The following is a 55,759-nucleotide window of genomic DNA, read 5'->3' on the forward strand; positions in this document are numbered from 1 at the left end:
ACCGTACTCCACGCGCATTCCGGCCGTCATTCTGGCCGTCAACAATAACGCCATGACCTTCAGCGATCGCAGCGGGGGCATATCGCGGCGCCGGGTCATTTTTAACTTTTCACGGGTCATCCCGGAAGACGAACGCGATCCGCTGATGACGGCAAAGATAGAGGCTGAGCTGCCGGTCATCATCCGCCACCTTCTTACCCGCTTTACGGACCAGCAGGAGGCGCGTCAGCTGCTGTCTGAACAGCAGACGTCTGAGGAGGCCCTGGCCATCAAGCGCGAGTGCGATTCGCTGGTGGATTTCTGCGGTTACCTGACGGCTTCACCGCAGTGTGACGGCATGTTTATCGGTAATGCAGAAATTGTTCCGTTCAGCCCGCGCCGCTATCTCTATCATGCCTACATGGCTTACATGCGGGCGAACGGGCTGAGCAAGCCGGTATCGCTCATGCGGTTTGGCACAGACATGCCTGGCGCCCTTGCCGAACATGGAAAACTGTATGAGAAGAAAAGGACAAAGCAGGGCATGCGGTCAAACCTGCTGCTTACACCCGAGGCTGAAGAATGGTTGCCTTGTTGTATTGGTAAAACAGGAGAAAAATTAAGTTAATTAAAAAAGTGTTCACCAGTGTTCACCTTGCAAAAAAATGACTATTTATCATAAGTATAAGGGGTGAATACTTTTTCTTTAAGTATTCACCAGGTGTTCACCTGTTCACCTTTAAGCCTCCCAGGGTGACCACCAGGGTGAACACCTGGTGAATACTATTACTCAAAGATTCACCAGGTGTTCACCCTGGTGGTCACCCTGGGAGGCTTAAAGGTGAACAGGTGAACACTTAAACCACTATTCTTTTTTTTCGTGCGTTTGAAAAAACGTTGCTGCTCTGAATTTTACGAATATCAGAGGCCTTTGGTGTCAGCCCGCTCAGAGACCGATGTACACGGCACGTCCAAAGCTTCAGGCGCCGTTTCTCACGTTAAGCGTTTTAGTAAACTCAATCCTTATGACTGTCGCGTTAGAAGAGCTGCTGACCCACTGATGCCCCGCCATCAACATAGAGGGGCTGGCCGGTTATAAAGCCGGCATCCTGTGACATCAGAAAAGCAACAGTAGCCGCAATTTCGTCTGGCTTGCCAAATCGCCTCATTGGCACTCCCCTGAGATAACGCTCTTCACCTGCGCTGCCTGGCGGGTTATTCGCCCGAAAAAGCTCCGTTTCAGTCGGCCCCGGCGCCACCGTGTTCACCGTAATACCTGTCTGAGCGAGTTTCAGTGCCCAGTTACGGCTGAAGCTGATCAAAGACGCTTTTGCAGCGGCATAAGCTGTCCGTTTAACACTGCCAAGCTCCGTCAGGCTGGAAATATTAATGATTCGGCCCCATCCCCGGTCTTTCATGCCGGCGAGAGTGGCATGTGTCCCCTGTACAGCGGGATAGAGAATGACGCGTATAACATCTTCAAAAGTCGCTAAATATATATCGCCGAGTCGCTGAGGTTTAACCAGATCCACATTGTTAACGATCCTGTCAAATGCGAATCGCTGACTGAACTCTTCGAAAGTCTGTTGTGTCTGCCTGGCGTTGGAAAGATCTGCGCTGATTAAGCTTGCAAATGTAATGAACCGGCATTAGGCACCACAGGAAAGAGTTATGCGATGTTGACCTGGGCTGAACATAACTGACGGCGCTCATCATGACAAAGTGAACGTTGAATCGCATTTTTTTACCGCTTACGCTTGTCATAATAAATAACTCAGCAAGAATGAACGGTGAAGGCAAAAAAATATGTTTCACCCCACTTCGGCCCCTGGCGGGCCTTTTTTGCCTCTAGTACCCCTCACTGCTAGGCGTAATACACGTTGCCAGGTTCAGGAGCATACCGGCCATAAAGCCGTTGTCCCGGAAGGTCAGGGCTACTGCCCTGCCATCAGTTCATGAAAGTAAAAACTGAAAGCTAGAGAAAATTTGATTTCTGACCGTCATCCCACTTACCGCAATGCGCCCTGAATCTGCGTTTTCATCCTCCAGTGGCTGATGCGTCCGGAGAGCAGTGACCGGCGTGTACTACGGCAGGCGGCCAATTATTACTGGAAGAGGAATCACCAGAGCTGAGAGATATAAGCATAAATGATGTCGTCGGGATGGACAGATAACGGACAAACGACCGGTCCAGCATACAGCGAATGTCTAAACCTGAGTTACCGTTTAAAACGCAGCATTTATTGGAGTGTTTTGCCCCAGAGAGAAAAGCGGGACGTATGAAAAATCGTAAATAATGGAGAGTCCCTGGCAACCTCCGGCATGGCGGCATTCGGGGATAGAACTGGACAGTTTTCATGCATGGACTATTATTCAGATACCATGCCGCAGTGATAAGCATGATGGACCTTCAGTACTCTCTTTACAGCCCGCTCAGCGCGGGTTTTTTTTGCGCTGCCTGTTTTTACGCTGAAGATTTTCACTCCCACCTGTCACATAAAAAAACGCCTACTATCCGCCCAGCCCGGACAGGGGAGTCGGATGATTATGGAAACATTCACCTGTTAGGCAGTTCATCCAGTCAGACGTTTCCCCGTATCAACGTGATGCTGTGATAATTACGGGCCAGCCATGGCAGGTCCGGCTGGTGGGTTATCCTGGTTTTGCATGTGCATTTAAGCGTGTGTGTTAATCACCATTGTTAAGACAGGAGGCGGGAGGTCACCGTGACCCCCCGTAGTTAAATCAACGCGTTTTCTCGCCGTCTTGTTGCTTGTACGTTGCGAAAGGGCTCTTCTGCAGAGGAGCTGAGTGGCAGGTACGAATCAGGGATGTCAGTCTGACTTCTGCACATTCGTAATCTGTGGCGCAGCATCAAAAAACTGATAAGACCCATCACGACGTGCTTTCGCCTGGTACATCGCGACATCGGCGTTATCCAGTAACGTTTTTGCTGATGCCGTGCCGAATTGCGCAAGGCTGATGCCAATTGCGGCTCCCACGCGTACTTCCATTTTATTGATAGTGAAAGGTTCTGCCAGGCTCTCAATAATACGCTGGGCAATGGAGGATGCCGCCTTGCGGTTAGTGCACCTTGCGGCTATGACAAACTCATCGCCTCCCAGGCGCGCCACAGCGTCGCCCGGGCGCATGCATTGCTTGAGTCGCTTACTGACCTGTTGCAATAACGTATCGCCCGCGGCGTGCCCCATCGTGTCATTGACTGCCTTGAACCCATTGAGATCAAGAAAAAGGACGGTTGTGTAGTCTGCATCTTTCGGTTGTGCGAGCATCTGCTCAATTCGGGTATTGATCCACGCACGATTGGGTAACCCGGTCAGCATGTCGCGGGTTGCCATTTTCTCCAGCCTTTCCATCCGCTCTTTATCGCGAGTGATATCACGTGAAACCAGCACTGCGCCGATGTTCCTGCCCGTCGACGGGTTACTGACACCGCAGGCTTTGGTGCCAAGGGTAAGATAATAACCGTCCCGATGCCGTTTTCTGACCTCCACCACGTCTGGCAGGATACCTCCACTGAAGATGTGTTCCAGCGCTTCTGTAGCGGGGCCCCGATCGTCAGGATGCAGAAAATCAATTACCCTCTGCCCGTTCATTTCATCTGCTGACCAGCCCATCATTGCGCTGTATGACGGTGAGACAGATACGTACCTGCCGCTGGCATCACAATGGGCAATAAGGTCAGTGCTGTTTTCAATTAACAGGCGGTATTCTGCTGCCGTGCGCAGTGCGTCCTCAAGCGCTTTGCGCTGACCGGTTATATCCAGAATAAACCCCTGATAATGAGAGTAATCAGGCGAAGGCTGACAATGTGGCAGGCCAGAAAAAATCACCCGTCGCATTTTTCCGTCGAGACAACGGATCGGTACTTCAATATGAAACGGGGCAACGCCTTCAAGCGCAGCCGTTAATTGCTGCGCAATTTTTGCATCATCGTCTGCCTGCGCAAACTTCAGCCATGCGCTGAGCGTGACACCTTTCAATGCGGGTATCAGACCTTCAGGGTATTCCTGGCTGGTAATGCAAACGCCCTGGTCGTCCGTGGTCCAAACAGCGGAAAAAGTTGATGTGATAACAGTGTCCAGGATGATCGTCTCCGATGTTTGTTGACGAAACTAAACGCGCTCAATTTCCGTCAGTGCCGCCGTCGGTAACCCGCATTGCTGCCCCGAAAACCAGATGGGAAGAGCAGGAGGATTTTTCGTTATGTGACGCTCCGGCAGGAGCAATGACGTATTCTGCATTCTGTTTGCTCACTCTTGCAGCCGTAAATTCTACCCGCAGTGATGAGTGAGAGTGAGTTGTAGCGCGCTATACGTTCAGGTGATGTGACTTACATTATCGGCGCATGTGGAAACAACCTTTAACGGCACGACCGTAGACTATAACCGGACTCTCAGGAGATAGATATTCACCCCCATGGTTAATTATCATTAGGGTGATCGTCGTACAATATCTGGCAAATTCGTAAATGATTGGCCGGCTGTACCGTTAAGGCACTGCTCTTGAGCCCCATTAATAAGCGGGCGCGCATCAACGGGGTGCCCGCGGGCAGGGAAGGATCCCTGTGACACAATCGTTGGCGGAAATTGTTACTTTCAATAGGACCTGTGGGATACCGTCATCACTATTACCCCTGTGCTAGCGCCTGGTGTTAGCAATGCCTTGGAAACCCGCATCGATTTGCACCCGATGTCATCATCAGACTGCAGTGCTTCAGTCCTGTTCGAATCAGCAACGTCGTCTGATTTTTTGACTTTCGCGGGAGGGGGGCTGGGGTGATTTTATTCCAGGGAGTCGATACCATAAACCCAGTACACGTGATTCAAAACAGTGACGCTTGCAGGTATGGCCATCGCCATCAGGCCAATTGTCCGACCGTTAACCGGAGCAACCGTTGTGGTTATGAACAAACCTACCCAGACGCGCCCTAAGTACCAGTATCGCTTTCTGGCTGTCTCACGCGAGGACCGGTCCGCTCCCCCGTTCCGTCTTTGTATTGATGCGGATTCAGAACAGGAAGCCCGCCGCATTCTGGCCCCATACTTTATCCTTTCTTTGTTGGGGCAGCAGCCTGCAGATGAAGGGGAAATGTGTAAGTCCATGAATTCCTGATTTGTCATCCATTTCCTGCACGACCTTATGGTGGTGCGTCAGGTATACATAATGATTTCAGGAGCGACCGGATAAAGAAAAGGAAAAACTCAGCTGCTGCAAAACCGCGCCTGAAGGATCAGGTGGTGCAGCATAATGCATCAGTGAAACAGGCGTGGCGGTGCCACTTGTATCACCTGTAATAAGAAGGCTGACTCTGCTATTTTTTTTCGTGTCAACGTGTTTCTGGCGTACTGCGTTGCGTGCTGAGCAGTGCAATCCTACCGGCTTATGCATCTTCGATTCAGTGAACATTTCCTGATTCAGGGCATTTTTCTCTCTCCTCCATCTGCTGTTCAAATTCTGTAAGTCAATCATTATCATTTGTGGTGGCGACATCCCGAAACGATCGGTCTGTATCTTCCGTTCCGTTTAGGCATTGATGCCTGCTCAGAGCAGTAAAATCGCCGCCTGCCAGCCCTTTACTTCATCGTTAATGACGCCTGCCAATTCAATTTTTGGAAACTTTACTTCTCTGCGCATGGTATACAGCCTGACGTAATGGACATACGCATGATGAAGGGGGAGGGGCGACCTTAAAATTAATGATTGAACCACTATGTAGTGACGATATTACCTGTGTATTTAGGAAGAAAATCAAATTCGTTTCAGATGGTCAGCATAATTCTGACTTATTTAGACACTCCTTTATATTTTATGCGATGTTTTTCTATGACAAAATAATGACGTTATGACCACGTTGATATGCCTGCGGGAGACGTAAGAATGCGTCATCAGAAACTGGCGCAACCTGCAGCGTGTGAGTTAAAGCTTAGTGAGGTTTTTTTCCAGAGGAGGAGGGATGAGCAGGAAAATCATTATTAATAGTGTGGTGGATTTCGAGCCGGAGAAAAAAAGAATTTCGGGTAAAAAGGGAACGTCCAGTCTGAGCGCCTCGGCTGCACTATGTTTCGAACTTCTTATTGATAATGTCGGGGATCTGGTAACGCACGATCAGTTCTATGATTATGCCTGGCGACGATTTGGTATGGAACCAACCTCAACATCTCTTTATCAGAATATTTCAGCACTGCGTAAGTCGCTCATTAAGGCCGGTCTGCAACAGGATATAATCAGAACGATGCCGCGAAGAGGATTTCTTTTATCTCCCCTGACGCAAATTAACCGGACAGAACCAGAACGGATTGTGGTTGATGATGTTAATGCTAAAGAAATGACCATGGAAGATAAAAAAGAAAAGGATGATTTTATAAATTTTAATGTTGTCGCTGAAATGGAACCATCGAAAACTGTTCTGCCATTGAAGAGCGAAAGTCATGTTGTAATGTGCAGGAACAGTAAAGTGGGGTGGATGTTAGCGTGTCTGTCAGGGATGGTTATCGGGGGAATTACCTATTATATAGATTTAAACATGCATGTTCCCCCTGTATTTTCTGAAAAGCCGGTTTATTACAAAGGATGTGTCATTTACTCTAATAATAAAAATGATTTCGAAGGGGATGAAATGTTCAGGGTTGTTGATGACCTCAATCTCAAGTGTGAAAATAACCGTTATGCTTACCTCACCAGTTACAGGTTTTCCGATAGAGTTTCACTGGTTATCTGCCGAAATCCCTTAAATGATAAAATACCCTCAGAATGCTACTCCTTATACTACATTGAGGATATGCGGAAATGAAAAAGATGATTTTCTTCGTGGTTTCGGGAGTGGCGACCTTCTTTTGTATGTCGTATGGTGGAAGCTATTTTATACCGGAAAGATGTCATGCGGAATTTTCTTTCATAAGAGGTGACGACAAACTCAACCTGGTGACATTTCAGCGTCTCTTTTCCGGTGTTGGCACAGTATCTGTTTCGGGGGTTTTGTCTAAAAGGGGAAAAACGGTGGGCTACATCAGCAAGACAATCAGTTTTTCCTATGAAAAAAAAGATAATGTTTATCTTGCTACATCCAGGGTCATTTCCGTTTCACCTCAGATGTCGCTTAGCCGGAAAGTGGAAAAGGAATGGTTCCCCTCTTTCTTTTATGATGTGGGGCAAACGCTTGTCTGGACTTCTCGTCCTGTCACTCACCATAGCTCACTAATCTTTACCAGTACAACACCGCTTTTTGTTTGCGAAAAGATACATTGATTAACGAAGGGGCCCCTGACAGAAAAATTTTCTCGTACAGTCATCGGGGCGCCTCTTAAATAACTTCATCACGTTCTGAAAACTACATTTTTTAACAGAGAAATTAGTTGTAACCTATTGAATTTAATTGTTTTATTTTATTTAATTTTTATGAATATATTATAACTACCCTCAGTTCTCCCAGCTGGTTAAAGTCCTCCCTGAAATCAACTTGCAGGAATACACTTGCAGGAAAATACAGGGGGTCATTGTCATTATGTTTTTAAAACGGTTCGTTGCTTTTAGTATTACAGGTAGCTTCTTATTCGCTAATTCGTCTTTTGCCGCCATGGATATCAATGTTCATGGTGCTATTTCGCCAAATGCCTGTACAGCCAGTATCATTGGCGGTGATTCTCTGGACTGGGCAACGACTCAGCATGAGAATCTTAAACAGCATGACTTTAATACTTTGCCAAAAAAGCAGGTTACGTTGCAGGTAAGCTGTCCATCAGCGCAGAGTCTCGCTTTCTGGGCTACAGATCCTAACGAAAATAGCGCCTTGGAGGGAATGGATACTTCAGGAAAGGTAGGTCACATCGACAAATTGCGTGTTTTTGGGCTGGGCCTGGATCCTGTAACCCAAAATAAGATAGGAAACTTCACCCTTTCTCCGGTTTCTTCGACAGTCGACGGTGTGACTAACTCCACCTCAGCCGGATATCAGGTCAGCGGTTCACACAATAATTCTATTTTCTCAAGAATTCTGAGTTCACAGTGGAGTTACAGTAAAGCTGAGGACTGGACGCCATGGGATGAAGCGGCTAATAAGCCTGCGATGGGTAAGTCAATTTCGTGGTTGCTGGATATCGAGCCACAACTGAATAAAGGTGAGCTGATTAGCAATGCGCAGAAGATAGAGTGGCAGGGAACAGCGCAGGTTAACGTGCGTTACTTCTGACTGGTCGAATTAAAGAGCGCAGGCATCTCTTCAAGGGATGCCTTATATTAAAATGCCTAATAAATTTCTATCTATTTATATTTGTACCTGCTTTCTTTGGGATGCCAACGCCTGGGGTGACGTTTTACATTTTGACGAAAATCTTATTGCTGCAAACGGCATATCCTCTGAGCAACTAAATGACGCGTTAAATCGCTATGTTTTACCTGAAGGTTACAGGAAGGTTGATGTTTACATAAATGGATTTTACACCGCTTCAGGAGGAATTAATTCTATGAACGGATTGTTGATATTCACACGTGCAGTGAAATCAAAGCTGAAAATTAAAGGTAGTGCATGGAGGGAATACCACAGAGTAGGACGCTGTGCTGGTTTTATTCTGGATAAAAATATTAGTTATAAATTCGACCGCTCAGATAACGCTCTGCGCATCATTGTGCCGGCTGAATTACTTGAAGAGCCTGCAGGTAGAATGAGTTTTCGTGGAGGACGCGGCGCTTTCATCAATTACAATACATATGCCTATCGCTATTCCAGTGTTTCCGGAATGTTCAGCAGTCTTAACGCCGACTATGAGGCGGGAGGCAATGTGAATAATACGTTAATCCGGGTACATGGAAACTACAGTCAGTTTCGGAGTGAAAATGGATCGTCTGCAGTCAACCAGGTGCGTGATGGCTATATTGAACGGGATTTTAATCGGGTGAGAATTCGTGCTGGCCGTACAATAGTCAATGACGGTGGTTTCGGAACAGGATACGTTGATGGTGCAATCGTTTCATCTGCCGAGGGAAATGCGTCTGCATATATTAATTTTTCCTATGATGCCCCTGAAGTCCTCTCGGTGGAATTCTGGCAAAACAATTTGCTTCTTTGGAAACAAATTATTCAGAAGGGGCACGCGGAACTGCGTAATATTCCGGTTGCCGGGTTCAGCAGTGATGTAACGGTGCTGATTAAGCGTCAGGATCAGGTTATCTATTCACAGATAATTTCCCGCGGGCAGATTACCACAAACAGATACGGCACGACCGGCTACTACGCTTTTTCGGGGCGTGCAGTGAATGGGGCCCGACGGATAGTCAACGGCGTGGGCTTCAGCAAGGCACTGGGAAAAAATATGGCTCCCTCTGTGGCCATGGTTTCATCGGGAAAATACCGGGGCCTGGCAGTCAGCAATACAACTTTTTACGGGGAATTTTTCACCACGATGTGGCTAACGGGAGTACAGAATGAGAGAGGGCAGCGCAGCCTGAGTCTGAACGTTACAACCAACCATAAAAATACCAGTGTGAGCTATAGCGTTAACAGCCGTCACTTTAGCTATCTGGGAGAGGCGCAACAGGCGCATTACCGTTCCGAGCGTAGCAGCATCAGCCTTACACAAACTCAGCCTTTATCAGACAGGATAACGGGGAGTGTCTCACTCACGCATTACCGATTTTATCGTGCACACAGCAATGATGCAGTTTCGGCCAGTCTGAACTACTCCGCTGGTATGGCTTCACTGGGAATAGGACTGTCGTATATGTCCCCTGTGGCAGGCCGTTCTGTCAGGGATAAAGTCAGTACAAATTTGTCACTCAGTATCCCGCTCAGTATTAAAAAACACAGTGTAAACTGGCGTAGCCAGTATTACAGCTACGCAAAAAGAACCCGATTCTCAAATTCGCTGAGTGCACAGGTTACAGACCGATATACCGTCACTGCCAGCCACCAGCGGGTATCCGGGAGGACGCGATCCGAGTCTTACATGCTGGACAATAACGTCAGCACGCCCTATACCGCAGCGGATGTTTCACTGTCACAGGGTAAAGACAGTGGGAACTCATCCCGGATGACCGCGGTATCTTTGTCGGGGTCAATCGCAGTGAGCAGGAAAGGCGTTATCTTTTCTCCGGGGCGAATAAGTGACACCTGGGCCGTGGTGGATACCGGTGTGCATCGATATCTGGAGGTGTCGTCGCTCCGGAACAGTGTAGTGACGAATCATGACGGGAAAGCAATCATCACTTCTGTGGCGGCAGGCAGTGCTGACTTTATACGCGTTAACCCGGAAGGATTGCCGCCTGGGGTCATTATTAAAAATAACGTCAGGGAATTTTCTGCTGAGCGGGGGGCTGTACCTTTATTTGATTTCAATGTGGTAAACAACCGTTCCTTATTAGTGCGCTGGAAAAGTAAACCTGCATGGATTCAGCAGAACGATTTATTTTACGACGCTGCCGGAAAACTGATAGCCCGGTTTATTGATAAGGACGTTCTTCTGATAAATGAAAATGATGTCAACGAGCTTCAGAAATCAGGTATGTCTTCACCAGCCAGAATAAATGTGCAGTGCAGACTCGTAAAGTTTAATCCGAAAAAACAGGAAAGTATCAATGATGTTATCTTCAAGTGTAATGGCGCGTAGCCTTGCTGCGTTGGCGTTAACGGCAGCGGTTCTGCCCCATTTTGCCCTAGCTGAAATTACGCCCTCATCATCCGCTGTGATTATTGAAGCAGGTAAGAATGAAGCCTCTATCGATATAAAAAATAACGGTAATAAAAGTGTGATGCTTTACAGTAAAATAAGAAAACTACCCGATGATAATCTGGCGCATGGCACCCTGTTTACCGAACCGCAGGTTATTCTTGTGGCACCGGGCGATACACAAAGTATTCGTATCATTTACAGGACCAACACACCTGACAGTCATGAGCACATTGCCCGGGTCGTTTTCACCGGTCTGCCCCCTCAGGATGAGGTCAGTGAAGGTAAGATAAAAATTCTTATCGGGCAGGATCTTCCGGTCGTGGTCAACCTGAGAAAAAATATTGAACAAAAAGATATGTGGCAGATCGTGAAGTACCGTCTCGACGAGGGGAAGCTATGTATCCAAAATCCCAGTGCCAAAGTTTTTCGTTTTGTTCCGACGATGAATACAGATGAAAAAAATATCACCGTGACCTTTAACAAATCCTACGTGTTGCCGGGTGAAGAAATGTGTTCTGTGCCCTCCGGTCTGTTATTTCACGGGATGCATCTCAATGTAGAAAGTGTCAGCGATTACAACTATCAGTTAAAAAGTAACAAAGTCATTTTATAAGCGTTATAAAAACATAGATTATAAAACTTACAGTTTTGAGCGAGGGTATTTTGCTTATCGTTAAAGGGATTCATGGAAAAAGCGTGGTACTTAGTGACGTAGAAACAAACGTTATCTGGTTTATCATGACGGGGTTAAAGCTGGAGTATATCGCGTACCGCGTCGGTATGAGACATCAATCGGTAAGTTATTTAAAGCGCAGAATCATGCGAAAGCTCGGTGCAAAAAATAATAATCAACTGATCGTCTGGTATATATCCCAGCGTCGTGGGTTAAGTCTCAGTGATGTCAAAAAGGCCATGTTGAAGCCCTTCAATAAAGGGGGGCGGTGTGCCTGATTAGCCGGACTTTTAACGGTAACATACCTTATTGTCAGACAAAACGTTCCCGTTCAGATCAGCCATACCATTGGACATGTATTATCGAAACTTTCACATAATGCATGTCCATTTCGTGGCACTTTGGTAGAAGCCTGGCATTCTGGCACTGTGGGGTAGGGGCAGAGCGCGTTCGCAGGCAACCGAGGTGGTGAAACCGCGTATTTTTCTGCCCACTACAAGGCTGATCCTTACGTCTTAGGACATGTCACTCTGTTCTTAAACGCGTGAGGTTATGTGTTATGCAACTCAAATCGACCGGCTTTTTACGTCTGCCGATCAGTAAGCCTGGCCCGATCCTGGCCATTTTTTTGCCATCTCCTCCATCTCGTATTCCAACTCTTCAAGCCAGTCATCATTCCGTTCAACGTGCTGCGTGCCTGTTCTGTTACCGTTATCGGTGCTTACGGGATTTCCAGGTAACTCACTGTCGTTCTCATTATGCTTCATCTGCGCTTTCCTCTCTTAAAAGCTATTCTCGGCAGAGAAGTGGATGTGTGCAGTGAATATACAAATCTTTTCGCATACCCCGACATTATGGCTGGCGGAACCTGATTTATTGCAGTCAGGTGTAAACGCAATTCTGACGTCTTCGCCTTACTCAAACCGCGTGAATGTACCTGAGCTGTCTCAGCAAACGTTGAGATGATCCAGGATAAGTTTGTTATGGCTTCGGGATATACGCACTTGCTGGTGTTTGCTGTCAGGCTCAGCCTTTGGGCTCAATGCCCTGGCGTTGTAATTCCTTTCGGGCGAGTTGTTTAAGCCAGTTGCCAAGGCTTACGCCTTCCCGCTCGGCAGCTTCGTTGAGCTGCTCCCTGAGTTCAGGGTTAATACGAATCTGGAAAGTTGGTGACAATCCTTCGCCCTTAGGGGTTCTATCTCTCTTTGCTGTTGACATGTACGTACGTAACCTCATAGGATGTTTCTTGTTACGTACGTACATTAACATGCCGTCCGTAATTGTAACAACGCCCTGACAGTGCTTGGAACCACTGTCAGGGCGTCTGACCAAACCGTTAATAGGAGTAACAGTTATGGCTATGAACAAGCATACCCAAACTCGCCCCAGATATCAGTATCGCTTCCTGGCCGTTTCGCGTCAGGACCGGTCTGTACCCCCGCTCCGTCTCTGCACCGGCGCCGGCTCAGAGCAGGCTGTCCGCTGCCTTGCCCTCTCTCCCGCGGACCCGCTGCCCGTTCAGGAGGTCCAAAATGCGTGAGCCCATGGATTTAGATCAGGCTGAATTCCAGGCCGAGATGGCCACCTCGCTGTTTGAGGTGATTATGGACAAGGCCTGTCAGGAGTGCTCGCCCCAGCTGCGGCACCTCATCAGCCTGGCCTGCGACATCAACTTTGAGATTTACCGCGCGCTCAGGGCTGACGGAGGAAAGCACCATGATCAGTAACGTGAAGTTTAACGAACTGGCCAGCCGGGTGGAGGCGCTCACTGCGCGCGTCGGGAACCTGGAGGCCAGCCTGAACGCGCTGGTGGATTCGCAGGGCGGCACCATTCCGCCCGGCATGGCGCCGGTCAGCACGCTGGCGGCGGAGTTTGGCATCTCGACCAAAAAGGCGGAGGAGCTGGCAAAAAACGCTGGCGTGATGCTGGTGCGGCACAGGGCCGGAGGCTATCTGGTGCCGGACGAAAAATTCCGTGAGGCGGCCCGGCTGGTGCTGCGTGCGGCCAAACGGAAGTACGGCTCGGCGTACTGGTACCACCCGCTGATTGGCAAATTCCAGATGAGCGGAGGCCTGCCGAAATGAGCCATCCCCTGCGGCTTACTGAGCCGCTTTCCGACGCGCTCTTTGCCTGCGTCTATCTTTGGGCGCACGGACGCCCCTGCAGCCGCTCTGAGCTGGAAAAGGCCGCCCGCCAGCATCACGACCCGGCAACCCGCTGCGGCAGGCTGGTGGTGCGGCTGATGCAGCTGCACGGCATGACCTACGAAGACCTGTGCGACGCCGGCTACCTGGGCACGGACGCTGAGCAGGTGAAGGCGCTCCGCCGCTCGGTCGTGGCGGAAATCCTCGGCACGGAGGCGCTGAATGCCTGCCTGCGCGACACCGGGCGCATTCAGCGCGTCTTCCCTGCGGCAGACGCGACGAGGACCCGGCTGCCGCTGTCGCGCGGCTCTGAGGGCTTCGACGCCCGGCAGGACTATGTGATGAAGCACGTCCTGCCCGCGCAGGCGCTGTGCAGCATCTACGGCCCCAGCGGCTCGTTCAAAAGCTTTCTCGCCGTCTCCTGGGCCTGCCATATTTCGGCGGGCCTCCCCTGGGCAGGCCACAGGGTTAACCGCGGCGCGGTGCTGTATATCGTGGGTGAGGGCGGCATCGGCGTGCCGCGCCGCATCCGCGCCTGGGAGCAGGTTTATCAGCAGCGCGTGGAGAACGTCTGGCTAGTAAACCGCCCCGTCTTTCCGGTGCGTCAGTCAGAGGTGCAGGAGGTCATCCTGGCGGCGGGGCAGATTGCGTCAGAGGGCGGTCTGCCGGTGCGGCTGATTGTCATCGACACCCTGGCGCGCTGCTTTGGCGGCAACGACGAGAACGACGCCCGTGATATGGGCGCTTTTATCGAGGGCTGTGACGACATTAAGCGGAAGACCGGCGCCACGGTGCTGGTGGTTCACCACTCAGGGAAAGACGAGGCCAGAGGGGCGCGGGGCTCCAGTTCGTTCCGTGCGGCGCTGGACGCTGAGTTTCAGGTGAAGCGCGAGGATGAGAACATAGCCCTGATACTTTCCTGTACCAAAATGAAGGACGCTGAGGAGCCGAAGCGCCGGGCGTACGACCTGCAGCCGGTCAGGCTGTTTACGGACGAAGAGGGAGAGGAAATCCACTCGCTGGCCGTGCGGGATGTGGCCCGCGATGTTAATGATCACGATCCACATTTATCCAATATCCCGAACCTGAGTGAAAACCATGCCACTCTGTGGGCGCTTATCCGTAGCCGGACTGAAAACGGTGATGCCTGTACCCGTGCATTACTGCGTGATGACATGAAAGCCATGGGTATAGATGTCAGCAAAAACTTCAGTCGCTGGCTGGCCAAGCTTGAAAGCCATGGGATGGTAACAATCAACGATGAAGAAATAACAATTATCAGCTGCCGGAAAAGTGAGGGATAAAGTGAGGAGTGGTGAGGGGGAGGTGCGGAATTTAACCTCTGCCCCTCACTTTTCATGTATATATACGGAAAAAATGAGGGACGGTGCGGAAACCCTTGGTATGACTGGCTTCAGAGCGATTTTTCGAAAAACAGGTGCGGAAAAAGTGAGGGGCAAAAAAGTGAGGGAGAAAGTGAGGAGGTGTGAGGGAAGCATGGCCGTGCTTATACACTGCTGACCTGACATTAAGGCTCACTAAGGAAAGCTCGGGCAGAATATCCGCTTTGTCCCAAAAGCAGACATTCAAGCAGCTATCAGCTGTGCCAATCTTTGCGTGATGAAACTGATGACAAATCATGTTTTATTTACGTAAGGTAAATGCAGGTTTCACCACCAGAGAAAGGGAGTGAGCGTGGGCAGATTTAAGGGCAAGCGGATACTAATTACTGGAGGCACGAGTGGCATGGGGCTGGCAGGCGCTCAGCGTATTGTCGCGGAAGGTGGCCATGTAGCCCTTACCGGTCTTAATGAAGAAAGACTGGAGCGTGCACGCAGTCTGCTTCCTGCAGCTTCGCTTATTCTGAAAAGCGATGCTGCAAGCGAAGCTGATATACATGGGCTTGGTGAGGCTATTAACGACTGGGGTTCACTTGATGGATTATGGCTAAATGGCGGTTATGCTGAAGTAGGCTCCCCGGAATCTGTAACGGCAGATTCTTTCAATCGTATGATGAACGTTAATGTGCGAGGCCCAATGCTACAGCTGGCAGCCCTGTCCGAATCGCTCAATTCAGGCGCGTCCATTTTGGTAACTTCTTCCTCCTCTGTCTATGAAGGTGCGGCGATGACAAGTCTGTATGCAGCGACGAAAGGTGCCATTATCGCTATGGTCAAAAGCTGGGCATCAGCGCTGGCTGAACGCGGTATCCGCGCTAACACATTAGTGCCGGGTCCGATTGAAACCAACTTCAGGCACTTTATGCCAGAAGAGTCACGTCAGCAGTTTGAAGATTTTGTGGTAAGCCAGGTTCCTTTAGGCCGAACCGGAACAGCAGAAGAGGCCGCTGCAGTTGCACTTTTCCTGCTGTCCGATGACGCATCCTATGTTACCGGCAGCCAGTATGCTGTAGATGGCGGGCTGGCTCATTACTGAAGTTTTTTAAGGAGAGTAAATTCATATGCGTATTCCGGATTACCCTTCACAAGATTCCGATAAATGGGCCCAGGTAGATGCATGGTTTTCTGAAAAGCTAGCCCCTGAAGATTCAGATTTAAAATACGCTCTCGCTAATAACTCAGCTCAAGGTTTGCCGACACATGACGTATCCTCTTTGCAGGGAAAAATGCTGGCTATTTTCATGCAAATGTCACGTGCCGTTCGTGTTCTTGAAATAGGCACGCTTGGGGGGTATAGCACCATATGGATGGCCAAAGCTCTTCCACCCCATGGAAGCATAACGACAATTGAATTCAACGAGCATCATGCAGAAGTGGCCAGCCAGAACATCAATAAAGCGGGGCTGGCTGAGCGCGTCACGTTGCACAGGGGAGTTGCGCTTGAGGTCTTACCCACGCTTGATGCGCCTTTTGACCTGATTTTTATCGATGCCGATAAAGTGAATAACCCCCACTACCTTGAATGGGCTATCAGATTGTCGAAACCAGGCACTGTTATCGTAGGAGATAACACCGTGCGCGGTGGCAATGTCATCGAATCTGGTAGTGAAGATCCGAACGTTATAGGCCTGCGAAAATTTGTCGAAATGCTTTCTGAGGATGAGCGCCTTGAAGCGACGGCAGTTCAGACTGTGGGTGAAAAGGGATGGGATGGTTTCGTTCTGGCTATCGTTAAAACCCAATGATGCTATTTATCATTCAGGAAAACGCACTTATCTTCAGTGTTTATTCACAATTTCTGAATTATAAACACAAAGCATTCAATTCCTCACTAAGCGAACATTGTTTATTGCACATGTCCGCTTTGTGCCAAAAGCGGACGTTAGTTTAATTGCGGTATGTTAGTTTACAGAGAGAACGTTTACGGGATATCAAGTTGTGGCACTATGCATGCAGCGTATATGGCGTCAGAAACAAAGTATGACAACAATTGAAAACGCGTTAATTTTTACCTTTTGATCGGGTATCCAAAGAGAAGATTTAAATGAATGAAGCTGAAAAAGCAGCAGCAGGATTGCTGTACGATGCAAACTATGATGTTGATTTACTTAAGCAACGAGATGATGCCAAGCTGAAAATTTATACTTTCAACCATACGGCATTTACGGAAAAGGAAAAAAGAGAGGAGATCCTAATCAGTCTGCTTGGGAAGCTCGGGGAAAACTTTGTCATTGAAGGGCCTTTCTACTGTGACTATGGGTATAACATCGAAATCGGTGACAATTTCTACGCTAATGTGAATTTTACAATTCTTGACGGGGCGAAAGTTTAAATTGGTAACAACGTGTTTATTGCTCCGAACGTGGGAATCTACACAGCCGGTCATACTCTTGATTCCAGACGCAGAAATCAGGGGCTTGAATATGCTCTTCCTGTAACGATCGGGGATGATGTATGGATCGGTGCCGGGGTCAATATCCTGCCAGGTGTCAGAATAGGAAAGGGTAGCGTAATTGGTGCGGGTGCAGTGGTGCTTAAAGATGTGCCTGACGGTGTGCTTGTCGCCGGAAACCCCGCCAGAATCATAAGAGCAATAACGGATGCAGATGAAAGACACTATAGCTAAAATCTGTATTCGACCGACAGTAGTGTAATCAGGTTGCTGTCAATATTACATTTCAGGGCTTAGCGAGCTTAAATCGTTCGATTCTCTCTCCCGTTAAACATTGAGCGTAATTTTAACTGATATCCAATCTTCAGATATTCATCACTCATAAGCAATGATTTCGGGCATAGCGCCAGGATAAGATAAAATTAATGCAAAAACAGGCACGGTGACTGCTCATTATCTGTGTTCACATCAGTAAAATGAACAGAATTGGTATTCACCGTTGATGACCGCCTTCCTTTCTAAAAAACCTGTCTTCGCCTTGAAGATGGGATGCTTCAGGTTTCTGGCTGAGTGAGCCACACTATTATTCCAGGCTTCTTCACTCGCTCCGCAACTTCACCACAGCTCTGATTATAAAGTGGCACCAGAACAGCCACTTTTAGGCAGTTCAAGCCCGATTGAGGAGAAAACTCTGAATGCCTGCCCTGCAGGCAAAAATAATTTAAATCCGCGGCTCTTCCTGGTGACAACATCGGGCAGATACATGGCTATCTTCCGTCCGTTGTGCACAATACGCATCATGTTTTCAGTTTCTATTTCAGGCTGACTGCTCTGGAGTCTCACGCACTGACTGCGGTGTTTTCCCCGTCCACATCAGGAATGCGCGGGAAAAGGAGTTGGCATCCTCAAACCCCAGCAGGAATGATATTTCCGCACCTGACATGTTGGTATTCCGGAGATAGTGAACGGCCAGAGATTCCCGGACGCTATCAAGAACCTGCTGAAAAGACGTTCCTTCATCCTGCAGCCTGCGTTGCAGTGTGCGCGTGCTGACCGCCAGTTTCTGGCTAACGGAGTGCATGGACGCCTCCCCTGCGGGTAGCATTTCCAGCAAAATGGAGTGCACTCTTTCTGACGTGCTGGCCATCTTGTCCAGATCAGCCAGCCTCTGGCGCAGGGAGGGCTCAAAAAACTGCCACATCTTATGATTTTCTGTCAGGAAGGGGCGCTGCATGTCTTCATTCAGGAAAACAATTGTCGTTATTTCACTGGCTGTAACCGGCGTACCAAAAAATTGCCCGTAGGCCGGATCATCGATATTTATTTTATCCGACGTCCACGGCAGGCTAACGCTGACAGGCATCACGTGCGTGCGCGTCGCCAGACGTATCAGCTGGGTAAAAAAGACCAGTTTAAAAATCAGGAAAACTTCCGGTGGTCGTCGGGTTTTATCGATGAAGTCCAGAGTGACTGAAGTCTGGGTAGCATGCTGTTCTGCCCTGATGATCATGGGGGCTATCAGACGCACGTACTTAGCCATCCTTTCCAGGGCACCGATCATGTTCGCGCTGCACAGCGCGGCAAACAGCTCCGGATCAAACCAGTCGGATGACATTACCTTTGCAATCTGCAGTGCGACAGGCACGTCCGGATACCGGGAAAGGCCCTCGGCCTCAATGGCTTTCCACAGCTTAAAGAAATCCTCAGGATTCAGACGAACGTTTTGGCGTGCAAAGAGATCGCCTGGCAGCTGTGCGCGGCGCAGTACGGGAGAGGCCTGCACTCCCGCATCCTGCATAAGGAGGCGCCAGCCCGGCCAGATGGAATAGTCCTGCACATTAATATTTCGTTGTTTAGGCAAATCTGTATTCTCTCTGTTCATGCACACAGTCTAGGGGGCCGATCATGCCACCTCAATAGCGAAATGCGCCAGTTTAACTTTATCTATATTGGCGCATTTCGCTTTCAACATGGCGTGTTTCGCTAGTGTGCCATCGAGTTGCCCGGTGCAGAATGGTTCTCAGACACCAGACAAAAACACCAGGGTAAACACAATGAAAAAAACGATTCTGATTACAGGTGCCTCATCAGGTTTTGGCCTGATGCTGGCGAACAAACTTCACCGGGAGGGGTTCACCGTCATTGGCACCAGCCGCAGTCCGGAAAAGTATCTGGAAAAGGTGCCCTTTAAACTTCTGCGTCTCGACCTTGATGATGAGAACTCTGTTGAATCGTTCACCCGCGAACTTTTTGCATACACGAAGCAACTGGATGTGCTCATCAATAACGCAGGCTTTATGGTAACCGGCATTGCCGAAGAGACCCCGGTCGAGGTGGGGCGCAGACAGTTTGAAACGAATTTCTGGGGTACCGTTCGGGTAACTAACGCCCTGCTGCCACACTTCCGCCGGCAGAAACGCGGACAGATTATCACCGTCAGTTCGATTGTTGGCCTGATCGGGCCCCCAAACCTTTCCTATTACACGGCTTCAAAACACGCGGTTGAGGGCTACTTCAAGTCCCTGCGTTTTGAACTTGACCAGTTCAATATCAAGGTCAACATGGTTGAACCTGTTTGGTTCAAAACAAACCTTGGTGAGAATGCCGTGTCACCGGATGGTCATCATATCCCCGATTATGACGCGTATCGCACCCGGGTCCGGGCCGCGACGCAGAAAGGCATCGACGAAGCAGAATCGCCCGATGCGGTGGTGTCGACCATTATGCGCCTTATCCAGACGAAGGAGCCAAAGTTCAGTAATCCGGTGGGCAAAATGACCGGGATGATCCTCTTCCTGCAGAGCTATGCGCCAAAAATGTTTGAAGGTTCAATTCTAAAAAGCGTAAAGACTGCAAAGTGAAAACAACCCGGTCTCATTTTGACTGAATAAATGCCCTATTTTTTCTCACAGAGGAGCACACCATGGCCCGACCTGATATCAGCCCCGATGAAGGCACTATAACCGGCAAGCCACATGAAGCCGCTCTGGCGGGGCTCAAAGAATGGCACCGCATTGCTGAACACCGCGACTGGAAAAGCCTCCCAGGACTGCTGGCAGAGAATGTCGTATTCCGTAATCCGGCCTCTGCTGACATCTACCGTGGCAGTCAGCCCATGGTCGCGATACTCGAAGCCGTTTTCAGCGTCATGCAGGACTTCACTTACCTGCGTCACTTCAGCAGCAACTCCGGCTTTGTCCTGGAGTTCAGTGCGCAAGTAGACGAGGAGCACCTATCTGGTGTTGACCTGATTGAGTTCGATCAGAGCGGGAAAATTACCGATTTCATGGTCATGATGCGTCCGGCTGATGTGGTGCACAATCTATCTGCAAAAGCGGCTCAGCATCTTGCTATCGCACACCTGCCCTGAGAATTAAAAAAGCGAGCGATTATCACTTTTTAGACCCGTTCTGGAGATGAAATGAAAACATACCTGTGTAAATGGATCCCACCGCGCCCGGACTTTCTGGCAACGATGTCGGACGACGAAAAAAGGTGGATGGGGCAGCATGGCGCCTTCCAGAATAACCTTCTCGATGAGGGCGTCATCATCGCGCACGGACCGGTCATTGACGACAACGGGGGATATGGAGTGTCAATTTACAGAATTGCGGATCAGGAAGAGATTGCTGATTTCACCTCGCAGGATCCCATTGTCAAAAATGGTGTAGGACATTACGAGCATTTCACCATGCTTCACGTAACGTCAAAATTTTGATTTAAAGTCTATCTCATGAGGAATCAGCATTGAAAATCCAAAATTCCGTTGCTCTGGTGACCGGCTCAAACAGAGGACTGGGGGCTGCATTTGTGCGCGCTTTACTCGCGGCCGGCGCGAGTAAGGTCTACGCTGCCGCGCGTGATTGCAAAAGCATTACCGAACCCGGTGTTGTGCCGGTCAGCCTGGATGTCACACGCCCGGAACAAATCAGCGCGCTGGCGCAGGAGCTAGGTGACGTAAACCTGCTGATTAACAATGCCGGGATAGGGGGATCGGGGTCCGTTTTTTCCCCAGATTCACTGGCGTTGCTTCACAACCAGTTTGAAACCAATGCGGTCGGACCATTACGCATGGCACAGGCATTCGCGCCGATTCTGGCCAGTCATAATAACAGCGCAATAATTAACGTTATCTCAGCGCTAAGCTGGGCAACGTTGCCGGGAACGACCGGGGCTTACAGTGCTTCTAAGGCTGCTGCATGGGCACTAAGCAATGCGATGCGACAGGAATTGAAAGCTCAGGGAACCCACGTTCTTTCACTCCACGTTGCCTTTATTGATACGGATATGGCACGTGGCGTCCCTGGTGAAAAAGCCTCTCCCGATGAGATTGCACGTATGACCCTGGCTGCGCTGGAAGCAGGAGAGTCGGAGCTTCTGGCGGACAAAGTGACTGAAAGCGTTCACGCCGGGCTGACTTCTCACCCTCCGATGTATCTCGGCATGATGGGTTACTGACTGAATCTCTGGGCGCTCTTCAGGGCGCAGTTCCTGAAGGCGCCATCTGCTTTGTCCAGCTCTCTGATCGGCGCAAAATACTTCCAGGATGAGAGACTTAACCGGTAAGGCGATTGTTGCATTATGAACAGTTTTGTGACCGAACTTATCAGCTGGATTGAAGACAACCTTGACAAGAAATTGGCGCTGGATGACGTCGCCAGCAGGGCTGGCTACAGCAAATGGCATTTACAGCGCATTTTCAGGCAGGAAACCGGGATGCCTCTGGCTACTTATATCAGGAGGCGCCGGCTTACTGAATCAGCCGGGCTGCTGAAGATGACAGGTCTTCCTGTCATCGAAATCGCAGAAAGGTTCACCTTCAGCAATCAGCAGGCTTACACGCGTACGTTCACCTCACACTTCAGTATTCCACCTGATAAGTACCGGCGTTCAGAAGGCTGGCCCTTCAATCATCTGCAGCAAAACCTTGTACATAAAAAAGGCCACATCGGGGTTCCAGAATTCAGGCAACTATCTTTCGTTTCCCGGGAAAAGGTTATTTTAAGTTACTGCTGTCCGGTAGACAAAATCAGGTGCGTGAACTTTCATTTTTTGCAGCGCAGGAAAGCGTTTCAAAAGGCCTCGGATGCGCTGCGCGGGAGACCGATAAGGAGCGTTGCAGAACGGTTTACGCCGGCTGAATCTCCGGATAATCTCACCGTGAACCTCATATTTTCAGGCGACCTGCCAGCGGAACGTAACCATACAGAACGGAAACCGGGAAGTTCAGAGAGCGAAATATTTCTGTGCTTTCCTTTCAGAGGAAATGCCCTGCAGCTTCTGAAAATGCAGATCGACGTTTATAGTGCTTTTCTTCCAGGCACCGCCTTCGCCCGGCGGGATGCACATGACCTGTTCATTGCCTCATCAGATTGGTACCGCTTTTCTGAGGAGACATTGGTGACCGGGTTCTACAACATTCCTGTCAGCCGTGAGTGTGGCAGACCGATAAAGCCTGCAGCCGGTGAGGCATGACCCGGCAGGTTTAAAACGAATTTTCCGGATACTGCATAATCCTGCAGCAGTGACAACCGGGTACAGGAAGCATCAATGGAGACAGACCCTGAATATGATTGAATCGATCAAATCAGCAGGCGCTGCCTGGATAAATCAGCCGCGCATCAGCTGCCTAGCGGAAGGACGACTGCAACTGACCACTGAACCTCATACTGACTTCTGGGAGCAGACATACTATGGGTTTCGCCGTCATACCGGGCATGCTTTTGGGTACAGCATTGACGGTGACTTTACGTTGCAGGTGAAAGTGCAGGCTGACTTCAGGCATCTGTACGATCAGGCTGGAATATTTCTGAAAGATGACGATCAGAATTGGGTTAAAGCCGGCATAGAGTTTAATGACAGTCAGCCCGCCATGGGCTGCGTGGTGACAAGAACATTGTCAGACTGGTCAAAGGGAATATTTCCGGGTACTCCAGAAATTTTCTGGATGCGGGCCACGCTGCACAACCAGTCGCTGAGAATACAGTATTCTGCCGACGGGCTGACCTGGCCTTTGCTCAGGCTCTGTCACTGGCCGGGGACAGAAAGGCGGTTTGTGGGAGTGATGGCCTGCACGCCTGAAAGAGAGGGGCTTGAGGTTAGATTCAGTGAGTTTTCGATACGTTCTCCCCTCGGCAGAGCGCTGCACGATCTTACGTAAGCCCGGCGAATGCGAAGCTGCGTCATGCGTATGTCTGCACTCTTACAGCCGCTGAGGCAGACTGGAACTGACTGCTCATGTATGGACAGTCAGCTGAAACTACAAAATCTTTTAGTGAATGAAGTCAAAAATGCATCTTCTGTGTTCTGTATATAAAAAGTTTGATCAACCCGATACCGGTAAGCTGCTGTTAAGAATAATGCTGGGTGGAATTTTAATTTTTCATGGTGCCCACAAACTGATTTACGGTATTGATGAGGTCCGTGAGATGCTGGCGGCATCCGGCCTGCCTGCATTCTTAGGCTACGGTGTTTATGCCGGCGAACTGGTTGCCCCAGTGCTGCTCCTGGCTGGGATTCTGACGAGGGCGGCTGCACTTTTCATAATGATTAACATGGTTTTTGCGTGGTACCTGGGGGATGCCCCTGAGACCCTGCATCTTGACGCTCAGGGCGGATTGATGATTGAAGGTCTCCTGTTTTACTTTTTCTCAACCATTGCTGTCATATTTCTGGGGGCAGGAAAATATGCCGTTATAAAGAACAGTTAATCATTTATAATCAATATTAGAGAAAAAACGCCACATGCAGTATAGCTGGCAGTGATCGCAGTAAATTTTTAAACGGCAGGTTTTTTTAAAAACCTGTCGCCTTATCCGAGTCAATCATGCAGCAATCCTCTTCGGTCACTGTCTGCATTCATAGCGTCGCGTTAACGTTATATTCCCTCGGGATTTTCCCCGAATTTGATTCATCGCCAGTGGAGTTTTTCTTCTTGCTTTTACAGCGTTCAAAATCGCGAGTTAGAAAATATCATTCTGACATTAAGCTTATGTCCGCTTTTCGCTCATAGCGGACAGTGTATCAGTCCGCTTTGTGCCAGAGGCGGACATTAGTAACTGGTAAACGCTGTTGTTAGACTTTCCCGGTCAGAGTAGATAGGACCCGTCTGGTTTAGATTTCGAATAAAATTTATCTGTTTTAATTTTTTGCAAAACTGCTGTGAAGGCTTTTCAGCACTTCATTGATTGCTCTGCTTACAATCCGATCCTCCCGCATAACTGCCCCTAGCGTACGGTGAAGAGGGGGCGTCACGGGGTATAGATCGAGCCCCGCTCTTTCCCCGATACATGCTACGGACATTCGGGGAACAATGCTGTAGCCAAGACCTGCACGGACCATTCTTTTAATAGCCTCAATACTGCCCAGCTCCATGATCGGGCAGGCCATATGTCCTGTCTCCCTGAACCATTGATCAATCAGGGCGCGTGTCCCGCTTCCCGGTTCAAAGATAATCAGCGGCAGCGGCAACAAGGCGCCCGGAGTCCATATTTTTACGCTCTGCTTTGAGGCATCCTTTTCCATAATAACAACAAACTCATCCGTACCCAGCGGGATTATGCTGAGGTTTTTACCTGCGGCTGGCAGAGTCACCAGCCCAATGTCAATACGGTTTTCCTCCACGCCCCGCACAATATCGGAAGTGTTACCTGTGCGTACGTCCACCTTCAGCAGGGGATGGGCCTGTCGCAATTGCTGAAGTAAGGGAGGCAGCAGATGAATGCAGGCCGTTGCGCCTGTGCCGACAGTAACAGTGCCGGTTATTTCATCGGAATGCAGGCACACAGATTCAACTGCTGTACTTACCACGGCATCAATTTTCAGGCTGTGCTCAGCGAGGGTCAGCCCGGCAGGCGTGGGTCTTACTCCCCGGCTGGTTCGCTCGATAAGGCGGACGTGAAGCGCCTGCTCAAGTTGTCTTATCTGCAGGCTCACTGCCGGCTGCGACAGACCAAGTGCATCAGCCGCGCCGGAGAAACTTCCCCGGCTGATGACCAGTCTGAAAGTAGCCAGATGATCGAGATTCAGGTTTGCCATCCCAAAATTTTCCTTATGCCGCTGATAAGTCCTGCTGCCTGTATGAAATGATGTATTCGGGTTAGCCTCTGCTTCTGACCGAATAAGGAGCCGTACTGATGGAAATAACCCTCGCAGATGAACGACATATACACGCCATCCAGCAGATTTATGCTTATCACGTATTGAACGGCACCGCCAGTTTTGAAACCGAACCGCCGAACCCGGCTGAAATGACAGCCCGTCTGAAAAAGGTGCGTGCAGCAGGACTGCCCTGGTTTGTTGCGGTCGGGGACGGCAATGTCCTCGGGTACTGCTACCTGTCACGCTATCGGGAGCGGTGTGCCTACAGGTTCACCCTGGAAGATTCTGTATATATTGCTCCAAACCTTCAGGGTCAGGGGATCGGGAAAAAGTTGTTATTAAGCGCGGTTGCATGGGCAGAAGCGTCTAACTTTCGCCAGCTCGTAGCCGTCGTTGGAAACAGCGAAAATAGCGCCTCTCTCGCCCTGCATCGCGCGGCAGGCTTCAGTATTACAGGAACACTCAGATCCGTGGGCTTCAAGCACGGACGCTGGCTTGATACGGTCATCCTGCAGCGAACGTTGGGACAGGGTGACGCCGCCTCTCCGGAGAGCACAGTTTGACTGACAGGCATCTGACTGGCCGTACCCTCTTTTGCATTGGCATGACGCAGCTTATCAACTGGGGTATCACATTCTATATGCCAGGCGTCTTCGGCACCGCCATCATGGCGGACACAGGCTGGTCGTCAGTTCTGACATTCTCCGGGCTGACTATTGCCATGCTGGTTATGGGGTTTATTTCGCCTCTTATCGGCCCCCTAATGGCCCGTACAGGCGGACGAACGCTGATGATGGCAGGAACCCTCGCAATTATTCTCAGCTGTTTTCTGATGGCTTTTACCCGCTCAACAGCATCGTGGATTGCCGTCTGGCTCCTGATGGGAGCCGGCATGCGACTTGCTCTGTATGATGCCGCATTTGCTCTGCTTGTAGAAACCGCAGGCGCAGGGGCCCGCCGGGCAGTCTCTCTGGTCACACTGCTGGGTGGCCTCGCTTCAGCCGTGTTCTGGCCTGCTGGGGCTGCGCTACTGCACATTACCGGCTGGCGGTATGCGGTTATCGTTTACGGCTGTGCGGGCATTGTCAGCCTGCTTTTTCTGTCCGCCATTCCGGCAGGCAACCGGAGTCAACCACCCGTTGCCGGGCAGCCCACTTTTCCAGCGATCGGAAAAGCAGAAGACCGAAAAGCATTCATCAGCGGCCTGTGGTATGCCACGCTAATAGCGCTAATAAGCTTTGTTTCTACCGGCGTATCCACTCATTTTCCGCAGATACTGGCCGCTTATGGCATGCCTGCCGTGACGGGCATGCTGTGGGGTGGGGGGCAGGTGAGTGTCCGACTGCTGGACGTGGTTTATGGCGCAAATACATCTGCGCTCCGCCTGAGTCTGGTTACCGGCGTTCTGCTGCCAGTCTGTTTTCTGGTCGGCCTTGCAGGTAATGTCACCCCTGTGGCTGCAGCCATTTTTATTCTGGGTTATGGAGCTGTGAACGGAATGAGTACGGTAGTTAAAGCTTTACTGCCTCTTGTGCTGTTTGATCCGAAGCACTATGCCCGAAGAACAGGCGTGCTGCTGTCACCAGCTTTTTTCCTCGCGGCGGTCGCTCCCTCAGCTTACGCCATATTGCTGGAGCGATACGGCACATCCGGCACGCTGCTTTTATCTGCCATCATTACCCTGTTCATTACGGCGATTTCCATTATGATCTGGCGTCTCCATTCCTCGCCGGTTGGACAGAAAGCTTCAATTCCGCCGAAACGTGAAACTGGACACGTCAGGTGACTGTAATTGCTGTCGCAATTCATTAATTAAAAGGAAGATACGATGAAAACTGGACTGATTTCACTGGGACTGCTGACTTCCATTCTGCTCACCGGCTGCGACGAGGGCGCAAAGAGCGAGGAATGGTACAAGGCTCACAACAAAGAGCGCAAATCTAAATATGAAGAATGCCGTAAAGAACCCAATCCGCGCGGCACCGAAGACTGTCGCAACGCGATTGATGCCGATGTACACGCGGGCCAATTTACAAAGAGTCCAGAAAAGGGTTGGTAAAACCATACGAGCCGCCATGAGGCGGCTTTTTTACGTCATTCTTCAGCGATTCCATAGAACGCCTGTTCCACCTAATCCGTCAACTGACCCTGGCGTTACCCCCTGGAACAGTACATATTGTGATTTTGCCGGCGGCTGACGATACCATCTCAAGGTATAACAGGGACCAGGCGGCCAACACCAGGCGAAATACGCCGGCTTCTCCTCTACTTGATTGGATAAAATTCCGGCAACAGTGGCTTGAGCACAATGCGATTTACAGCCGCCGGCATATACATCTCGTTTTGAAAACCGTACAGCGGTAAACATCTATCAAAAATGCCATTATTTACATTAAAGTAATGCCCGTTTTTCGCTCAGAGCGGACGTTTATCTGATCCCGTCCGCTTTGTGCCAAAAGCGGACTTTAATACGGCTCCAGAGTCTATTTTAGGAGTAGCTTACATCTGTCAGGCTTTAGCTAGCGGCTTCATTCGAAAACTAATCCCCATACGATTAATGGCATTCATAGTGGCAATAACAATGGTAAGTTCAACCAAATCTTTTTCACCGAATACAGAAAGCGCTGCGGAATATGCTTCATCAGAAGCATGCGTTTCACTTACACGGGTAACTTCTTCCGCCCATGAGAGCGCAGCTTGCTCTATATCCGAGAATAAATAGGTAGATTCTCTCCAGACAGGCACCAATACAATCTTCTCGACGGACATGCCACTCTTAATAAGATCGCGAGCATGTATATCTATACAGTGTGCACAACCATTGATCTGTGAAACTCTTAAAAAAATTAAATGAATCAGATCATCTGGCAAACTTGTCCCGGTAATGGCGTAATTATGGAGCGCTCCTATAGCCTTGCCACCTTCAGCGGAAACTTGAAACCAGTTTGGACGCTTCATCCTTATATCCTCTTATTGAGATGTTTAAGTAAGTATTTGTTAATCATCATGGTCTGTCACAGAACCGCTACGACTGAATTTAAATTCGTACGTCTGCTCAGACATTGTGATATTAGCCATTAAAGTCGTAGATAAAAGAGGCAAGAAATGAGTTAAACGGTAGGACAATCATAGGGGGATCTCGTCAAGTAAAAGAGGGAAACCATTTTCTGAAAGCAATCATTTTGTGCTGAAAAAACCACGATAATGTCCGTTTCCCGCGCATAGCGGACAGCAGATAATACTGCTCCAAAAGGTGCCAGCCTTGTAGCAAAGCTGGTGGCTTACCGCTCAGGTAAAGACGAGGCTACAGGGGCGCGGGGCTCAAGCGCGTTTCGCGCGGCGCTGGACGCTGAGTTTCAGGTGAAGCGCGAGGATGAGAACATCGCCTGATACTGACCTGCACCAAGATGAAAGACGCTGAAGAGCCGAAGCGCCGGGCGTACGACCTGCAGCCGGTCAGGCTGTTCACGGATGAAGAGGGAGAGGAAATCCACTCGCTGGCCGTGTGGAATGTTTCACGCGAGGTTTCAGAGCTGGCACCTGAACTCAGTGACAGCGCAAAACTTACCGATAATCACATTGCACGTTCGAACCTGATCCGCAGTCGGACCATGAACAACGAGATCTGCACGCATACAGCCATCCGGGATAATAAGAAAGCGCCTGGGCTTGACGTTAAAAACTTCAGTCGCTGGGTAGCCAAGCCTGAAAATGAAGCACTGCTTACGGTTGGGGCGGAGTGATGACGCTGATGACCAGACGGCAATGTGAGGAGTGAAGTGAGGAAAGGTGAGGAGCCGTGAGGAAGAGGGAGAATTTTCCTCACTTTCCTCACATATACACAGCGGAAGTGAGGAGAGTTCCTGAAACCCCTGATATGACTGGGCTGGGAGCGATTTTGAGAAAATCAGGTGAGGAGAGGTGAGGAACCGAAAAAGTGAGGAGCAAGTGAGGAAGTGTCGGGGCGGAACAACCGGCGGCATGCCATGTAGACCTTAACGTGCACTTAATCGTCATTCAGGAGGGGGCATGTCCGAGCCCGCTTTTGACAACGGGCGTTCACGACGCTGTGGTTTAACGGCGAACGAAATTGATACCAGTCCAACTGAGCCGCTCTTTACGAACAGGAAAACGGAGAACGCTCTGGCTACATTAAGGTAAAAAGCGGGCAAGCACTGGGGCACTCAGGCCGTCAACGGAGGTATATGCCTTCGCCCTCCTAAACTTTTCCCTGCAGCGAGACGAAACCATCGCACCTGGTGTGCCCCAGTAATTCCGGACGTTGCAAACAGCATGATGTGATGCTCAACCTGGAGCGGGCAATCACTGAACACGCTCGGCAAGGCAGGCGTAACATCCCTGCTTAGCATAATGAATATGGACGTAGCTGACTGTGGGATCGTCAAAGAAATGATTCAGCCGACTTTTCGCCGCCGCACCGTCACAGATATCCGCCTCCAGCATAAAATGGTTTTCATCAAAGGCCCTTAGTGAAATGAGCCTGACAGCGAGTGATTCTGGAATTTCATTGATATATACCCCCTGATGAGTACAGCCTTCCCGGAGATAAATTGCATGTGTGCCGTGATAGGGGGTATCAGCAGGCTGATAGGTATGATTAATCAATATCGCTGTCTCACCGACAGGAATATCACTTAATGAAATTCTGTCGGGATAGCCGGGAAAACTGTCGACGTCTCTTCTTAGCGCACCGTGTTTTTTTAAGTAATGTTCATCCTGCCCAAAGAGATGAAGGAAGGGGGTTGCATCAAGCCCTGAAATTCTGAATTGCATGTTTGCCTCCTGTGATAGTCAGCAGACGATAGCGTCATCTTGTTAAGCGTTGCTCGCTGTTTTCGGACAGGTAAATGACTGCTGCAAAATGAGCATGAGTACGTCCGCCCGGCGTTCAAAGCAGTTACCGACCTTCATGGGGATCTGCTTTGTGAAAAATCCTTAGTTGGGGGTTTATCGCTGGCACGTTTGGGTGAAGTTAATGAACAAAACGCCGGCCTTTCGCGCACGATTGCCCTTGCTGACATCGAACGACTTAATTGAGGTTTATTTACATTTTTCGCATGTAGAGCATTACCATTCACGACGACATAAATTCATGGTGTTGGAAGACATATCCTAACCCACGAATGCTTTTTATCTTAAACCCGGAGTCCTGACACAATTTCTTCTTAAGCCGGCATATAAGAACATTAATAACGTCCTGGTTTTTTAAATCAGCGTCTGAGTATAACTGACCCATTAACTGGTCTCGGGTGACGACTTTTCCATTCTGCTTGATCAGCAACGCTGCGATAAGATATTCACAGTTAGTCAGCTGTACTTGCATCCCATCCCTTAAAATCTGTTTGCCAAACAAGTCCAGTTCATAAGGTGGCAGTTTTATGCAGTTTGACGAGAGGCCACGTCCCCGTCGCTCAATTGCGCTGACACGTGCTACAAACTCTTCCGGCTGAATGTCACCTGATACAACGTCATCCGCTCCAGCGTCATAAGCGGCAATCCTTATTGCCATCGTGCTGCCAGTAGCCGTTACGATGACGGGGGTGATGTACCCCCTCATACGATATCGACGAATAAGCGCGCAGTGTTTTTCGCACAGCAGAGGAGTGCTGATGATAAAAACATCAGGGTGAAACTTATTGAGAGAACGAAGTGCATTATCAATATCTGAAAATGTCTCTGTCACAACGCCCGGTTGGGACATCAAAAGAGGAGCATAACCGGATGAAGCCTGATTTTTGTCAAATATCAGAATGCGCATAGACTTGCCCGACATGTAACGTTAAGTTTAATTAATGTTAATCTAGTTTTTCAGCACATAATGTCAAATGAAAAATTTATTTTAACGGAGGGTAGATGTGTTTTTAGTGGGTAATTTTATTTTTTTTTCAGTGGTTTAGCTGGTGGTGGCCTGACTGGCTCTGAGTGGAGAGGTGATAATCAGATGCTTGCAAGCCAAAAATTGGTAGTAATTATTAATGATAACTAATGTCAATATCATAATGCTGCAAATGTGATGGGCTTCTCGCAGAGTGTGAGCCTGACTAATCATATGCGAATGTTAGCTTTTCTCAATGTTTCGTCGTGAGTGACGGACCTAAACACTGGTTTGGCTGACACGAGATCACTACTCACCTCATCAAATGAAAATAAATATCAAGAATTATACGAGTCATATCACAGCAGTAATGAAATATTTATAAACTCCGTCTGAAACGATCTGGCGGCTATAAGCGACCGTTCTGTAATGAAGAATCGTCCCGGGTTGTCGATAATTGCCTGTAAATGTGTTGTCTCAACAGGATGCGAAGGTTTTACGTAATAAGGGTGTTGCCCAAACATTATTGTAACCATTTCATTTGCGCACTTAAGGATAAATTAACATTGCAGTAGTATTTCTTGAAATGTTCTTTACGCTGAGGTGAACATGAAACTGAAATTGATAAATGCAATTCCCTATAGCTACGCCCCCTTTTTTCGCGTGCTACATATTGCTGTGGCGGTGCTTATTTTATCTCAGATTATAAATTCCAATTTTATTGAGGCTGAGCTGCTTACCGATAGCAGTGTTGAGGGCGTGATAACCTGGCTCCACGTAGTTTCTGGTTTTCTGCTGATTTTCCTTGGCCTGACGCTACTGGCATGGATGCTGTCACAAAGAGGATTCCGCTGGTATTACGCGTGGATGATGTTGGATTTCAATGGCATCAGACGCGATATTAAACTGATCAGTCAGCGCAAACTGCCCGAGGCTGCGCAGGGAGGTATTGCTGCCGCCGTACAGGGACTTGGCGTTCTTGCACTGCTTCTCGTTGCTTCATCAGGAGGAGTCTGGTTTCTTGCAGAGACACTGTTGAAAAATGCATCCGATGCAGCAGAATATTATCTCCGTCTGCACAAATTTCTGACAACGTTCATCGAGATTTATTTTTACGCGCACGGCCTGATGGGGTTATTACATATGCTCCTGGTAAGAAAGACCCCGGCATCCGGGACTGAAAAAACCTGATCCTGCGCATCCCCTGGATAGGGTAATGACCGGAGTAATACTATGGTGTCTGGAGAATCGCACAAAATTTCACGTTCAGGCAGGCTGCGTGCAGCGGTAATGGGTGCCAATGATGGCATTGTTTCTACCGCCAGCCTGCTGACCGGTGTAGTTGCTGCAGGCAGCTCGCCGCAGAGCATTTTTCTGGCTGGTGTAGCCGGGCTGGTCGCAGGATCGATGTCCATGGCAACCGGTGAGTATGTCTCGGTTTCTTCACAGGTAGACACGGAGCGCGTCGCTATTGCAGAGGAACAGGCCGAGCTGGAGGGTGATTACCAGGCTGAAAAACACGAGCTGGCTGCCATTTACGTGCATCGTGGACTCAGTAAGGAGTTAGCGTTGGAGGTTGCCAGCGCGTTGATGAAACATGACGCCCTTGATGCACACATCCGTGATGAGCTCGGCATATCCGATACCCTCAGTGCACGGCCACTTCAGGCTGCGCTGTTCTCCGCAGGCAGTTTTACCGCGGGTGCGCTGATTCCTTTGATTGTGGCAATGACGTATTCAGGTATAGCCGTTATTGTCTTAGCAGCTCTCCTGGCGCTTGTATTTCTGGGGGCTTTAGCTGCGATCGTGGGCGGCGCACCGGTGATGCGCAGTATCATTCGCATCAGTTTCTGGAGTAGCCTGGCGATGGGTTTATCAGGAATAACTGGTGTGATGTTTGGGCATTTTGCAGGGTAAATTAACCGGTCCAGTTAATGCGGCATTATTTTACGCTATTTTAATCTCTGCCCAAAGAGATGATAGAAGGGGGATGCATTAAGCCTCAAAATTAAAAATTGCATGGATGCCTTCTGTGATTTTCATCAGACTATAGCATCATGTTAATCAACGTGGCCAGCTGCTGCCGGACAGGGAAAGGCTCCCTGAGTATGGGCATGAGCAGGTCAGCTTAGCGTTCAATGCAGATTTGGACCTGCAAAGGTGTCTGCTTTGTGCTAAAAAAAAGACAGCGTCATTATCAGACTCGTTTAATATGAGTCTGTCAAAAGTATCACTATTTTTTTTATTTCAGAGAGAGCTATGCCTTACTCGGAAGCTTCTTTATCCATTCTTCGTGCCATGCGCGATGGCAGTCGATTTTTGTTGAGAGGGGACAGAAGCCATGCTTGTCAGGTCAGGTATCACCCTGTCTCAGGGCAAAGACAGGATCGTACAGCCCTGAGTGTGATTCCACTGGAACGCGCCGGTTTAGTAAAGTTTGAGTCTGAGCCTCTCACTCCTGGTAGATATTACAGCGTAAAGATGACAGAAAAGGGAATCGAATGGTTAGACGGACAGGATATCGCTACCCGGAACGGCCAAGTTAGTGAATTTTCTCAAATAAATGACACCTCTCTCTGATCAGATATCTACTCCTTCCTCAGTGCAGAAAGAGGATACTATTGCGCAAAATGTCGCGGCATTTCAGCGTGGCTGGTGGTCTATCACTCCTGGAAAGACCGATCTGCGCTGCTCCCTATGACTCATACAGAATGCTGTAGGTAATGTCCGCTTTTCGCTGATAGCCGGCATAAAGTCTGAAGTCAGACCAAGAAAGCTTTCGTTGCGCAAATCGTTCATGCTCGCCTTACCTTTTTAGTTTTAAGCCTAAGCGCCGCTGTTTTTATGATGAAGAATATCAGGCTGGTGGCATCCTAAAAAATGAAGACTTGCCTACCTTTCAGATAGTTATGAGCCAATATAATGATTCAAGCCGAGGCATGATCCACATCCAGATCATCTTCAAACTTTGGGTAAGATAGTGACTAAGGCTTGAGGCCGCTTGTACCTTGATACTTAAATCAGGGTGTTATTAATCGAGTATTCCGTCGACACCATTCCGGGCGGGGCCAAAGTGACGATGAATGGAAAAATCAACGACTTAAGTTCCAGTTGAGCGTTAGCTAAATGAGCGGCAATGCCGCTACCCAGGGTTTTACACTTTTTGGGTAAAACCTTAATCAGACAAAACTATCGACTCCTGGGCATATAACCGGCCCAATGCTGGCAGAGCGCGCCGGGAAGTATCTAACATCTAGAATTCTCATAAAGATGAATCTGTAAAGAGCATGACCTGCATCACTCAAAGTGACGAAGAATGGAATAAATAACAGCTTACGTGCTCTGTGCCTGGCCGAATAGCCGGCGTACCTCAAACTGGGGGCTGAATTAAGAGTGGGGACGCGGGTGGTCACTGTGACCACCCGTATTAAAATCAGTAAGTTATTCACTAATTATCTGTCTGCCAGCTCTCGCAGGGCAGACAAAGTGACGGTCGCGAACAAATCAAAGGCTTAGGCTGTGTTAGAGTGTTCGCCCTTTCTGAGAAGTCATTGCAACAACCTGAAGGTTTTGCACTATCTGGGTAAAACCCTTTCGAGCTTGTCTTTCATTTTCTAAACCGACCACCAGCCTGTTGATGATCAATCACTGTGGCTGGCTGGATGTGGAAAAATGAGCGGGTCCTCCCGGCGGGGTACCCTGTCCACGAGGCGGCGGCCCCGCGGAAAACGGCTGATTTTTGCATTTTCATGGTGGCGGCGGCAGGTTACTTAACCAACTGAAAATATTGAATAAATCGCGTGATCACCTGTACACTTTTTTTCAAGGGGTGTCATTAGACCAGTTCTTAAGCTTCTGAAATTAATAAGTAAAATCGATTTTCACCTGCCAGGTTGAGGTGCCTGGTCAAATTCAAACCACTTGCAGTGACTTTCACTGGCGCATTTTTAAAATCGCAGACGAGATGGGATTTTATAACACCACCAAAAGTAGACAGATGAAGCTGAAGAATAAACGGTGTCAGCCCCTTTGGGCAGCTCTGGACGCAGAGTTTTAGGTGAAGCGCGAGGATGAAAACATCGCCCTGATTCTGTCTTGCACCAAAAGGAAGGATGCTGAGGAGCCGAAGCGCTGGGCAAATGACCTGCAGCCGGTCAGGCTGTTTAGGAACGAGGAGGGTGAGAAAATCCATTCGCTGGCCGAGCAGGACGTGGCTACCGATGTTGATGATCACGATCCACATTTATCCAGTATCCCGAACCTGAGTGAAAACTATGCCGCTCTGTGAGCGCTTATCCGCGGCCGGGCTGAAAACGGTGATGCGTGTACCCGTGCATTACTGCGTGATGACATGAAAGCTATGGGCATGGATGTCAGCAAAAACTAAAGTCGCTGGCTGGCCAGGTTTGAAAGCCATAGGATGGTATCAGTCAACGATGAAGAGATAACCATTATCAGCTGCCGGAAATGTAAGGAATAAGTGAGAAGTGATGAGGGGAGGGGACGGAATTTTACTCCTGCTCCTCACTTTTCATGTATATATGCGGAAAAAGTGAGGGAAGCGCGGAGTGTTAGCTTGCTTACACATTGCTGGCCTGACCTTAAGGCTCATTCAGTAAAGCTCAGGCAGAATGTCCGCTTTTTGCCAGGAGCGGACATTATCTTCGTTCGATGAATCCTTCGTGAGACAGGTCATCCCGGTTGCATTCAGCTAAACTTTTTCCTGTTTTTCGTCCGGAGCAGAAAGAATTCCGCTACAGCTGGCTGGTATATTTGGTCCATGACATTTAAATCAACAACATGCATGGTCCACTAACGATGAAAGTGATTCTTGTTCGACACGCAGAAACAGAGTGGAATGAGAGAGGTGTTATTCAGGGGCATAGCGATAGTACGTTGACCCTCCGGGGGGAGCGCCAAACATCAGCCTTACTGGCAGCATTTGTCGCGAGTGATTACCAGGTTGAACGTGTTTACGCTTCTCCACTTGGTCGTACCTGGCAAATGGGACAGAGCCTGTCTAAGTGCTTTAGTTGCTCATTGGTAGCTGAAACAGCCCTTAAAGAACAGGCATTTGGTCAGTTTGAAGGCATGTCAACGGCACAGCTCCTTCGACACCATCCGAAAGATGCAAATGCGTTATTCAAATTTGATGCAGAGTATTGTCCGCCTGAGGGAGAGTCATTAGCACAGGCAACTCAACGAGTAATAAGTTTCTTACAAAATCTGCAAGGCACCAAAGAACATCAGTGCGTATGTATCGTGTCGCATGGGCATGTCAGTCAGGGAGTGCTGGCAATACTTAAAGAGGGCACTATTGATAACTTTACCCGGTACGCTCACCCCAATGCGAGTTACTCCGTTTTCGATTTTTTGGATGGAAAATGCACTGCGCTCAGATGGGGAATTGCCACACATCTACTTGAACGTTAGGTTCTGATGGCCGTTTGAGTTAGGCGACATTATCTTAAAAACGATGTCCGCTTCTCGCTCATATCGAACATTAGCCGGACGTCCGTCTGCTTTGTGCCAGAAGCGGACATAATCGGTGCACAGTGACGTAATTTAGGACGGTTTTTTTAGTTACCGTGACATTTAATCTGTCCCGGTCCAGCCACTGCACACCGATGGTGTGGAGGATTAAACGGATTTGCCCGGCAGAATAATTACGCCTTTCTGCGTAAACGCTCCTCTTCTACCAGCGCCTTCCACTGCTGGAAGGACGGCCTTGCCTGCATGCGCTCATACCACTCGCGTAACGCGGTGCACTCTGAAGGTACCTGCAGGTTCACTAACGCAGAGAAAATCATCCCTCCGATAACCGCTATGTCTGCCATTGAGAAGTTCTCACCGGCCACATAAGGTTGTTTCTGTAGAACGCGGTCAAAATAATGCATTCCCCGGACCGCCTTGTCCCGCATCCGGTTGCCCCACTCAGGGTTCTGATAGAGTTCAACCTCAGGGCCTAAACCCGGAGTGGCGTGATGGAAATACACGCTCACTGCGTCAAGGAACTCAATTTCAGCGCGCTTGGTCATCATATGAATAACGCCCTGTTCCGCCGGAGTGGTGCCCGTCAGAGAACGTGATGCAGTCAGAGCGTCCAGATACTGCGTGATGGCCGTACACTCTGCGATAAGCGTACCGTCATCAAGCTCCAGAACGGGAAGCGTGCCAGAGTAGTTGATGGCAAGAAATTCGTTTTTCTTGTGTTCGCCCGTCCACAAGTTAACAGGTACAAACTCTGTATCAGAAAGCAGTCCTTTCTCAGCAAGTGCAATGCGAACGCGTGCGGGATAAGGGCCGTCATACCAGTCATAAATTTTCATCAGCAGCTGATTCCTTTGTGTGAGTGAGTTCAGGTCTAAGTAATAAAAACTAACTAACGATAGGTAGTTATGCGACCAAGATTGAGGCAGTTTAGGATGGTTGTCAATACCTACCTTACGATTGTTAGTTTTTTTATTCGATCTTTCCGGGACGTCCTTAATTCGATTAAGGGACCGGCAGGGAGGAGTACTATTGTTGCGATAGCGTAACAAGCCGCGGTATAACCGGTGAGGCGCCTGAGTTAATTTGCCCGCCTGTGCGGCAGAGTGGTGGCAGCCATTTCATGCCAGACCGCAGCGCGCCCGTATGGATTTTCTGAAAGAGGTTCAGGCAACGCCAGCTGAAGCGGACGGCCGCCTGATTTTTACTGTGGTAGCAGACCCGCAAGCCTGTAGCCCTCAATGAGCTCATCAAACAGCAGAATATCGTTACGGCTTCTGGCCATCAGCTGCGCGCCGGCAACGGCAGAAAAAATGGAGCCGGCACGGACTCTGCTCTCTCCTGACGCGGCAATACCGGCCTCATGCAGCTGTCCTGCCAGCCAGTCGATGTTGATGTCAGCAAACTTTTGCACCTCATCCCTGACCGGTTGCGGCAGGTCATCGTACTCAGCTGACATAAAGCTCCCCATACAGAGCCGGTTCCCGCTCTCGAGTGACCGGCGAAATATCTGCGGGTAGCGGCGCAGACTTTTCAGCGCATCGCCTTCACTTTCCCTCAGTAGTTCAAGGTCGCGCGCGGTGTCCTCCCAGTAACGCCGGGCTACCGCTGCACCCAGCTCGGCCTTACTGGGGAAGTGGTAGTAAATGCTGGCAGCCTTAATTCCCACCTCGTCGGCCAGTCCGCGTATGTTCAGGCCGGTGTAGCCGTGCGCCTGCGCCACCAGCCGGGCTGCGTTGAGAATTTCGTCACGGGATGTTTTGCTCATAATTTCTCTTCTCCTGTAGCTCAGGTAACAATTCTAACATTTGTTAGGTAGGTGTTGACAGCCTGATTTAACGGGTCTTAATCCTGCCTATCAACTGATAGTTAGTTTATCGAATCGAGTGTTTATTATGAGCAAAGAAATTTATTATACAGATGCTACCGACTTGGCCAGCATGATACGTAACCGCGACGTTTCGCCGGTAGAAGTGATGCATGCGCATCTCGATCGCATCGCAGCCACCAACCCGGACGTCAACGTGATAGTCACGCTCGCAGAAGACTCACTGAAACAGGCTTAAGCGGCGACCTCGCGGAAAACGGCTGATTTTTGCATTTTCATGGTGGCGGCTAAGATCTTATTAAATTGTTGAATTCAATGAATAAAAATGTTTTTCGCCTGCCATGTTGAGCTGCCTAGATCAGATGTGCGTAAAATCGGCAAGATTTGTCACCAGTGGATCCCATCCTGGTTTATGCAAATACCACACCTGTGTAGCCGCTGGCAAAAGGAACCTAAATTCGTTTGTGGTTAAATGCATTCTGAATGGCGTTAAAAAGCCGGGTTACTTTATTAAGCAATTCATTTTCTACCCAGTTTTATACATACAGGAAGTTTGTTTACGAACACTATAATTCAGCTAGTTATTTCATCATGAATAGTGGGCATATGTGAGACATTGATCAGATGGGGGTGTTTTTGGGGGTATGAACAAAAATAGAATGCAATATATTCCTTAAAAATCATGTTCTTGTTGTATTAGTTTGAATCCTGTAGGGCGTGCCAAATAAAATCAATCACTTAACAACCTCCTCCAGCCTTCAAAATTTCCCGTGGGACAGATTTGGGACACGACTGCCAAAAGTCGCGTCAATTTGCCTCGCATGCTCTGTCAGATGATTCGGTGCCAGGTGAGCATAGCGCTGAACCATTTCGATGCTCTCTCATCCGCCCATCTCTGTGCTGATGCCAGAGCACAACATGACAAGGCGAAACGCCAGCTCACTGAGGCATAAGCACCCTGATGAATTATTCCCGCTGACAGTCAACGTGCGATGCCTTTTTAGACAGGAATTATATACGTTAACCTGACCATTCAGGATAGATGCGATGTTTCCTGCCAGACAGATTTTCTGAACCGCTGTCAGTCAGGCGCGGATGACGATATTCATTGAAAATATTTTAGAAATAATTATGGCACCTGACTCGGGATCGCGTCAGGCCATTCCTGCTAAATACTTACGGCCGTTAATATCAACCTGTCACCTGTTAAGCGGGGATGGTAAATAATAATTAACCTTTTATAAAAACTTTGCGGGCTATTTTTCTCGTTCTGGTTTCGTGGCGTTACGGCTGGATGATAACAGGTGTTTAGCGTTGGCAGGATTGCAGGTCAGTTGAAGAAAATTCATTCATTATTTTTTCCATTAAAATCAATTTATTGGTTATCGCTCCTGAACGTTGCCAGAATTATTGCGTCAGGAAAAGAACAGGGTGTCAGCGGTAGCATATCGGTGAAAAATTTCCTGGTGCGGACGGTTATGAGCGAGGTATTGATTATTTGCATGCAAGAATTATTTCTCTCAAAAATTCGTTGGTTAATTTTATATTGAGAATGTCACTAATATAGCGATGTGTAGCTGCGTCAATCTGAACGACAGGTCTGAAATGAATTTTAAAATTAACCATTCCGGGTGATGAATCTGCGTCACACAATGCCGATAACACATTCATATCTGACACTCTCATCTACTTACAGCGAGAATTAATATGAAAATATCCACCCGACTTGCAACGGGCTTTGGCCTGCTTGTTGTACTTTTTATTATCTGTACCGGCATTGCGCTCAACGCCCTGAGTAATGCGAGCAAAGGTATGGACGATGCGGTTAACGTCAAAATGAAAAAGTATCAGCTGGTGCTGGATATGCGTGGCAGCATCAGGGATATGGGCATTGCGGTTCGTAACCTGGCGCTCTTAACAGATATTGAGGCAATGAAGCCTGAATGGGAGCGCGTACAAAAACAAGAAGCGCAGTATATAGCCAGCCGTAAGGCTCTGGCTGAGGTGATGCAGGAGGATTCAACACCGCAGGGGCGGGAAGTCATGAGCCGCATTACTGAAGCTGAGGAGCCTGCACTTGCGTCGCTGAAGCAGGCTGGCCGGCTCGGGCTTGAAAATCGTGCTGAGGAAGCCACTGCCTATCTGCTGAACGTCACGCGCCCGGTGCAGAGTACCTTGCTCAAAGCGCTTAATGACATGACGCTGGTCCAGATGAAAAATACGCAGTCCGCTGTTGAAACCAACAGTCAGGCGACACGCCGGGCATCGCTGATCCTGATGTTGCTCGCGGCCGCATCAGCACTGCTGGCAGTGGGAACGTGCGTTATGACCATTCGCGTACTGATGCGTCAGCTGGGCGGCGAGCCTGTACAGGCGCAGACTCTTGCGGCAACCATTGCTTCTGGCGATTTGACGACGCCTGTAACGCTGCGAAACAATGACAGTACCAGCCTGATGGCTTCTCTGGATAACATGCAGGCAAACCTGCGTGGTCTGGTGTCAAAGATAAAAGACTCTGCTGCTTCAGTGGCGCTGGCGGCGGATGAGATATCACAGGGCAATACAGAATTGTCATCCCGCACCGAGGAACAGGCTGCAGCACTGCAGGAAACTGCGGCCAGTATGGAGCAGCTTACCGCCACCGTGAAAAGTAATACGGCCGGCGCGCAGCAGACCGCTGGGTCTGCCCGGGATGCGGCAACGCTGGCACGCGCAGGTGAGGCCGACGTACAGCGTATGTCTGAAACCATGAATGAGATCTCATTGAGCGCGACAAAGGTACGGGACATCACCTCCGTGATCGAAAGCATTGCCTTCCAGACCAACATTCTGGCGCTCAACGCAGCGGTGGAGGCCGCCCGGGCAGGTGAAGAAGGACGCGGTTTTGCCGTGGTTGCCGGTGAAGTCAGAACGCTTGCACAGCGCAGTGCAAATGCTGCTCGCGACATCAAACAGCTGATTGAACAGGCCGTTGAGCAGGTCGAAAGCGGCGTTGAGGTGGCAGCAGGTACAGGGCAGAGCATATTGAAGATTGTCAGCATGGTGGGCGAACTGGCAGAGGCCATGGATAATATTTCACTGGCTTCTTCAGAACAGATGCAGGGCATTTCTCAGGTTAGCATTGCGGTAAGTCAGATGGATGGTGTCACGCAGAATAACGCTGCGCTGGTTGAAGAGTCCTCTTCGGCGTCTCAGTCTCTCTCTGAGCAGGCGCACGCTCTGCGGGGGATGGTGGACACATTTCGTGTCTGACGTAAAAGGGCTCAGCGTTCCTGAGTAGAAATCAGACTAAAGACGCTCAATAAATCACGTGCATATTGGGGATTGAGTCGGGTGGGGCGGAAAGATGTTTGCTGAATTTATTCTGCAGCCGTCCCAACCTTTCAACAGAAACCTACCCCGCCATGTCAGGCTGGCCAAAACACGCTGGCCTTATTTCGCAACCTTTGATGGGGTCTGCGAATTGGCTTGAGACGTTACGCTGTTTATTCTCACATCTATAATGCGGTCGGTTGCTGGGTTGTGAGTATTCGCTGCCAATGCGAAAGCAACCCGATAGCAGGCACGGTTTCCGCAATCTGTCCGGGATGCTATAAATGCATAAATGATCTGCATGGATGCCATGATGAAAAAAACACTCTCACTTATCGCCGTCATGTTATTCGTCGGCTGCCAGTCCCATACTAAACAAACAGCAAGGCAGTCATTCAGGTTTCCAACCGCTTCCGAGATAAGAAGCGAGTGCGAATCGCAAACCTACTCGCAAATAGCAAATAAAGATACTCATCTGTGGCTTTGTCAGGCCGTTACCGCAATACAGTATCGGTTTTTTGACGCGAACTTATATCACGGTAAGACCTGTGATTTGGTCATTACGCAACCCTTAGGTCAGCCACCGACAAACGTCACTGCGCAGGGCGGAGATGCTGATCTGTGCGCCGTCGCTATCGATGCGGTAAAGCAGGCGATAGATGCCAACACCTTTCCCATGCGGCCTGCGTATCTGAAAGAAAAGATACCGGTGCGTTTTGCACCCTGACTGGCTTTGTCCTGATCAGAGCGTTGCTGCATAAGCGTAACCATAGGTAACAAAGTTCGCCGTTTAACCGCTGTATATCACGCCGTCAGCCCGGCCAGGCTATGCTCAGCATCACCGACATAACACGTATCTTTATGGAGATTTACGGCAATGAAAAAACAGTGGATTGCGGCCCTGGCAGCGGCAGGCCTTCTTTTAGTTGTTAGCGCCCAGGCAGAGGCAAAAGGCTGCCTGAAAGGCGCTGTCGCTGGCGGCGTGGCAGGTCATCTGGTTCATCATGGCGTTGCCGGTGCGGCAGCTGGCTGCGCGGTGGGCCACCACATGGCCGCCAAAAAACAGAAAGAGGCGGAACAAAAGCAACAGCAACAGTAAACCGCGCCGGGCATATTCAAAGCCGGGTGATAATCTTTTGCGACTGGCTGAGAGCGATGTCTGATTTAGCCCTGGCCAGAAATAAGTCTTATAAATATGAAAAAGCGTCGCGAAGGACGCTTTTTAGGTTTTGCTGTCAGAGGCTGGGCTTTACATCGACAGTGTATGGAACTGAGTAGCTGCAGCTTCCAACTGGTGTCTTCTGCTTTGTGATGAGTCTTTGCCTCATCAGTAAGTTATCCAACCCCGCAACTCTCTACTCAGAATCCAATATTCACCCGAATCATAATCATCTGGTCGCGGGTTCGCTGTGCATCAAGCCCCAGCGTTCCCTGGTAAGCGATTCCGGGCGTGATATTGTGCGGCAGCAGAAAATCGACCGCGGTGCCTGCCGTTAACGTCTGGCGGCTTGGCTCGGTCAGCGGTACTCGCCACGTGTCGTTGCCCGTATCAGCATAACCCACGCGAGCGATACCATTGTTGCTGAGTGTCTGCGCATACTCCACACGGCCCTGCAAGCGCAGCGCGATTTGACCGCTTGTTACCCGATGCTCACCGCGCAGCCCGGCGCCACCAATGATCTGAGAAACCATTTGCGGGGCATAAGCCAGACTATATGCGCCTGCGCCGGACTCACTGTAGCCATTAAGCCATGTGCGGTAATACTGCAGGCGGCCATAAGGTGATAACAGGCTGTCTGTGGTTCGCAATTCATAGCCTGAGGTCAGCGAAGCGAAAATCTGCCGTCCGGAACGGCTGCCGCGAGCTTCACTGGAGGTGCCGGTGATGACGCGTTTGCTATCGAAGTCCATCACGCCATGCCCAAGCAGGCCGTCCACGAAGAACGTCCCTGGATGATAGCTGCCATACAGTGCTGTGCTGAATGCGCGCCCGTTGGTCCGCGTGCCGCTGTCGCCAATGTCGCTGACGTCACGGCCAAAACCAATACCTAATCCTGCCGCGACGGCGGAAGTGAAGCGGTAGTCGGCACCGGTAGACACGCCCACGGTGGTATGACTGAAATGCACGCCGCCGGCTTTATCACCACCAAAATCAACATAGCCCCCTGTCCAGTAAGACAGGCGCTGTACCTGCCTGCCGGTGGAGAAGGGCAGCGCGGGGAGAGAGGGCTGCGCCGGACGGTGATCATTGAAGGCTTTCTGCTGCCACGCGGTTGCCCACATTTTCTCGTCAGCATCATGCTCTGCCTGAGCCGATGGCAGCGAAAAGCGGATGCCGTTGATGTCCGAAGGGAGCTCGCCGCCGCTGTGTAACTGTTCCAGCCTGTCGCTGAAGTTTCGTAGCTGCGCGCGAGCGAAACTCTGCGCGGCACGATACTGAGCGCTGACCAGACCAATGACATCTGCGTCCTGCGCAGGATTGGGACGGGCGGTAATAGTCAACGTCACGCTGGCCGGCGGCGTTGTGCCGGCAGGGCCGGTCAGCACATAGCGCAGTGCGACGCTGCCACTGGCCTGTGCGGCTGCGGTGAAAAACAGCTGAAACTCACTTCCCGACGCATGTATTTCCGCTTTGCCGAGACTGCTTTCCGGTTGATCAAGCAACTGCGCGCCGGTAAACGGACCGCCTGTCGCACCGCTGGTCAGGTTCACCATGACCGACTGACCGGCAACAAGCGTGGCGCTGTGGTCAGTGGCCTGAGGCCCGGCAGCCGTCACCGACAGCGTGTAATTAACCCGCAGGGTAGCGCCGACAGCATCGGTAACCTGAACACTGAACTGGCTATTACCGGCTGCCTGTGGCACGCCGCTGAGCTGTCCATCAGCGAACGCCATGCCCGCAGGCAGCGTTCCGCCAGACAGCCAGCGATAGGGCGCAGCTCCTCCCGTCACGCTGAAAGTCTGTGCGTACATTTTTCCTGCTTCAGCTGGTGGCAACTGACCGCCTGCGGGTTGTAGCTGCAGGACTGACTGCGTAGCTGCCGTGACAGCCAGGGTATAACTGGCTGTGCCGCGGTTACCCAGGCTGTCTGCTGCGGTGATTTGAAAACGATAATTCCCGGCTGCCTCAGGTGTGCCTGAGAGTTTGCCTGTCGGGCTGTCCAGGCTGATGCCTGCTGGCAGGTTAAGCGCGCTGAAGGAATAGGGTGCCGTCCCGCCTGCTGCGGTCACTGTTGTTGTCCAGTCGCTGCCGGCGGTTGCAGGCTGCAGCGTTCCGCCGGGTGGCGAAAGCGTCAGGACGAACTGCGACACGCTGATTAAAACCTGCGCGCTATTGGAAGTTCCGCTACTGTTGCTGGCGGTGTAAGTGAGACTGTCGCTTCCCGAGAATCCTGCAGCAGGTTGGTACGTTATGCTGGTGCCGGATACGGTAATGCTGCCGTGTGAAGGTGGAGTAATGATGGTAATGGACGTCGCGACGCCGCCGGAAAGGCTGAGAGGCAGCGTATTGTTGTTGCTGTTGGCGGCGACCGTGGCGGCACTGGTGCTGGCTGAGGGGGCCGCAGCGTTGATAGTCAGCGTGTAGCTGGCGGAGCCGCTGGCGCCTAGGGCGTCCGTCGCGATGACCTGGAAGTGATAATTTCCTGCCGCTGCGGGCGTTCCGGACAACGTACCGGCGGATGCGTTCAGCGACAGGCCAGGCGGCAAAGCGTTGCTGCTCCAGGTATACGGAGCCGTGCCGCCTGAGGCGGTGAGCGTCTGCGACCAGGTGTTGCCGACCGTCGCGGCGGACAGCGCACCCGATGCCGGTGACAGCGCCAGCGCGGGAGCGCTGACAGTCAGCGTTACGGTAGCATCCGCAGAGGTTCCACCCCCATTTGCGGCATGCCAGACAAAGCTGTCGCTGCCGGAATAACCTGCTGCCGGCGTATACATCACGTCAGTACCTGAAACCGTGGCGCTACCGTGCGCCGGAGGCGTTACGAGAGTTACCGACGTCGCCGCCCCACCGCTGAGCGCCAGCGAAATAGTGTTATTGGTGCTGTTGGCCGCAACGGTTGAACTGCTGTTTGCCGACGCTGGCGGCGCTTCTGCACGGGTCACGCTGATGCTGTACCCGCGGGTGGTGCCATCCTGCGCGCTCACCACCACGGAAATAGTGTTGCTTCCGACGTTCAGCGCGATGGCCTGCGAGGCCGAACCCGAAGCCACTGATGAGCCATTGACTGTCACCGTGGCATGGCTTTCATTCACCACCGGCGTTACCGTCACCGACGAAACATCGAAGTTAACCGATGCGCTGTAATTGCTGGTGGCGGCACTGAAAGAGGGTGAGAGCGCGCCGGCAGACAATGACAGACCTGACAACGTGGCATCGCTGGATGACGATGTTGCACTGGTACAGTTAAATACGAGGTTACTGATCTGTCCATGCGAGGTGGTAACCCGCACGGCCAGCCCGTTGGCCTCCAGACTGCCGGCCGGCACGGTGATTGTCACGGTGTGGGAAGAGGTTGTCGTTGAGTTTACGGCGTTGTAAGTCTGAGCATTACTCAGGTCAAAACGGGCCACGCTCAGACTGTCGGCGTTCATGGGAGTGCCGCCCACAGCAGAACCGCTGTCGGTAAAGCTCAGCGTCAACGCGTCGCCAGCGGTAAAGTCCGAGGCAGGATACCTGTTGGCGCTATAGGACAGAGAGGTGGAACCTGACAGGGCATTGACGGTAGCACAGCCGTTAGATAACGCTGAGGCTGACGGAGTGATACCCCAAAAAAAAGCAGCCGTTATCAGCCAGGCGTAAATACGCCCGGCGGTTAAAGAAGCATTCATGCGCTACCCAGAGATGATTAATATTTTTATGTTTTTTATGTTACCGGGAAGCGACGATGACAAAAGCGTAATTAAGGGAGTAAAAACCGGCTATCACGCGGGTTAGGCAATAATACGCGAGTGCGTTGTCTGAACTCATGCTGTCACATCGGCTCAGGCTTTCTCATCGAACCAGTTCTGAAACCCCGCTATTGCATCAGGCATCATGTCGCGTGCGCGTTCCATAATCAGGGGCTCCGCAGAGCGCAGTCCGTTCTGCGGGTGCGAGGACTCGCACAGTGCCAGAGCCAGGTCTGAAGCATCAAGCATCGCCAGGTTGACTCCGACGCCAACCGGCGGCATCAGGTGAGCGGCATCGCCAATCAGGGTGATGCCCGGCCGCGGTGCCCAGCCAAAATCGGCAGGCAGGCTGTAAATCGGGCGTCTGACATAGTCACCGGTGGCGTTCACCACCAATTGCAGGGAAGCGGCCCAGTCGCGGTAGCTGTCGCGCACCCAGGCGGTGAGGCCGGAGGAGGCCTGGTGTTGATCGATGACATCAGGGGCGCGCTTCATCGCCGCATAGACGCAAATCCTCCCGCCGCCGTTGCGTTGCGTGACCAGCGCCTGCGCACCGCCAAAACTGAACGCGGTCCCGTTGCCGGCAATGCTGTTGATTTGGTCGGACGGGTGATCTATCCAGCCTTCGAAAAAGGTAATGCCGGTATAAACCGGACGTACCGGCGTCAGGTAACTGCGGACCCGCGACCAGGCACCGTCAGCACCAATCACGATATCGGCTTCGTAGCGCCTGCCGTTTCTGAACACCAGCCCGTGCGCTTTTTGCCGGCCATAGTCAACGTAATGCAGTTTGTGATCCCACTGCAGGGTCTGCGGTAACAGGGCGCTCAGCAGCAGGTTTTTCAACTCGCCGCGATCGATCTCCGGTTTATCCATTTCACCTTCCGGCGTGAATCTGTCGACCTCAATGTCTCCGGTAAGGTAATTCAGCATCCGGCTTTCCTGATCCTCATGCCTGGCGATGTTGATGAACTGCTCCAGCAGGCCCGCTCTGCGCAGCGCCGCCTGGCCGCTGTCAGCATGCAAATCAAGCGAGCCGCCCTGACTCCGCGCAGCATCCGCCGGCTCATCCTCAAACACCGTTACGTTAAAACCGTGGCGCTGAAGAATCACGGCCGCCGTGAGGCCTGCCGGGCCGCCGCCCACAATAGCGATAGTCAGTTTGTCCGACATGTCTGTTCTTCCCCAATGTGAAAGTGGATACTGTATAATCACAAAGTTGACATATCAACTACGCCACGGGATGAATAATGAGCAGCACAGAGATTTCAGACGCAGAGTGGCAGGCATGGCGCGGATATCGCCGGCTTGCTGAAGTCATCACCGGACGCATTGTCAGAGAGATCAATGAGGCGACCGGGTTGTCCGGTCCGGATTTCATGATCCTGATGGAAATCAACAGCAGTCCGCAGGGCGTACTGCTGCAGCGTGAGCTGCTGGAATACCTTGAGTGGGACAAGTCGCGGCTATCGCACCAGCTTTCACGTATGGCCGCCCGGGATCTGGTACAGCGCAGCCGCGCGACTCGCGCAGGGATTTCAGTCCGCATGACAGAGGCAGGGAGCCAGCTGCTTGCTACAGCGCGGCCGATACATGCCGCGGGCGTGCGGCGAAATTTCCTCGATTTGCTGACGCCGGAAGACATCGAAGGGTTGATCGCTATCACCGGGCGGTTACGGCAGTCTGCCAGCGGTTTTATCGAATAATTCCCGGCCGGTCAGGTTCAGACACTCCTTCTGCAACCGGCACAATCGCGGCAGCCGTTGACGGGATCATGTGAAAGACTAATTAAAACAGGGGTTTGTATTTTTCGCGCTGTCAGGCTGTTGACAGCCTCTTCGTGCTGGCCCTAAATTGAGCAGTCGCTCTAATTTTGAGCCTGGTCCTGCCGCTGATGGTGAAAACAATGTTACTGAGAGCCTCCTCCTGTTTCTGGCGTTATCTGATGAAGAACCTTCTGACGTATGCTGCCATTCTGTTTGCCGGTGGGTTAGCCACCGCGAATATGGCCAGTGCTGCCGTCACCCATGTCGCTATCTATCGCGGCGGTGCCGGTTGTCCGGGCTGCTCCGAAATGGTCCGTAAAGCGCTGGAACAGAGTGGTCTGCCGCTGGACATCGCCTATGTCGGAGAGCAGGAAAAAATAAAGGTCACGGAGGATAATCTCGCCAGTTTTGATGTGTACATCCAGCCCGGCGGCGGGCAGGACATCCCCGGCGCCTTTGCTGCGCTGGGCGACGAAGGGGCTGAGGCCATACGCAAATTTGTCCGCAATGGAAAAAGCTTTCTCGGATTGTGCATGGGCGCGTATCTGGCCGATGAAAACTGGCTGGGGCTGATCCCCTCATCGCTGGACTCTGAAGTCATGCGCAAGGGGACTAACATACCCGACGAAGGCGATTACGTTGTCGATGTTGTCTGGCAGGGGAAAACCGAAAAATTTTATTATCAGGATGGTCCTTACCTGAATGCCGAAGACGCGCACGGCTTCGTCGCTCTGGCGCGCTATGCCAACGGTGATATCGCGCTGGCGAAATATACTTACGGTAAAGGCACGGTGCTCCTGAGCGGACCGCATCCGGAAGCGGATGAAAGCTGGATGGCGCCGGAGAAAAACAATCCGGCCTACACCTCAGCCGGCAGCAAGATGGCCAGACTGATTAATGATTTAAAGTCCGGGAGGTAAGCGGCTATGTGGAAAAATCCCCGCTAGCGACAAAGTTTCTGCAAGGCGGCCATTATCTCAAGAAAAAAATGTGTCCGCTTATCCGCAGAGTAGTTAAGAATAAGCGCGCTTGAGTAACCGTCAATCAGGGCGTGAAGATTACGCGCCACCTCGTCTTTACCTGCTTCGCTGAGGTGGCTAAATGCCTGGCCGGATAAGCCCTGACGGATGATCGCCGTCCACGTCTGAGTACTGGAGAGCAGCAGCTGCTCAAATTGCTTATCCCTTGCCGCCAGCGGCCACAACTCGAGGTAGATCAACCAGTGAGAAGCCGGCCCGTCTGGCAGGAGATAATCCACCAGCGCACGAAAAAAGGCGTCATGCTGTGAATCATCCCTCTTTTCGCTCTCTACAGAGAAAGCGGCAACGTCCTCATCCAGCATGAAAGCAATCGAGTCCAGCCTCAGCGCATCCCAGTTTTTGAAATAGTGGTAGATATGGCTGCGGGATATGCCCAGCGTATTGGTCAGATCGCGGGTTGAAACATTGTTGAAGCCGCGCTCCCGAAAAAGCTGCAGCGCCGCGAGAATGATATTTTTCTTAACCGTTTCTTTTTTCACGTTCAACCTTAAAAGACACCGTTTTCCTGAACGTTAATTCAGCAACCTGTCGCCGGACCTGCCTTTCTGCGTTACGCCTTAGCGTGTTTCTCATTAACCAGCCAGCGTACCTTAGCAGAAAATTTTCCCCCTGTCGGGGGCGGGATTGCAGCAGGCCAGCCAGGGTTTGAGCGCAGTGCGAGGGCGCGGCTGCGGCGCAAACATGGGCTGTGCAGTCAGGGCGGTGCAGGATTTTATTCCGTCGCCATCCGGTAAAAATCGTGACCGGCCTCACACTTTCTCGTTTCTGACTATACTCAAACCTCCTTTTTATCCCGTCATTGACCAGGTCTTGAATCACCCATGGACGATAGCAAGCAAAATCCTTCGCAGTCTCAATCAGATGATGGCGGCAGCCTGACGTTTACTGTTCAGCAGCGCCTGTTTTTTGTGGTGTTAGTCGCCACGATGGGCGCGCTGGCGTTTGGCTACGACACCGGCATTATTTCCGGCGCGCTGCCCTACATGACGCTGCCCGCCGCGCAGGGCGGTCTCGATCTCACGCCATTTACCGAAGGGCTGGTGACCTCTGCGCTCACCTTTGGCTCCGCGCTCGGCGCGTTCATCAGCGGTTATGTCTCGGACCGCTTTGGTCGCCGTATCACGTTACGCAGCCTTGCCCTGTTGTTCATTGCCGGGGCGTTAGGCACCACGGTTGCGCCGAATCTGGAAATCATGGTGGTGATGCGCTTTATTCTGGGTTTCGCGGTGGGCGGCGGATCGTCAACGGTTCCGGTCTTTATCGCTGAAATTGCCGGGCCTAAGCGCCGGGCACCGCTGGTCAGCCGCAACGAACTGATGATTGTGTCAGGGCAACTGCTGGCTTACGTCGTCAGCGCCGCCATGAGTTTGCTACTGCACGATCCGGGCATGTGGCGCTATATGCTGTCGCTGGCGATGATCCCCGGCATTCTGCTGTTTATTGGCACCTTTTTTGTCCCGGCCTCACCGCACTGGATGGTGGCGGAAGGGCGTTTTAATGAGGCGCTGCGTATCCTGCGCAAACTGCGGGAAAATCCGCGCGAGATTAAAAAAGAGATGGCAGAGATGCGGCAGAATGCCCGCGAAGCCCGTCAGGGGCCACCCGCACGCGAACTGTTAAAAGAGAAATGGATTGTGCGTCTGCTGCTGCTGGGCTGCGGCATGGGCATCGTCGCGCAGTTTACCGGCGTCAACGCCTTCATGTATTACACGCCAGTCATTCTGAAAAGTACCGGGCTGGGCACCAGTGCTTCGATTGCGGCTACCATCGGCAACGGGGTGGTATCGGTACTGGCCACCTTTGCCGGCATTAAAGCCATCAGTCATTTCGGCCGGCGCCCGATGCTGATGACCGGGCTGGCGGTGGTGATTGCGATGCAGCTGGCGCTGGGCGCGGTGCTGGTTCTCATGCCACAAAGCCTGACGCAAAGCCTGCTGGCGCTGGCGTGTATTCTGGTGTTCCTGTTCTTTATGCAGATGTGCATTTCCCCGGTTTACTGGCTGCTGATGTCGGAGTTATTTCCGATGAAAGTTCGCGGGGTATTAACCGGTTCAGCGGTAGCGTTTCAGTGGATATGCAACGCCGTGGTGGCGCTGGCATTTCCGCCTTTGCTGTCGCTGGTTGGTAATAAGGCGTTCTTTATCTTTGCCGCAATCAACGTGGCTTCCCTGGTGTTTATTGCCGTGATGTTGCCGGAAACCCGGGGGAAATCACTGGAAGAAATTGAATCCCACATGCGCGAGCATTTTGGTGAACCTGCGGATCAAGCCGCGTCATCAGGCTGAATCGTCGTCATGCTGCGGCAGGTTGCGCCAGCGCCTGCCGACAGAAACCTTTGTCGCGGCACCCGCCGCGGCATTTTTCATGCTCGCTAAAATAAATCCTGTTACAGGCTTCATTTCAGAACTTGCCTGCACCGGTTCGCTCAATAGGGTCTACAGTGTGACGTGAGGTTCTCATCAACGTGAAATGGAGGAAGTAAATTTGTCTATTCAACACGACGGGAAAGGGCACGTCATTATTGGCGAAGCGGCACTAAGCCTGGCTTTGGGCAAAAAGAAGATCAGCGTTAATACGCTTATCGACGAGCTCAGACACATGAAACGCGCTGGCGGCAGCGACACACGCCTGTCCGCGATTTCAGAGGCGATCGGCTGGCTCAGAAGCTTTGATGAGCCTGAGCAGGCCGCGATCCATGTGCCGTACCTGCAGACGCTTGCAGGCCTGAACGACGAGAAGAACTGACGCCATAAGACGTAGTCCGGCTCTGGCCGGAAGACGACAACGTAGATGACCTCATCGGACGCGCGTTAGCGTGTACCGGCCGGAGAAAACTGTCAGGGATGACGTCTTCACCACCATCAAACCTCGTATTAACGATTTTCGGCAACGCGGCATGTGGCAACGGATGCGGGCTTTAGCGACGGATGTGCAACGCGCTGAAGGTGAGCGGATGAATCAAACGATCAGCGACCAAACAGCATCGCCAGCAGGGAACGTGCCTGTTCCGCTTCGACGTCATCGTCCGTGTCATTGATGTGCCCGATAAGCTTGAGACAGATCGCGGTGCGCGTCAGCCGACGTTCCTGACGCAAAATTTCAACGGTGATGCGCCCCAGTAGCGCAATCTGGCGGGGATCGGTGACCTGACTGAAGTAACCGGCTAGTCCGGTATTGTGACAAGGCGGCAGCCCGTTGTTTCTCATTTGTCCACCTGCAGCACACGATCATCTTGTAGGGCGCAAAGTAACCGATACGATATCGTCTGTACAGCAACAATCCTCTCCCCGTGTCAGGAAATCAGCGGGTTGTCCAAACCGATACCGTTTTTCCTGCCGCTGAACCCAGCCATCATGCCGGTTATTTCAGCGCGTAAGCCCCTGAGATTAAGGTGTTAGCATTTTTTGCACAAGAACGTAGCTAATACAGAAACAGTATTGCTGTACAAGTTTTATTTCTTTGTATAAGTTTACGCACAGAGAGAAGCGACGGTATTTTAACCATTCGAGGGGTTCATCATGCGTCAGAATGTTGCAAAATTTCCAGACAGCGCCAGTGAGATTGCCCGCTATTTCAGCAGAGCGACAGCACCTACTCAGCAGGAAACGCTGGGGCAGATTGTCGTTGAGATCCTGCGCGCAGGAAAAAACCTCAACCGTAAGGCGATCTGCACCAAACTGCTGAGACGCCTTGAGGTCGCGGCGAATTATGAAGAAGAGCGTCATTACCAGACGCTGATTGGCATGCTGTTTGAACGCTGATACGAAAAGGGATAATCGGTGGTACCTGCAGCATGCGCTTTATGACCCGGGAAGGGTCAGCCACTTGTCCGAAAGGGCACAGTCCCGCAGGGGGTGGGCATGCAGAGAAGTCAAATTGAACGTTTAACCGAAATCGTTCTGGGCGAGGCGGTGGTCAGGCTGCTCGATAATAATGAACGAATCAATGTGGCGACCGTTTCAGCCCGACTCCGGTCAATGGCCGCAGAGGAATTTAATCCCGATCGTCTGGAGGCGATCAGGATCGCCATCAGAGAGCTGCAGATGCAGTCAGCAGCCCGGGAAAATCGTGAAAAGCCGATGGCTGCTCTGGGCGGGATGCCACAACCCAGGGCTGGTAAAAAGCATTAATGACAGGGACGGTACGATCTCGTGATTAACCGGAGTGTGGCAGGACGCCCGGCATAACATGGCCATCTCAGGATGGCCGATTTTTTGGCGACCACCGGGCTGTCAGCAACGCCCGGTTTATGGATAACGACACATGCAAACCAACGAACACCCATTCAGCGCGGAAGCGGCCCTTATTCACCATTTTCGCAGCGGCGGTGAGCGCTATGCAGCCGAAGCCGCGGCCCTGGATGCCGTAATTCGCGATATCGTCATCCATGGCCAAAAAGTGACGAGCAAAACCATCATCCTGTATCTCATCGCAGAGCTTGAGATGACTACCGATATTGTCAAACTGGATGTACTGCGCAACGTGCTTGAAATCGTGGTCGGCAGAACGCCGGATGATGAAGGGTTCTGAAAAGGTTAGTAAGCAGGAGCAGTGCATTAAGCTTAGTGCATCTGCTTCACAAGCATACTGATGGCATTTAAACAGGCTTGCCGCTGTTTATCTTCGCTTGCCGTTTCGCCAAGATGATGCAGGGCATGGGTGATATCCTGAAGTGTCAGGTGCTGGTCCGGCTTAAGAAGGCGTGCCACAACCGTTCCAATAACGGCGTAGATATCTTCGGCGGTGGTGTCATCGCTCAAATGACCTCCATCCGTTGGTGGATAAGCATACAGTATAGCAGAAACCACAGCGTCAGGCGCGGCAGATTGTCAGGTAGCGATCAGTGCAGCTTGCCGGAAAAAGAAAAATGCCCGGCAGTGAACGCCTCTTTCTTCACCGCGCTCATCTCCATTTCCCGTCTGACGTCCTCAATGACACGCAGCACAGCACGAATGCGGTCACTGTCTGTTTCGCGGTCAAGCATCGCCTGCAGCCTGTCGTTAAGGGCCGCCCAGCTTATGGCGACGTTATCATCAAGTAACGCCGTTACGGCTTCTCCAATGATGATATCCGCCATTTTATCGTCAAAATTGTTTTTCATCAGTCTGTCCGGCTGCGGTTAGGGCAACGAGCTTACCACAGGAATCTCACCCGGACACATTGAGCACATCAAACTCCGCTAAAAGAAGCCGGACGCGGGTTATCGGCGCAATGATCAGCATATTGAGTTGCCGGCGTTGCAAAGAAGATGACATTTGCGTTCGCGCCGGCCATCACGGCGCTACTTTCTGACGGGATCCGCAGCTTCAGCGCGCCCGCTGACTTCTGAAGCCGTCTGATCCAGACGATAAAGTAAGGTGTCGCCGCGTTCGCAGTAACGCGCCGGCCAGATCATCGCCCCGTTACCGTCCTCCACGTACTTCACACCCAGTCCCTCCACCACAGCCCATGGCTGGGCCAGCGCACTGCGGTACCGAAGTAACTCGCGCGCCATGGAGACCGCCTCCGGTTCGTTCTCCTCCGGATGGCTGGATATAAACTGCAGTCGGGCATCGCTCAGCATTGTCTTCTCCTGTGAGCCTGACGTTTTATCTCTTCACACGTTCTGCGTCGTCAGGCTTAACCGCTTTCAGATCGCCTCGCGGCTTTCAGGCCATGCCACGGCGCCGCCCTCAGGCGTAAACAGGCTGCCCTGGAAATCGATGATCCCGGCCGCCTCCAGCCACATCCACTCTTCGGGACGCTCAATACCGGCTGCAATGACGTTAATTTCCAGCGCCGAACAACAGCGGATGACCGCCTGCATCACCGCCTGCTTCGGGCCGCTACGATGAATATCACGTACAATATTTGCGCCGATACGTACCCGGTCAGGCTGGACGTGCGCCAGTAAAGAGAGACCGGCCGAGCCGTCGCCAAAGTTATCAATTGAAAGGCTGATGCCTGCCTCTTTCAGCTGTCTGACCGCCGTGGAAAAGTCTTCGAGCCGGGAGATGACTTCCGTTTCGCTCACGCCAAGAATGATTTGCTGCGGCACCAGCTCCGCCTGCGCGATGGCGCTGACCAGCTGACTTACCGCATTGGGAAGACAAACCAGCGTCATCGGCAGGATACTGATATACAGCGTCATGCCATCGGGACAGGCCTGGCCGGCTTTATGCAGTGCGTCTGTCACCACGTTGAGGTCATGAGTGTAACGCTCATGTTCCCCGAGTCCGGCGGG

The 55,759-nt window shown here is 51.0% G+C and carries 62 protein-coding genes and 1 pseudogene (1 of these 63 cut by a window edge); 40 read left to right on the top strand and 23 right to left on the bottom strand.

Annotated elements, in window-relative coordinates; translation table 11 throughout:
• A partial coding sequence (locus ERD80_RS01875; protein WP_248295804.1) for a primase-like DNA-binding domain-containing protein occupies positions 1–607 on the top strand: 607 nt, incomplete at its 5' end.
• A 409-nt stretch (positions 608–1,016) separates the two neighbouring features.
• On the opposite strand, the gene ERD80_RS01880 is transcribed toward ERD80_RS01875, so the two are convergent.
• Entirely contained in the window at positions 1,017–1,619 is a 603-nt protein-coding gene (locus ERD80_RS01880) for an SDR family oxidoreductase (RefSeq protein WP_136545590.1), read from the bottom strand.
• Positions 1,620–2,813: 1,194 nt separating this feature from the next.
• Positions 2,814–4,085, bottom strand: coding sequence for a sensor domain-containing diguanylate cyclase (locus ERD80_RS01885; RefSeq protein ID WP_136545591.1), 1,272 nt, complete (start codon positions 4,083–4,085; stop codon positions 2,814–2,816).
• A gap of 820 nt (positions 4,086–4,905) precedes the next feature.
• Here ERD80_RS01885 and ERD80_RS01890 point away from each other — a divergent pair.
• Complete coding sequence (locus ERD80_RS01890; protein WP_136545592.1) at positions 4,906–5,115, top strand: host cell division inhibitor Icd-like protein; 210 nt, start codon at positions 4,906–4,908, stop codon at positions 5,113–5,115.
• Positions 5,116–5,172: 57 nt separating this feature from the next.
• On the opposite strand, the gene ERD80_RS01895 is transcribed toward ERD80_RS01890, so the two are convergent.
• Positions 5,173–5,472: a hypothetical protein gene (locus ERD80_RS01895; protein ID WP_136545593.1), complete on the bottom strand. Its 300-nt coding sequence runs from the start codon at positions 5,470–5,472 to the stop codon at positions 5,173–5,175.
• 484 nt (positions 5,473–5,956) lie between these two features.
• Here ERD80_RS01895 and ERD80_RS01900 point away from each other — a divergent pair, with 484 nt between their 5' ends.
• The 6 genes from ERD80_RS01900 (at position 5,957) to ERD80_RS01925 (ending at position 11,615) form a co-directional block, all read left to right on the top strand.
• Positions 5,957–6,793, top strand: a complete 837-nt coding sequence (locus ERD80_RS01900; protein WP_136545594.1) for a winged helix-turn-helix domain-containing protein — start codon at positions 5,957–5,959, stop codon at positions 6,791–6,793.
• Complete coding sequence (locus tag ERD80_RS01905) at positions 6,790–7,248, top strand: hypothetical protein (RefSeq protein WP_136545595.1); 459 nt, start codon at positions 6,790–6,792, stop codon at positions 7,246–7,248. The genes ERD80_RS01900 and ERD80_RS01905 overlap by 4 nt, the downstream gene beginning before the upstream one ends.
• A gap of 256 nt (positions 7,249–7,504) precedes the next feature.
• Complete coding sequence (locus tag ERD80_RS01910; RefSeq protein ID WP_136545596.1) at positions 7,505–8,188, top strand: DUF1120 domain-containing protein; 684 nt, start codon at positions 7,505–7,507, stop codon at positions 8,186–8,188.
• Between the two features lie 37 nt (positions 8,189–8,225).
• Positions 8,226–10,601, top strand: a complete 2,376-nt coding sequence (locus tag ERD80_RS01915) for a fimbria/pilus outer membrane usher protein (RefSeq protein WP_248295805.1) — start codon at positions 8,226–8,228, stop codon at positions 10,599–10,601.
• On the top strand, positions 10,570–11,277 hold the full coding sequence (locus tag ERD80_RS01920; RefSeq protein WP_248295806.1) for a fimbria/pilus periplasmic chaperone: 708 nt from the start codon (positions 10,570–10,572) through the stop codon (positions 11,275–11,277). Before ERD80_RS01915 ends, ERD80_RS01920 begins: the two co-directional genes overlap by 32 nt.
• An 83-nt stretch (positions 11,278–11,360) precedes the next feature.
• A complete protein-coding gene (locus ERD80_RS01925; protein WP_282183355.1) occupies positions 11,361–11,615 on the top strand; it encodes a LuxR C-terminal-related transcriptional regulator in 255 nt (84 codons plus the stop codon).
• A 318-nt stretch (positions 11,616–11,933) separates the two neighbouring features.
• On the opposite strand, the gene ERD80_RS22365 is transcribed toward ERD80_RS01925, so the two are convergent.
• Both ERD80_RS22365 and ERD80_RS01930 read right to left on the bottom strand, forming a co-directional pair.
• A complete protein-coding gene (locus tag ERD80_RS22365) occupies positions 11,934–12,104 on the bottom strand; it encodes a hypothetical protein (RefSeq protein WP_168926242.1) in 171 nt (56 codons plus the stop codon).
• A 259-nt stretch (positions 12,105–12,363) separates the two neighbouring features.
• Positions 12,364–12,555: a YlcI/YnfO family protein gene (locus tag ERD80_RS01930; RefSeq protein ID WP_136545598.1), complete on the bottom strand. Its 192-nt coding sequence runs from the start codon at positions 12,553–12,555 to the stop codon at positions 12,364–12,366.
• Positions 12,556–12,869: 314 nt separating this feature from the next.
• Here ERD80_RS01930 and ERD80_RS01935 point away from each other — a divergent pair, with 314 nt between their 5' ends.
• The 7 genes from ERD80_RS01935 (at position 12,870) to ERD80_RS22960 (ending at position 17,508) form a co-directional block, all read left to right on the top strand.
• On the top strand, positions 12,870–13,064 hold the full coding sequence (locus ERD80_RS01935; RefSeq protein WP_021509672.1) for a hypothetical protein: 195 nt from the start codon (positions 12,870–12,872) through the stop codon (positions 13,062–13,064).
• On the top strand, positions 13,054–13,422 hold the full coding sequence (locus tag ERD80_RS01940; protein WP_136545599.1) for a hypothetical protein: 369 nt from the start codon (positions 13,054–13,056) through the stop codon (positions 13,420–13,422). The genes ERD80_RS01935 and ERD80_RS01940 overlap by 11 nt, the downstream gene beginning before the upstream one ends.
• Positions 13,419–14,786 (top strand): helicase RepA family protein, encoded by a 1,368-nt coding sequence (locus ERD80_RS01945; RefSeq protein ID WP_136545600.1) that lies wholly within the window; start codon positions 13,419–13,421, stop codon positions 14,784–14,786. The genes ERD80_RS01940 and ERD80_RS01945 overlap by 4 nt, the downstream gene beginning before the upstream one ends.
• A gap of 391 nt (positions 14,787–15,177) precedes the next feature.
• Entirely contained in the window at positions 15,178–15,918 is a 741-nt protein-coding gene (locus tag ERD80_RS01950) for an SDR family oxidoreductase (protein ID WP_136545601.1), read from the top strand.
• 25 nt (positions 15,919–15,943) lie between these two features.
• Positions 15,944–16,627 (top strand): O-methyltransferase, encoded by a 684-nt coding sequence (locus ERD80_RS01955; RefSeq protein ID WP_136545602.1) that lies wholly within the window; start codon positions 15,944–15,946, stop codon positions 16,625–16,627.
• Positions 16,628–16,926: 299 nt separating this feature from the next.
• Positions 16,927–17,214 carry a maltose acetyltransferase domain-containing protein gene (locus tag ERD80_RS22955; RefSeq protein ID WP_282183353.1) on the top strand — a complete coding sequence of 96 codons (288 nt, stop codon included), beginning with the start codon at positions 16,927–16,929 and terminating at the stop codon, positions 17,212–17,214.
• A 30-nt stretch (positions 17,215–17,244) separates the two neighbouring features.
• Positions 17,245–17,508 (top strand): DapH/DapD/GlmU-related protein, encoded by a 264-nt coding sequence (locus ERD80_RS22960; RefSeq protein ID WP_282183356.1) that lies wholly within the window; start codon positions 17,245–17,247, stop codon positions 17,506–17,508.
• 583 nt (positions 17,509–18,091) lie between these two features.
• Here ERD80_RS22960 and ERD80_RS01965 read toward each other — a convergent pair.
• Entirely contained in the window at positions 18,092–19,156 is a 1,065-nt protein-coding gene (locus ERD80_RS01965; RefSeq protein WP_248295807.1) for an AraC family transcriptional regulator, read from the bottom strand.
• Positions 19,157–19,328: 172 nt separating this feature from the next.
• On the opposite strand from ERD80_RS01965, the gene ERD80_RS01970 reads away from it, so the two are divergent.
• The 7 genes from ERD80_RS01970 to ERD80_RS02000 all read left to right on the top strand — a co-directional run bounded on the left by ERD80_RS01970 (position 19,329) and on the right by ERD80_RS02000 (position 23,984).
• Complete coding sequence (locus tag ERD80_RS01970) at positions 19,329–20,135, top strand: SDR family NAD(P)-dependent oxidoreductase (protein ID WP_136545603.1); 807 nt, start codon at positions 19,329–19,331, stop codon at positions 20,133–20,135.
• A 62-nt stretch (positions 20,136–20,197) separates the two neighbouring features.
• Positions 20,198–20,644: a nuclear transport factor 2 family protein gene (locus ERD80_RS01975; protein WP_136545604.1), complete on the top strand. Its 447-nt coding sequence runs from the start codon at positions 20,198–20,200 to the stop codon at positions 20,642–20,644.
• Between the two features lie 51 nt (positions 20,645–20,695).
• The gene (locus tag ERD80_RS01980; protein WP_136545605.1) at positions 20,696–20,992 is read left to right on the top strand and encodes a YciI family protein; all 297 of its coding nucleotides are present in this window, start codon (positions 20,696–20,698) and stop codon (positions 20,990–20,992) included.
• Positions 20,993–21,021: 29 nt separating this feature from the next.
• On the top strand, positions 21,022–21,732 hold the full coding sequence (locus tag ERD80_RS01985; RefSeq protein WP_136545606.1) for an SDR family oxidoreductase: 711 nt from the start codon (positions 21,022–21,024) through the stop codon (positions 21,730–21,732).
• A gap of 123 nt (positions 21,733–21,855) precedes the next feature.
• Positions 21,856–22,749 (top strand): helix-turn-helix domain-containing protein, encoded by an 894-nt coding sequence (locus tag ERD80_RS01990; RefSeq protein WP_136545607.1) that lies wholly within the window; start codon positions 21,856–21,858, stop codon positions 22,747–22,749.
• A gap of 94 nt (positions 22,750–22,843) precedes the next feature.
• The gene (locus ERD80_RS01995; protein ID WP_168926243.1) at positions 22,844–23,434 is read left to right on the top strand and encodes a DUF1349 domain-containing protein; all 591 of its coding nucleotides are present in this window, start codon (positions 22,844–22,846) and stop codon (positions 23,432–23,434) included.
• A gap of 130 nt (positions 23,435–23,564) precedes the next feature.
• Positions 23,565–23,984 (top strand): DoxX family protein, encoded by a 420-nt coding sequence (locus ERD80_RS02000; RefSeq protein WP_136545608.1) that lies wholly within the window; start codon positions 23,565–23,567, stop codon positions 23,982–23,984.
• A 430-nt stretch (positions 23,985–24,414) separates the two neighbouring features.
• Here ERD80_RS02000 and ERD80_RS02005 read toward each other — a convergent pair whose 3' ends face one another.
• The gene (locus ERD80_RS02005) at positions 24,415–25,311 is read right to left on the bottom strand and encodes a LysR family transcriptional regulator (protein WP_058759808.1); all 897 of its coding nucleotides are present in this window, start codon (positions 25,309–25,311) and stop codon (positions 24,415–24,417) included.
• 98 nt (positions 25,312–25,409) lie between these two features.
• Here ERD80_RS02005 and ERD80_RS02010 point away from each other — a divergent pair, with 98 nt between their 5' ends.
• From ERD80_RS02010 to ERD80_RS02020, 3 genes are read left to right on the top strand one after another with little or no spacing between them, the layout of a single operon-like run.
• Positions 25,410–25,937, top strand: coding sequence for a GNAT family N-acetyltransferase (locus ERD80_RS02010; RefSeq protein WP_136545609.1), 528 nt, complete (start codon positions 25,410–25,412; stop codon positions 25,935–25,937).
• A 41-nt stretch (positions 25,938–25,978) separates the two neighbouring features.
• Entirely contained in the window at positions 25,979–27,160 is a 1,182-nt protein-coding gene (locus ERD80_RS02015) for an MFS transporter (protein ID WP_248295808.1), read from the top strand.
• A 42-nt stretch (positions 27,161–27,202) separates the two neighbouring features.
• Positions 27,203–27,433 (top strand): EexN family lipoprotein, encoded by a 231-nt coding sequence (locus ERD80_RS02020; RefSeq protein ID WP_058759805.1) that lies wholly within the window; start codon positions 27,203–27,205, stop codon positions 27,431–27,433.
• A 449-nt stretch (positions 27,434–27,882) separates the two neighbouring features.
• Here ERD80_RS02020 and ERD80_RS02025 read toward each other — a convergent pair whose 3' ends face one another.
• Complete coding sequence (locus ERD80_RS02025) at positions 27,883–28,332, bottom strand: carboxymuconolactone decarboxylase family protein (RefSeq protein ID WP_136545611.1); 450 nt, start codon at positions 28,330–28,332, stop codon at positions 27,883–27,885.
• Between the two features lie 449 nt (positions 28,333–28,781).
• On the opposite strand from ERD80_RS02025, the gene ERD80_RS02030 reads away from it, so the two are divergent.
• Positions 28,782–29,117 (top strand): hypothetical protein, encoded by a 336-nt coding sequence (locus tag ERD80_RS02030; RefSeq protein ID WP_136545612.1) that lies wholly within the window; start codon positions 28,782–28,784, stop codon positions 29,115–29,117.
• Between the two features lie 580 nt (positions 29,118–29,697).
• Here the strand turns inward: ERD80_RS02030 and ERD80_RS02035 are convergent.
• Positions 29,698–30,168, bottom strand: coding sequence for a DUF1203 domain-containing protein (locus tag ERD80_RS02035; protein WP_136545613.1), 471 nt, complete (start codon positions 30,166–30,168; stop codon positions 29,698–29,700).
• A gap of 301 nt (positions 30,169–30,469) precedes the next feature.
• Positions 30,470–31,153 carry a winged helix-turn-helix domain-containing protein gene (locus ERD80_RS02040; RefSeq protein WP_168926244.1) on the bottom strand — a complete coding sequence of 228 codons (684 nt, stop codon included), beginning with the start codon at positions 31,151–31,153 and terminating at the stop codon, positions 30,470–30,472.
• Positions 31,154–31,819: 666 nt separating this feature from the next.
• Between ERD80_RS02040 and ERD80_RS02045 the strand changes: the two genes are divergently transcribed.
• On the top strand, positions 31,820–32,401 hold the full coding sequence (locus ERD80_RS02045; protein ID WP_136545615.1) for a cytochrome b/b6 domain-containing protein: 582 nt from the start codon (positions 31,820–31,822) through the stop codon (positions 32,399–32,401).
• Between the two features lie 42 nt (positions 32,402–32,443).
• The gene (locus tag ERD80_RS02050) at positions 32,444–33,127 is read left to right on the top strand and encodes a VIT family protein (RefSeq protein WP_136545616.1); all 684 of its coding nucleotides are present in this window, start codon (positions 32,444–32,446) and stop codon (positions 33,125–33,127) included.
• 1,930 nt (positions 33,128–35,057) lie between these two features.
• On the opposite strand, the gene ERD80_RS02055 is transcribed toward ERD80_RS02050, so the two are convergent.
• Complete coding sequence (locus tag ERD80_RS02055) at positions 35,058–35,453, bottom strand: hypothetical protein (RefSeq protein ID WP_136545617.1); 396 nt, start codon at positions 35,451–35,453, stop codon at positions 35,058–35,060.
• 575 nt (positions 35,454–36,028) lie between these two features.
• Between ERD80_RS02055 and ERD80_RS02060 the strand changes: the two genes are divergently transcribed.
• Positions 36,029–36,643: a histidine phosphatase family protein gene (locus ERD80_RS02060; protein ID WP_136545618.1), complete on the top strand. Its 615-nt coding sequence runs from the start codon at positions 36,029–36,031 to the stop codon at positions 36,641–36,643.
• A 233-nt stretch (positions 36,644–36,876) separates the two neighbouring features.
• Here the strand turns inward: ERD80_RS02060 and ERD80_RS02065 are convergent, their stop codons facing one another.
• Positions 36,877–37,539: a glutathione S-transferase gene (locus ERD80_RS02065; protein WP_136545619.1), complete on the bottom strand. Its 663-nt coding sequence runs from the start codon at positions 37,537–37,539 to the stop codon at positions 36,877–36,879.
• A gap of 365 nt (positions 37,540–37,904) precedes the next feature.
• Positions 37,905–38,468, bottom strand: coding sequence for a TetR/AcrR family transcriptional regulator (locus tag ERD80_RS02070; RefSeq protein ID WP_136545620.1), 564 nt, complete (start codon positions 38,466–38,468; stop codon positions 37,905–37,907).
• Positions 38,469–38,631: 163 nt separating this feature from the next.
• Between ERD80_RS02070 and ERD80_RS22965 the strand changes: the two genes are divergently transcribed.
• Positions 38,632–38,766, top strand: coding sequence for a hypothetical protein (locus ERD80_RS22965; protein WP_282183354.1), 135 nt, complete (start codon positions 38,632–38,634; stop codon positions 38,764–38,766).
• Between the two features lie 520 nt (positions 38,767–39,286).
• Here the strand turns inward: ERD80_RS22965 and ERD80_RS02080 are convergent.
• Positions 39,287–39,424 (bottom strand): annotated as a pseudogene (locus ERD80_RS02080) (integrase); the annotation flags it as partial.
• A gap of 811 nt (positions 39,425–40,235) precedes the next feature.
• Between ERD80_RS02080 and ERD80_RS02085 the strand changes: the two are divergent.
• The 3 genes from ERD80_RS02085 (at position 40,236) to ERD80_RS02095 (ending at position 42,939) form a co-directional block, all read left to right on the top strand.
• Complete coding sequence (locus tag ERD80_RS02085; RefSeq protein ID WP_136545621.1) at positions 40,236–41,780, top strand: methyl-accepting chemotaxis protein; 1,545 nt, start codon at positions 40,236–40,238, stop codon at positions 41,778–41,780.
• 361 nt (positions 41,781–42,141) lie between these two features.
• The gene (locus ERD80_RS02090) at positions 42,142–42,567 is read left to right on the top strand and encodes a cell envelope integrity TolA C-terminal domain-containing protein (RefSeq protein ID WP_236569491.1); all 426 of its coding nucleotides are present in this window, start codon (positions 42,142–42,144) and stop codon (positions 42,565–42,567) included.
• A 150-nt stretch (positions 42,568–42,717) separates the two neighbouring features.
• Positions 42,718–42,939 (top strand): hypothetical protein, encoded by a 222-nt coding sequence (locus tag ERD80_RS02095; protein WP_136545622.1) that lies wholly within the window; start codon positions 42,718–42,720, stop codon positions 42,937–42,939.
• Between the two features lie 260 nt (positions 42,940–43,199).
• On the opposite strand, the gene ERD80_RS22370 is transcribed toward ERD80_RS02095, so the two are convergent.
• Together ERD80_RS22370 and ERD80_RS02120 are read right to left on the bottom strand one after the other, a co-directional pair.
• Positions 43,200–46,433: an autotransporter domain-containing protein gene (locus tag ERD80_RS22370; protein ID WP_168926245.1), complete on the bottom strand. Its 3,234-nt coding sequence runs from the start codon at positions 46,431–46,433 to the stop codon at positions 43,200–43,202.
• A 390-nt stretch (positions 46,434–46,823) separates the two neighbouring features.
• A complete protein-coding gene (locus ERD80_RS02120; protein ID WP_136545623.1) occupies positions 46,824–47,903 on the bottom strand; it encodes an NAD(P)/FAD-dependent oxidoreductase in 1,080 nt (359 codons plus the stop codon).
• 77 nt (positions 47,904–47,980) lie between these two features.
• Here ERD80_RS02120 and ERD80_RS02125 point away from each other — a divergent pair, with 77 nt between their 5' ends.
• Both ERD80_RS02125 and ERD80_RS02130 read left to right on the top strand, forming a co-directional pair.
• Entirely contained in the window at positions 47,981–48,436 is a 456-nt protein-coding gene (locus ERD80_RS02125) for a MarR family winged helix-turn-helix transcriptional regulator (RefSeq protein WP_136545624.1), read from the top strand.
• A 299-nt stretch (positions 48,437–48,735) separates the two neighbouring features.
• A complete protein-coding gene (locus tag ERD80_RS02130) occupies positions 48,736–49,416 on the top strand; it encodes a BPL-N domain-containing protein (protein ID WP_248295811.1) in 681 nt (226 codons plus the stop codon).
• A 23-nt stretch (positions 49,417–49,439) separates the two neighbouring features.
• Here ERD80_RS02130 and ERD80_RS02135 read toward each other — a convergent pair whose 3' ends face one another.
• Complete coding sequence (locus ERD80_RS02135; protein WP_168926246.1) at positions 49,440–50,015, bottom strand: TetR/AcrR family transcriptional regulator; 576 nt, start codon at positions 50,013–50,015, stop codon at positions 49,440–49,442.
• A 342-nt stretch (positions 50,016–50,357) separates the two neighbouring features.
• Between ERD80_RS02135 and ERD80_RS02140 the strand changes: the two genes are divergently transcribed.
• Positions 50,358–51,821, top strand: a complete 1,464-nt coding sequence (locus tag ERD80_RS02140) for a sugar porter family MFS transporter (RefSeq protein ID WP_136545625.1) — start codon at positions 50,358–50,360, stop codon at positions 51,819–51,821.
• On the opposite strand, the gene ERD80_RS22375 is transcribed toward ERD80_RS02140, so the two are convergent.
• On the bottom strand, positions 51,813–51,953 hold the full coding sequence (locus tag ERD80_RS22375) for a hypothetical protein (RefSeq protein WP_168926247.1): 141 nt from the start codon (positions 51,951–51,953) through the stop codon (positions 51,813–51,815). The two genes, ERD80_RS02140 and ERD80_RS22375, sit on opposite strands and share 9 nt — an antisense overlap.
• A 67-nt stretch (positions 51,954–52,020) precedes the next feature.
• Between ERD80_RS22375 and ERD80_RS02145 the strand changes: the two genes are divergently transcribed.
• Positions 52,021–52,281: a hypothetical protein gene (locus tag ERD80_RS02145; RefSeq protein ID WP_031279895.1), complete on the top strand. Its 261-nt coding sequence runs from the start codon at positions 52,021–52,023 to the stop codon at positions 52,279–52,281.
• Positions 52,282–52,502: 221 nt separating this feature from the next.
• Here ERD80_RS02145 and ERD80_RS02150 read toward each other — a convergent pair whose 3' ends face one another.
• On the bottom strand, positions 52,503–52,742 hold the full coding sequence (locus ERD80_RS02150) for a biofilm development regulator YmgB/AriR family protein (RefSeq protein WP_021508614.1): 240 nt from the start codon (positions 52,740–52,742) through the stop codon (positions 52,503–52,505).
• A gap of 312 nt (positions 52,743–53,054) precedes the next feature.
• On the opposite strand from ERD80_RS02150, the gene ycgZ reads away from it, so the two are divergent.
• From ycgZ to ERD80_RS02165, 3 genes are all read left to right on the top strand, one after another.
• On the top strand, positions 53,055–53,297 hold the full coding sequence (ycgZ, locus tag ERD80_RS02155) for a regulatory protein YcgZ (protein ID WP_021508613.1): 243 nt from the start codon (positions 53,055–53,057) through the stop codon (positions 53,295–53,297).
• Positions 53,298–53,396: 99 nt separating this feature from the next.
• Positions 53,397–53,666 carry a hypothetical protein gene (locus tag ERD80_RS02160; RefSeq protein ID WP_136545626.1) on the top strand — a complete coding sequence of 90 codons (270 nt, stop codon included), beginning with the start codon at positions 53,397–53,399 and terminating at the stop codon, positions 53,664–53,666.
• A 133-nt stretch (positions 53,667–53,799) separates the two neighbouring features.
• Positions 53,800–54,066 carry a biofilm development regulator YmgB/AriR family protein gene (locus tag ERD80_RS02165; RefSeq protein ID WP_136545627.1) on the top strand — a complete coding sequence of 89 codons (267 nt, stop codon included), beginning with the start codon at positions 53,800–53,802 and terminating at the stop codon, positions 54,064–54,066.
• A gap of 32 nt (positions 54,067–54,098) precedes the next feature.
• Here the strand turns inward: ERD80_RS02165 and ERD80_RS02170 are convergent, their stop codons facing one another.
• The 4 genes from ERD80_RS02170 to ERD80_RS02185 form a co-directional block, all read right to left on the bottom strand.
• Positions 54,099–54,296 (bottom strand): hypothetical protein, encoded by a 198-nt coding sequence (locus ERD80_RS02170; RefSeq protein WP_058769419.1) that lies wholly within the window; start codon positions 54,294–54,296, stop codon positions 54,099–54,101.
• An 80-nt stretch (positions 54,297–54,376) separates the two neighbouring features.
• Positions 54,377–54,637, bottom strand: coding sequence for a hypothetical protein (locus ERD80_RS02175; protein WP_021508609.1), 261 nt, complete (start codon positions 54,635–54,637; stop codon positions 54,377–54,379).
• A gap of 180 nt (positions 54,638–54,817) precedes the next feature.
• Entirely contained in the window at positions 54,818–55,099 is a 282-nt protein-coding gene (locus ERD80_RS02180; RefSeq protein WP_125311782.1) for a hypothetical protein, read from the bottom strand.
• Positions 55,100–55,165: 66 nt separating this feature from the next.
• Positions 55,166–55,759, bottom strand: the 3' portion of a protein-coding gene (locus ERD80_RS02185) for a diguanylate phosphodiesterase (protein ID WP_136545628.1). The gene runs 567 nt beyond the window's last position; only the last 594 of its 1,161 coding nucleotides appear in the window; its start codon lies beyond the right edge, outside the window; its stop codon occupies positions 55,166–55,168.

The organism is Pantoea sp. R102 (assembly GCF_004916815.1).
GTDB lineage: Bacteria > Pseudomonadota > Gammaproteobacteria > Enterobacterales > Enterobacteriaceae > Pantoea > Pantoea dispersa.

Bases quoted from the DNA above. Each gene is read 5' to 3' on its own strand.
- ERD80_RS02160 (WP_136545626.1), top strand. From the start codon at position 53,397: ATGCAGAGAAGTCAAATTGAACGTTTAACCGAAATCGTTCTGGGCGAG.
- ERD80_RS02085 (WP_136545621.1), top strand. From the start codon at position 40,236: ATGAAAATATCCACCCGACTTGCAACGGGCTTTGGCCTGCTTGTTGTA.
- ERD80_RS01930 (WP_136545598.1), bottom strand. From the start codon at position 12,555: ATGTCAACAGCAAAGAGAGATAGAACCCCTAAGGGCGAAGGATTGTCA.
- ERD80_RS02000 (WP_136545608.1), top strand. From the start codon at position 23,565: ATGCATCTTCTGTGTTCTGTATATAAAAAGTTTGATCAACCCGATACC.
- ERD80_RS01920 (WP_248295806.1), top strand. From the start codon at position 10,570: ATGATGTTATCTTCAAGTGTAATGGCGCGTAGCCTTGCTGCGTTGGCG.
- ERD80_RS01980 (WP_136545605.1), top strand. From the start codon at position 20,696: ATGAAAACATACCTGTGTAAATGGATCCCACCGCGCCCGGACTTTCTG.
- ERD80_RS01990 (WP_136545607.1), top strand. From the start codon at position 21,856: ATGAACAGTTTTGTGACCGAACTTATCAGCTGGATTGAAGACAACCTT.
- ERD80_RS01915 (WP_248295805.1), top strand. From the start codon at position 8,226: ATGCCTTATATTAAAATGCCTAATAAATTTCTATCTATTTATATTTGT.
- ERD80_RS02025 (WP_136545611.1), bottom strand. From the start codon at position 28,332: ATGAAGCGTCCAAACTGGTTTCAAGTTTCCGCTGAAGGTGGCAAGGCT.
- ERD80_RS02130 (WP_248295811.1), top strand. From the start codon at position 48,736: ATGGCCAGTGCTGCCGTCACCCATGTCGCTATCTATCGCGGCGGTGCC.
- ERD80_RS02045 (WP_136545615.1), top strand. From the start codon at position 31,820: ATGAAACTGAAATTGATAAATGCAATTCCCTATAGCTACGCCCCCTTT.
- ERD80_RS02005 (WP_058759808.1), bottom strand. From the start codon at position 25,311: ATGGCAAACCTGAATCTCGATCATCTGGCTACTTTCAGACTGGTCATC.
- ERD80_RS02015 (WP_248295808.1), top strand. From the start codon at position 25,979: ATGACGCAGCTTATCAACTGGGGTATCACATTCTATATGCCAGGCGTC.
- ERD80_RS01940 (WP_136545599.1), top strand. From the start codon at position 13,054: ATGATCAGTAACGTGAAGTTTAACGAACTGGCCAGCCGGGTGGAGGCG.
- ERD80_RS22365 (WP_168926242.1), bottom strand. From the start codon at position 12,104: ATGAAGCATAATGAGAACGACAGTGAGTTACCTGGAAATCCCGTAAGC.
- ERD80_RS02165 (WP_136545627.1), top strand. From the start codon at position 53,800: ATGCAAACCAACGAACACCCATTCAGCGCGGAAGCGGCCCTTATTCAC.
- ERD80_RS02020 (WP_058759805.1), top strand. From the start codon at position 27,203: ATGAAAACTGGACTGATTTCACTGGGACTGCTGACTTCCATTCTGCTC.
- ERD80_RS02140 (WP_136545625.1), top strand. From the start codon at position 50,358: ATGGACGATAGCAAGCAAAATCCTTCGCAGTCTCAATCAGATGATGGC.
- ERD80_RS02150 (WP_021508614.1), bottom strand. From the start codon at position 52,742: ATGAGAAACAACGGGCTGCCGCCTTGTCACAATACCGGACTAGCCGGT.
- ERD80_RS02030 (WP_136545612.1), top strand. From the start codon at position 28,782: ATGAAAGACGCTGAAGAGCCGAAGCGCCGGGCGTACGACCTGCAGCCG.
- ERD80_RS01975 (WP_136545604.1), top strand. From the start codon at position 20,198: ATGGCCCGACCTGATATCAGCCCCGATGAAGGCACTATAACCGGCAAG.
- ERD80_RS02055 (WP_136545617.1), bottom strand. From the start codon at position 35,453: ATGTGGATCGTGATCATCAACATCGGTAGCCACGTCCTGCTCGGCCAG.
- ERD80_RS02180 (WP_125311782.1), bottom strand. From the start codon at position 55,099: ATGCTGAGCGATGCCCGACTGCAGTTTATATCCAGCCATCCGGAGGAG.
- ERD80_RS22955 (WP_282183353.1), top strand. From the start codon at position 16,927: ATGAATGAAGCTGAAAAAGCAGCAGCAGGATTGCTGTACGATGCAAAC.
- ERD80_RS01910 (WP_136545596.1), top strand. From the start codon at position 7,505: ATGTTTTTAAAACGGTTCGTTGCTTTTAGTATTACAGGTAGCTTCTTA.
- ERD80_RS01995 (WP_168926243.1), top strand. From the start codon at position 22,844: ATGATTGAATCGATCAAATCAGCAGGCGCTGCCTGGATAAATCAGCCG.
- ERD80_RS01900 (WP_136545594.1), top strand. From the start codon at position 5,957: ATGAGCAGGAAAATCATTATTAATAGTGTGGTGGATTTCGAGCCGGAG.
- ERD80_RS01955 (WP_136545602.1), top strand. From the start codon at position 15,944: ATGCGTATTCCGGATTACCCTTCACAAGATTCCGATAAATGGGCCCAG.
- ERD80_RS01935 (WP_021509672.1), top strand. From the start codon at position 12,870: ATGCGTGAGCCCATGGATTTAGATCAGGCTGAATTCCAGGCCGAGATG.
- ERD80_RS02065 (WP_136545619.1), bottom strand. From the start codon at position 37,539: ATGAAAATTTATGACTGGTATGACGGCCCTTATCCCGCACGCGTTCGC.
- ERD80_RS02120 (WP_136545623.1), bottom strand. From the start codon at position 47,903: ATGTCGGACAAACTGACTATCGCTATTGTGGGCGGCGGCCCGGCAGGC.
- ERD80_RS01890 (WP_136545592.1), top strand. From the start codon at position 4,906: ATGAACAAACCTACCCAGACGCGCCCTAAGTACCAGTATCGCTTTCTG.
- ERD80_RS02050 (WP_136545616.1), top strand. From the start codon at position 32,444: ATGGTGTCTGGAGAATCGCACAAAATTTCACGTTCAGGCAGGCTGCGT.
- ERD80_RS02125 (WP_136545624.1), top strand. From the start codon at position 47,981: ATGAGCAGCACAGAGATTTCAGACGCAGAGTGGCAGGCATGGCGCGGA.
- ERD80_RS01965 (WP_248295807.1), bottom strand. From the start codon at position 19,156: ATGAACAGAGAGAATACAGATTTGCCTAAACAACGAAATATTAATGTG.
- ERD80_RS02035 (WP_136545613.1), bottom strand. From the start codon at position 30,168: ATGCAATTCAGAATTTCAGGGCTTGATGCAACCCCCTTCCTTCATCTC.
- ERD80_RS02095 (WP_136545622.1), top strand. From the start codon at position 42,718: ATGAAAAAACAGTGGATTGCGGCCCTGGCAGCGGCAGGCCTTCTTTTA.
- ycgZ (WP_021508613.1), top strand. From the start codon at position 53,055: ATGCGTCAGAATGTTGCAAAATTTCCAGACAGCGCCAGTGAGATTGCC.
- ERD80_RS01905 (WP_136545595.1), top strand. From the start codon at position 6,790: ATGAAAAAGATGATTTTCTTCGTGGTTTCGGGAGTGGCGACCTTCTTT.
- ERD80_RS01945 (WP_136545600.1), top strand. From the start codon at position 13,419: ATGAGCCATCCCCTGCGGCTTACTGAGCCGCTTTCCGACGCGCTCTTT.
- ERD80_RS02175 (WP_021508609.1), bottom strand. From the start codon at position 54,637: ATGAAAAACAATTTTGACGATAAAATGGCGGATATCATCATTGGAGAA.
- ERD80_RS01895 (WP_136545593.1), bottom strand. From the start codon at position 5,472: ATGATTGACTTACAGAATTTGAACAGCAGATGGAGGAGAGAGAAAAAT.
- ERD80_RS22370 (WP_168926245.1), bottom strand. From the start codon at position 46,433: ATGAACGCCGACAGTCTGAGCGTGGCCCGTTTTGACCTGAGTAATGCT.
- ERD80_RS02090 (WP_236569491.1), top strand. From the start codon at position 42,142: ATGGATGCCATGATGAAAAAAACACTCTCACTTATCGCCGTCATGTTA.
- ERD80_RS02070 (WP_136545620.1), bottom strand. From the start codon at position 38,468: ATGAGCAAAACATCCCGTGACGAAATTCTCAACGCAGCCCGGCTGGTG.
- ERD80_RS02060 (WP_136545618.1), top strand. From the start codon at position 36,029: ATGAAAGTGATTCTTGTTCGACACGCAGAAACAGAGTGGAATGAGAGA.
- ERD80_RS02040 (WP_168926244.1), bottom strand. From the start codon at position 31,153: ATGCGCATTCTGATATTTGACAAAAATCAGGCTTCATCCGGTTATGCT.
- ERD80_RS02010 (WP_136545609.1), top strand. From the start codon at position 25,410: ATGGAAATAACCCTCGCAGATGAACGACATATACACGCCATCCAGCAG.
- ERD80_RS01970 (WP_136545603.1), top strand. From the start codon at position 19,329: ATGAAAAAAACGATTCTGATTACAGGTGCCTCATCAGGTTTTGGCCTG.